Genomic DNA, 56,439 nt, shown 5'->3' with positions numbered 1-56,439 from the left:
CGACCGACCAGATTTGCGCGTCCGGGCCGCTCATCGTGCCGATCTTGAGCGGTTTGCCGTCCGCGTGCGCGAACGTCGCCGTGAACGAAAGCGCGGCGGCACTCGCCACGGTAAGCAGATTCCTGATGATGATGCGGCGTTGCATGCGTTTCCCCATAAGCGGTTTGATTGACAGGCGACGCATCGTCGCACGCGGCTCCCGCAGCGTGAAACCAATCGTTTTTCACACGCTTATATGGGCGAGCCGGAACAAGCTTATGCACCCGATGCGTTCGGCAACGCGCCGCAAGCGTCGGCCTCTATGCCGCCAACTGTGGCGTAGGCGCGACACATTGCGAAATGGATCTACCTGTCACATACCTTACTCAGCGTTCCCTTAAATTTCCGGCCATCGCGCGACCTCGCCAAAGAGCACGGCGCCGCGATCGCTCAATCTTTCACTGGAGAACGTTTTGAACAAGAAACTATTGACCGCCGCTACGCTCGCCGTCTTCGCCAACGCCGCACACGCACAGAGCAGCGTATCGCTCTATGGTGTGATTGACGCCGGCATCAGCTATGTCAACAACTCGAAGACCGCTACCGGTCACGACAATCTCTTCAAGTACGACGACGGCGTCGCTCAAGGCAGCCGGTGGGGCCTGCGCGGCACGGAAGATCTCGGCAACGGCCTGAAGGCGCTCTTCGTGCTCGAAAACGGCTTTAACAGCGGTAACGGCACGCTTGGTCAGGGCGGCGCGATGTTCGGCCGTCAGGCCTACGTGGGTCTGTCGCAGAACAATGTCGGCTCGCTGACGTTCGGCCGCCAGTACTCGTTCTCGACCGATTACCTCGGCGGCAGCTACTCGAACGGCGGTCAAACGGTTGCAGGCAACTACGCCTACCACATCAACGACGTCGACCAGCTAACGTCGAGCCGCATCAACAACGCGGTGAAGTTCAGCAGCGCGAATTTCGCGGGTCTGACGTTCGGCGCGATGTACGGCTTCTCGAACCAGGCCGGCGCATTCGCAGGCGCGCCGGCAACGGGCACGGCCGCAGCGCCGGTCGCGGGTTCGTCGCGTGCCTACAGCTTCGGCGTGAACTACGCGAACGGTCCGTTCGGCGTGGGCGCGGCATACACGGACATCCGTTACCCGAGCCAGGCCACCCCGGCCTTCTCCACGACCATCGCGAACGTGACGACGGGCAACATCCGCGATCTGCGCACGTTCGGCGTGGGCGGCCGCTACACGATCGCCGCCGCGACGCTGTGGGCGTTGTACACGAACACGCGCCTCGCGCCGATCACCGGCGGCGCAACGACGTTCGCCGCGTATGAAGCAGGCGCGAAGTACGCCTTCACGCCGGCACTGACGGCAGGCGCGGGCTATACCTACATGCACCTGAGCAACGCGAACCGCGGCCACTGGAACCAGGTCGACCTGAGCGTCGATTACGCGCTGAGCAAGCGCACCGACGTCTACGCGCTCGGCATCTATCAGATCGCGGCGGGCCGCAACGGCACGCAGGATCTGCAGGCCCAGATCGGTTCGAGCACGAGCTACTTCAGCACGTCGGGCACGGGCGCGGACAACCAGTTGGCGTTCCGCGTGGGCGTGCGTCACAAGTTCTAAACCGCATTTGTACCGCGCGAGGGCGCTTGCCTTCGCCGGTGCTCCACGTGAAAATGCCCTTGTTTTCAGGGGCGTTTTCGCTTGGTTCAACTCTGCTTCACACCGCCGGCTCGCGTCTCGCCGAACGCTGCGGCAACAGCGCGATACACGCGACAATAAACACCACGAGAATCCCCGAAGCATAGAGACTGCTGATATGCAGGCCGCCCTCGGCAACCGGCTTGTCGAGCAGATCGCCGAGCGTCGCACCGAGCGGGCGCGTCAGGATGAACGCGGCCCAGAAGAGCGCCGTGCGGGACACCCGCGACCAGAAATACAGCGCCGCGACGACGAGCAGACCCGCGCCGAAGATCATCGCGCCATATTCATAGCCGACGCCGAGACCGCCGCGATCTTCGCCCGCGACCCAATCGCCAAGCGCCGTGCCGAGCGTTTGCGAGAACAGGATTGTGATCCAGTAAAACCATTCCGCCTTCGCCGTGACGATACTCTGCGCGGAGACCGTGCCTTCCGAGCGATACCAGATCGCGAGGCTCGCCGCGAGCAATGCCACGACCACAGCGACGCCGCCCGGATAGCCGATGCCGAGCGATCTGTCCGCGAAATCCGCCATCGTGGTGCCGAGCGTGGTGGTCGCGATGATGGTTGCCCAGTAGAGGAACGGATGAAAGTCGCGCGCCTTGATCTGTCCGGAAACCAGCGCGATGAAGAACACGAGAAAGATCGCCGAACCGATCAGGTAGCCGAGGTTCAGCGACATCGACACCCAGTCGCCGCCGGTTTCTCCCAGCGTGGTCGCCGCGACCTTGATGACCCAGAAACCTAACGTCACTTGCGGCACTTTGCTGACGGCATCGTCGGCGAAGTTCTTCAAGCTGTCGTTCATCACTTTGCTCCTTCCTCTTGATTGCATTGGCACGCCAATCGATAGGCGAGAGGTTAACGCTTGCTTAAGGGCATGACGTCGAGCGGGCGCGAACCGCTGAGCGCGCGGCGCGAACCGGCTAAGCGTCCGTTAACTTTGAATGCTTAATCTTAAGCCGTACGTCGCGGTTTTCGCAATGTCATCGGCCAAACCGGAATCGAAAACGGAGAGATCACCATGAAACATCTATTGCTTACCAGCGCCCTCGCCATCGCGACAGTCCTGCCCGCAGCGGCTTTTGCACAGACCGCCAACGGCCCGCTTACCCGCGCGGATGTGAGAGCGCAAAGCGCACAGGCAGCGCAAGACCACCGCATGAACTCGAAGGTGCATTACCCTGGTTCGCAGCAAGCTGCGCGCCCGGATCAATCCGTGGACTCGGGCGGCTACGGCACGCAGCCCGGCGGCTCATCCGAATCGCGCGCGTTGCCAGATCATGTGATATCGCACAGTGCACGCGCAGCACTTTTTGCGCATCATTGAGCGGTCTGTGCATGTATCGCATGCCTCACAGGCAGGCCGCGGTCACCACGCTGGCACCGCACAGGTACCTTAAGGAAGCGTTAACCTCATCTGCGCGACAATGGGGAATAACGACAACGCGGGGAATGCGATGCGTCTGCTTCTCGTAGAAGACGATGAAATGATTGCCGAGCCGGTGCTCGACTCGATGCGCCGCGAAGGCTATGCGATCGATTGGGCACAGGACGGCCGGGCCGCCGAACTCTCGCTCGGCAACGGCGTGTACGACCTCGTGCTGCTCGACCTCGGCCTGCCGCGCAAAGACGGCATCGAGGTGCTCAACGCCTATCGCAGTCAAGGCGGCGAGGCACCCGTCATCATTCTCACCGCGCGCGATGCGGTGGACGATCGCATTCGCGGACTCGATGCCGGCGCGGACGACTACCTCGTCAAGCCGTTCGATCTCAACGAACTGGCCGCGCGAGTGCGTGCACTGTCACGTCGTCGCACAGGACAGAAGCAGCCCGTCTATACGCACGGCGAGCTGACACTCGATCCCGCCGCTCATGAAGTGACGAAAAGCGGCGTGCCGGTGCCGCTCGTGCCGCGCGAATTCACCTTGCTGCAAGTCCTCATCGAGGCGCCGGCGCGTGTCTTCACCAAGGCGGAACTGGAAGACAAGCTGTACGGTTGGGGCGAGGAAGTCGGCAGCAATACGATAGAAGTGCATGTGCACAGTTTGCGTCGCAAGATCGGCGCAGAGCAGATCGTGACGGTGCGCGGCGTCGGGTATCGCCTGAAGAGGTGCGAATGACGTCGATTCGCCGCTGGCTGCTCGGCTGGCTGATTTGCGGCCTCGCAGCAGCTTCGGCGGCGGCCGCGTTCGGTATCTTTCGCACCGCGCGCGAGGAAGCGAGCGAGCTGTTCGACTACGAACTGCGCACCGTCGCGTTGTCGTTGCCAACCAATCTCGAGACCGCGGAAACGGTCGACCGGAAAGGCCCCGAATTCGAGGGCATTTCCGACGATCTCATCCTGATCGAGATCTGGGACAAGTCGGGCACGCTGGTGTATCACTCACGGCAGGCGCCTGTTCTCACACGCGTGTCCGAGGGTATCCGCACCATCGAGCGGAACGAGGTGCATTGGCGCGTGCTGGCGCTGCAACAACCCGATCGCTTCGTACAGGTCGCGCAGCCGGTTTCCGTGCGCGACGCGTTGGCGCTGCGCCTCGCGCTGCACACGTTGTGGCCGCTTGCCGTCCTGATGCCGGTGACCATTGTGCTGGTGCTGTTTGTGGTGGGCAAAGGTCTTGCGCCGATCGGCGGATTGTCGCGCCTGCTCGGCACACGTTCGCTTGAATCGCTCGAACCGATTCATCTGGACGACAAGGTGCCGGTCGAAATCCGCCCGCTTGTGGATGCCCTCAACGATCTGCTGCAGCGCCTGAATGTGGCGTCGAGAGCGCAGCGCACCTTTATCGCCGATGCGGCCCATGAGCTTCGTTCGCCGCTCACGGCATTGAAGCTGCAATTGCAGGCCGCGGAAAGGAACGGCACGCTGACGGGCGACGGACAAACGCTCGAACGCATCGACACGCGTCTTAACCGGCTCATTCGCCTCGTGCACCAGTTGCTGACGCTCGCTCATGAGGATGCCGAATCGACCAGCACGGCCGCCGTGGTCAGTTTGCGAAAAATCGGCGAGCAGGCGGTCGGCGATTTTTCGCTGCTTGCCGACGACAAGCAGATCGACCTCGGCCTCGAATCCCGGCCACCGGTGACCCGCGACGACGCCTGCAATGTGCTCGCCGACGCGCACGGCGTGAGCGTGCTGCTGAACAATCTCGTCGACAACGCGATCCGCTACACGCCGCCCGGCGGCAAGGTGGATGTCGTGCTGACCCGCAACGGCGATCGCTTCGGCTTCGAAGTCGTCGACACCGGTCCCGGCATTCCCGAAGAAGATCTGAACCGTGTACTCGATCGCTTCTATCGCGGCCAGCACACCAAGGGCACGGGCAGCGGACTCGGACTGGCCATCGCCGCGCGCATCGCGCAGCGGCAGCAGTTGCGATTGTCGTTGCGCAATAACGCCGATGGGCGGGGGCTCAGCGCATCGGCGAGCGGATTCGTCAAGGCAGACTAGCGCGGCTGCAAGCACCGGCAGCACGCGCAGCACACATTCTGTTCGTTCCCGCACACAGCAGCGCAGAAATCCATCTTGACCGTGCGAAACGAGCGCCCTACCTTTTTCAAAGCGCCTTCATCTGCTTTACGTTTTGTCTGCGTGCGGTTTAATCGTAGGTGAACTGAACGGAGGACTTATGGAACGTGAGCCGGGCAGTGCTTTCGCAGCCTCCTCGAGCGAGGCTTCGCCGGAACCCTCGCCTGAACGGCTGCTGCAACTGGGCATGGCATTCTGGGCTTCGAAGACGCTGCTATCCGCCGTCGAACTGGGCGTATTCACGCAACTGGCCAGCGGCCCGCGCGAGGCGGCGGCGCTCACGAAGTCGCTCGGGCTTCATCCGCGCTCCGCGCTCGACTTTCTCGATGCGCTGGTAGCGCTCTCGCTACTGGAACGTCGCGACGGTGCATACAGCAATACGCCGGATGCCGACCTTTTCCTCGACAAGGCAAAGCCGTCTTACGTGGGCGGCCTGCTTGAAATGGCGAATGCGCGGCTCTATCCATTCTGGGGCTCGCTCACCGAAGCGTTGCAAACCGGCCTGCCGCAAAACGAAGCCAAAACCGGCGGCAACCTGTTCGATGCCATCTACCGCGACGAGGCGTCGCTGCGCGGCTTTCTGCGTGCGATGAGCGGCGTGAGTCTCGGTGCCACGCGTGCTATCGCGCAGCGCTTTCCGTGGAGCGAATACAAAACGTTCATCGATATCGGGGCAGCACAAGGCGCGCTGCCCGTGCAGGTCGCGCTGGCCCATCCTCATTTGAGCGGCGGGGGCTTCGACCTGCCGCTCGTGGGTCCCGTATTCGACGAATATGTCGCGGCGCATGGCCTCACCGAGCGCTTGAAGTTTTATCCCGGCGACTTTTTCAAGGACCCGTGTCCTGCCGCGGACGTCCTCATCATGGGCCATATTCTTCACGACTGGCCGCTGCCGCAAAAGCTCGAACTCCTGTCGAAATGCCACGCCGCGTTGCCGCCGGGCGGCTCGCTCTTGGTCTACGACGCCATCATTGACGACGAGCGCCGCAGCAACGCATTCGGCTTGCTGATGAGTCTGAACATGCTGATCGAAACGCCGGGCGGGTTCGATTACACCGGTGCGCAATGCCGCGAATGGATGAAGCAGGCGGGCTTTGCCGATGTGCGGATCGAGCCTCTGGTGGGGCCGGACTCGATGGTGGTCGGAATCAAATCACGCTAGCGCTGTGGCACGTTAAACGCGGCGTCGGAGCCCTCGCGGGAATAACTATCCGATGTCACTGGTTTACCGATGCAGAGCGAGTCATCTCGAACGCAAACCGCTTTCGAACGATTCGCTCGTCCATCGAGGAGCAGTGCCATGAAACCCAGCCATGCAAACCGCGCGACATCGCGCGCGTTGTTCTCCCTTATTTCCACCGTCGCCTTCATGATTGCTTCGCCATGGGCACGCGCGCAAGCATCGCCCGAGATCGGTCATCCGCTCACGCGCGCCGAAGTCATGCATGAACTCGAAGAACTGGAAGCCGCCGGATACAACCCGTCGCTCGGCGACGACGGCCAGTATCCCGCCGACATTCAGGATGCCGAAAGAAAAGTCGCCGCCCTGCATGCGGCGCAAAAGAGCGCGCTCATGAATCAGGACCCGGCCATGCAGAACATGCCCATGCAGAAATAGCGCCGACGCGCAGCACACACGCTACCGGAAACCGACGAGCCGACACCACCGTGGAGGGCCTCATCACCCGACTTCGCCGAGCTCCCGCGCGACAAAATCCACGAATGCGCGGATGCGGTTCGACATTTGATGCCGCTGCGAATACACGGCGAATATATCGGCGTTCGGCGTGTCATGACCCGGCAGCACGACCACGAGCGAGCCGTCCGCCAGATACTGCTTGATGTCCCATTCGGCGCGCATCAGAATGCCGTGCCCTTCGAGGGCCCACTTCACTGCGATCTCGCCGTCGTTGGTGGTGAGCGTGCCCTTGATGCGCACCGCCTCCGTCTTCTGCGAGGCGCCCTTGCCCGAAGTCAGGCGCCACACGCCATACGCTTCGTCGCCCTGACGAATGCCGATGCAGTTGTGCCGCGTGAGATCGTGCGGCGTCATCGGCATGCCGTGCGCCGCAATATACGCCGGCGCAGCGCAGAGCAAACGCCGGTTGCCCGCGAGGCGCCGCGCGATCACGCGCGTGTCGGGCGGCTCGCCGAAGCGGATGCATACGTCGAAGGTATCGTCCGTGAGCGGCGGCGGCGTGACCGATAGCTGAAGCTGCACCGACACCTGCGGGTACTTCGCGACAAAGCGCGAAATGGCGGGCGCGACATGACTGCGCCCGAACCCGAGTGTGGCGTTAACACGCAGGAGTCCCTTCGGGCTCTTTTTTGCCGAACCGAGCAACTCGGCCAGTTCGTCGATTTCGTCGAGAATTCGGCGCGCGTGCCCGAGATACAACTCGCCTTCGGGCGTAAGCATCATCCGCCGCGTCGTGCGGTTGACAAGCGCGACGCCCGCGCGGCTCTCCATCTGCGTGAGCCGCTTGCTGACGGCCGCCGCCGTCAATCCCAGTTCGCGCGCCGCCGCACTCAGGCTGCCGGACGCCGCAAGCGTCGAAAAAAAACTCAGATCGGCCGGCTGAACGGTATCGCGCATGGGCGGCACTTGTGAATGAAAGTTAAAGATGCTTTGAGTTTAGCACCGGTTTTTGCGCATAGATGTCGATACAGTCGTCCTCATGCACAACATTCCTGGAGACACAGCATGAAGACCTATCGCATCGCGACCATTCCCGGCGACGGCATCGGCAAGGAAGTCGTGCCGGCCGGCGCGCAGGTGCTCGAAGCGCTTGCGAGGGCCACGAAGTCGTTCGTATTCGAATTCGAGAACTTCGACTGGGGCGGCGATTACTACCGCAGGCATGGCGTGATGATGCCGGCGGACGGGCTCGACGCGCTCCGCGATAAAGATGCGATCCTGTTCGGCTCCGCAGGCGACCCCGACATTCCCGATCACATCACGCTGTGGGGTCTGCGTCTGAAGATCTGCCAGGGTTTCGATCAATACGCGAATGTGCGCCCCACGCGCATCTTGCCCGGCATCGACGCCCCGCTGAAGCGCTGCAAGCCCGAAGACCTCAACTGGGTGATCGTGCGTGAAAACTCGGAGGGCGAGTACTCCGGCGTCGGCGGCCGCGTTCACCAGGGGCATCCGATCGAAGCGGCAACCGACGTGTCGATCATGACCCGCGCCGGTGTGGAGCGCATCATGCGCTTCGCGTTCCGCCTTGCGCAGTCCCGCCCGCGCAAGCTGCTGACCGTGATCACGAAGAGCAACGCCCAGCGTCACGCCATGGTGATGTGGGACGAAATCGCGCTGCAGGTCTCGAAGGAATTTCCCGACGTAACGTGGGACAAGGAACTCGTCGATGCATCGACTGCGCGCATGATCAACCGACCCGCGAGCCTCGACACCATCGTCGCGACCAATCTGCACGCCGACATTCTCAGCGACCTGGCCGCCGCGCTGGCCGGCAGCCTCGGCATTGCGCCGACCGGCAACATCGATCCGGAACGCCGCTTTCCGTCGATGTTCGAGCCGATCCACGGTTCGGCGTTCGACATTATGGGCAAGGGCCTCGCGAATCCCGTGGGCACGTTCTGGTCGGTCGTGATGCTGCTCGAACATCTCGGCGAATTCGACGCAGCCCAACGCGTGATGCAGGCGGTGGAAGCCGTGACTGCGGACAAGTCGCTGCACACGGGCGACCTCGGCGGCACGGCGACCACCGCGCAGGTGACCGCCGTGGTGTGCGCATTCATCGAGCGAGCCGCGGCGCCCGCCGCGAACGCCGCATAAGTCTGCAAATCGGCCTGCACATCGGCCTGATATGCGCGACAGGTTCGCCGCGCGAGGCGCGTCCCCGGCCTGCTGCCGGACAGCAGCCGGAGAACAGCCGCATTCGACGGCTGCGGCGCGCTTCGCTTTGCCGCCTTTCACAAGGCGCACCGCTTAGGCCTCCCAAGGAGGAGACAATGATGACCGACCTCGAAAGCCGGGTGTCCCGCAAGCTCATGCTGCGGATCATCCCGTTTGTGATGCTGCTCTATTTCGTGAGCTTCCTCGACCGCGTCAACGTGGGCTTCGCCGCGCTGACGATGAACAAGGCCATCGGCCTTTCGCCGACCGCATTCGGGCTCGGCGGCGGGCTGTTCTTTATCGGCTACTTCCTGTTCGAGGTTCCGTCGAACCTGATTCTCCACAAGGTCGGCGCGCGCCGCTGGATTGCCCGCGTAATGGTGTCCTGGGGCATCGTCTCGCTGGCGTCCGCGTTCGTCGTCGGGCCGAACAGCTTCTACGCGCTGCGCTTTTTGCTCGGTGTCGCCGAAGCGGGCTTCTTTCCCGGCATCATTCTGTATTTGAGCCTGTGGTTTCCGACGCGTCAGCGCGCCGTCGCCGCCGCCTGGTTCATGGCCGCCGCACCGATTTCCACGGCGATCGGCTCGCCGATTTCCGGCGCCATCATGAAGCTGCCGCCCATCGCAGGTCTCGCGGACTGGCAACTGCTCTACATCCTCGAAGCGCTGCCCGCGGTCATTCTTGGCTTTTTCGTGCTGAAGTATCTGACCGACACGCCTTCCAAAGCGCAATGGCTCGCGCCTGAAGAGCGCGACTGGCTGGTCGCGAAACTGAAGACGGAAGCCGACGCGCGTCAATCGCACGCGGGCCACACGGCCGGCGCATGGAGTGCGCTGCGCGATCCGCGTGTTCTCGCGCTCGCGCTGATTTACTTCGGCACGTCAGCCGGTTTGTACACGCTCGGTTTGTGGGCGCCGCTAATCATCAAGCAGTATGGCTTCGACTCGTTCGAAACAGGACTGCTTGCGGGCATACCGAGCATCGTCGCCGTCATCGCAATGATCTTGTGGGCGAAGCACTCGGACCGCACCGAAGAGCGCACGTGGCACGTCGTGATTCCGTGCGTGCTGGCCTGCCTCGGCTTCGTGTTCGCGGGCAACGCGGCGACCGCGCTGATGATCGTGCTGGCTCTCGTGGTCGTGAACGTCGGCATCAGCGCGGCCAAGGCGCCGCTGTGGGCCATGCCCAGCATGTTCCTGTCGGGCGCCGGCGCGGCGGCGGGCATCGCGATGATCAACTCTATCGGCAATCTCGGCGGCTTCGTCGGTCCGTTCGCGATCGGCTGGCTCAAGAACGTGACGGGCGGCTATTCGGCGGGACTGTACGTGGTCGGCGCGACGCTCGCCGTATCCGCCGTCGTGACGCTGATGCTGAGCCGGCAATCGAAACAGACGCCCGTCGCAGCCGGCGAGCGGCACAGCCACTGAAGCTGCGCGCCCGCTCGCATTTCATCCGGGAACGGGATTCTCCGTCGTGACATCCAACGTCGTATGCAACATAACGTTGGCTACACGGGAGAATCCGCATGAAACTGTTCCATCCACACTGGTTGGCCGCACTGGCGTTCGTCAGTCTTAGTAGCTGGGCGCAAAGCGCCGGTCCGAGCGATTCGCAGATCGCGGCCATCGTCGTCACGGCCAATCAGGTCGATATCGACGCGGGCAAGCTCGCCGAGTCGCGATCGAAATCGAGCGACGTCAAGGCGTTCGCCAAACAGATGGTCACCGACCACAGCGCCGTCAATCAATCCGCCAGTGCCCTCGTGCACAAACTCAACGTGACGCCCGAGGACAACGCTACCAGCCAGAGCCTCAAGCAAGGCGGCGACGCGAACCTCGCGGCCCTGAAAAAACTGAAAGGCGCCGCGTTCGATCGCGCCTACATCGATCACGAAGTGACCTACCATGAAACCGTGCTCGACACGCTCGATAAAACGCTGATTCCCAGTGCGAAGAACGAGGAGCTGAAAGCGCTGCTCGTCAAGGTGCGGCCTGCCTTCGTCGCGCATCTGGGGCATGCGAAGCATTTGCAGGCGTCGCTGGAGAAAAGCAGTGGCTAGCCGATGCGCTGCGCCGCGCAATCGCACGCTCGCGCGCGTGCTGCTCGCCTGCACGATGCCGGCTGCGATATTCATGCCGGTGTGGGCGGCCACGTCTAGCCATGCGCTTGCCGCGCCGAAGACCTATGTCGTCACGATCGAGAATATGCAGTTCAATCCGTCAACATTGACGGTGAAGCGAGGAGACCGCGTCGTATGGATCAACAAGGATCTGTTTGCACATACCGTAACCGCCGACACGCATGCGTTCGATTCGCGCAGCATTGCGGCCAACGCTTCCTGGTCTTACGAGGCGGCCAAGGCCGGCAGCTATGCGTACGGCTGCACGTTTCATCCGACCATGCACGGCGCGCTGAGCGTCCAGTGAGAGCCGGCAGACGATGACCGAAACAGCGAACCTGCCGCCCACGCGCAGCGCCGCGGAGGACGACCTTGCCCTGGTACAGCGCATTGTCGCGGGCGATCGCGCGGCGTTCGAACCGCTGATGCGCCGGTACAACCGCCGGCTGTACCGGCTTGCGCGGGCCACACTGCGCGACGACGCCGAGGCCGAAGACGCGCTGCAGGACGCGTACCTCCATGCCTACCGCTCGCTCGGCCAGTTTCGCGGCGACGCGGCGTTGTCGACGTGGCTCTCGCGGCTCGTGCTGAACGAATGTTATGGCCGGCTGCGCCGCCATGCCCGCCGCGAGAACGTCGTCCCTATGGTCAGTTCGAACACCGCCGACATCGATATTGAAGCCATGCACTCTTCCGACTCCGAGCCACCCGACAGCGCAGTAGCGCGTGCGGAAATGCGCGCGCTGCTCGAGCGCAAGCTCGACGAACTGCCGGAATCCTTTCGCACGGTGTTCATACTGCGCACCGTCGAAGAGCTCAGCGTCGAGGAAACCGCGCAGTGCCTCGACATTGCCGAAGCCACCGTGCGCAGCCGGCACTTTCGCGCCAGGAGCCTGCTGCGCGAGACGCTCGCGCGAGACATCGACATCGCCAGCAGCGAAATCTTCGGCTTTGCGGGGGCGCGCTGCGACCGGATCGTCGCGAATGTGATGGCGCGCATCGACAAGCACGGCGAGAGCAATCAAGGCTAGGCAGGCAGAGCGCGCGCTGGCGCCGCGCCGGCAACAACTCGACGGCGCAGCGAGCCAACGGCACCACCACGGCGACCACCGCCACATCCACCGCAAAGGGGCTGACATAACACCATGTCATGGCCACTCCAACAATTGCGGCGTTGCTCCGCTCGAATTGGCTCACTATATTTCCATTCAAGCCCGCGCTCTTCGCTCCTTCGGTTTCAAGCCGCAGCGGTGAAAGCGCCGACCTGGATGATGTCTTTTCGCTTCAACCGTATCGAGGAGAAGTCGTGATCAGCATGCCAAGGTTGCGCCCGTTTGCCATGACTCTGGTGTTGAGCGTCGCGAGCATGGCGCCCGCGCTCGCCGCGGGAAAAATCACTTTCGTGTCGCAGGGCGGCACGTATCAGGAAGCCCAGACCAAAGCCATTCTCGACCCGGCGGCGAAGGAGCTGGGCATCACCATCAATCAGGACAGCATTCCGGACGCGTGGCCGCAGATCAAGGCGCAGGCCGCGACCGGCAAACCGATCTGGGATGTGGTGGACACGCCCACCTCGAACTGTCTGCGAGGCGGCCGCGAGGGACTGCTCGAAAAGCTCGACTTCGCGAAGCTCCCCAACGCCGCCGCGATGCCTGAGAAGTACCGCACGCCTTATTCGGTTGCGTACGAGTTCTATTCGACGGTGATCGGCTACAACAAGAAGACGCTGAAAAAGACGCCGCAAAGCTGGGCCGACTTCTGGAACGTGAAGGCATTCCCGGGCACGCGGGCGCTGCGCAACGACCCGCAAACAGTACTTGAAGCCGCGCTGCTCGCGGACGGCGTGCCGCGCGACAAGCTCTATCCGCTCGACGTGGACCGCGCGTTCAGGAAGCTGCAGCAGATCAAGCCCGACATTACGGTGTGGTGGACCTCCGGCGGCCAGTCCGCGCAATTGCTGCACGACGGCGAAGTCGACATGACGATGATCTGGAACGGCCGCGCAAGCGCGGTGCGCAAGGACAATCCCGATGTCGATTTCACCTTCAATGACGGCATTCTGCAAAACACGCAGTTGTGCGTACTGAAGAACGCGCCGAATCTGAACGACGCCATGCGCTTCCTGAACACCGCCGTTTCGCCGGACCTGCAAGCGAATCTGCCGCTTTACATCGACTATGGTCCCGGCAATCCGGCTGCGTTCAAGACCGGCAAGATCACGCCCAAGCGCGCGAGCGAATTGCCAAGCTCGCCCGAGAATGCTGCAAAGCAGGCCTTGATGTCCGAAGACTGGTGGGCGTCCGATGCAGGCATTCAGGCCAAAGCGCGCTGGCTGAAGTTCATGCAGTAACGCTTAACGGCTGTCCTTCCATCGCCATTCATGCGCCCGCGTGATTCCGGTTCATCGCGGGCGTTCTGCTTTTTTCGGCTTGCTTTAACGCGGTCTTCATTCATCCGACGTGATCGACTATCTGATTCTTGGCGGCGGTTCGGCGGGGTGCGTGCTTGCCGCGCGTCTCTCCGAAGATGCGGGCAAGCGCGTGTGCCTCGTCGAAGCCGGCCGCAATATCTCGCAGGTGACCATGCCCGCCGAGATTCGCAGCCGCTATCCGGGCCGTGCGTACCTGGATACGGCCAACCTATGGCAGCAATTGAAAGCGCGCATGAGCGCGCCTGCCGCGCTGCGCCGCTATGAACAGGCGCGGCTTCTGGGCGGCGGCTCGGCGATCAATGCGCTCATGGCGAACCGCGGCGCGCCCGCCGACTACGACGAATGGGAAGCTCTCGGCGCACAAGGCTGGAACTGGCAAGCGTGTCTGCCTTATTTTCGCAAGCTCGAAACCGACTGCGACTTCGACGGCCCCGACCATCGCGACCTGCACGGCGCGCACGGCCCGCTACGCATCCAGCGAACGGCATGGCCGCGTGTCTCGCCCTTCGTGAAAGCCGTGCTGGATACGTTAAAGCACGACTATCCGCTGCGCGAAGACCAGAACGGCCCGTGGCAGGACGGCACCTTTATCGGCTCCATTGCGGTGAGCGCCCAAGGCGAACGCATCCCCACGTCCGTCTGTTATCTGGACGACACCGTGCGAGCACGGCCCAATCTCATCATCCGCACCGATGAGATCGCGCAGCGCATCCTGTTCGACCAAAGGCGCGCGGTGGGCGCGCGCATGCTGCGGCCCGACGGCACGCATCATGACTTGCGGGCCGGCTGCGTCATCGTCAGCGCGGGCGCGATTCACTCGCCCGCGCTGTTGCTCCGAAGCGGCATTGGTCCAGCCAACGAGCTCGCCGCACTCGGCATCGACGTCCTCGTGCATCGCGAAGGCGTGGGCCGCAATCTGATGGAGCATCCGTCCATCGCGGTGTCGGCGTTTCTGCCCCGCGCCGCTCGCACGCCGTTTCCCGACGAGCATCACGAGCAGGCTATCGTGCGTTTTTCATCGGGACTCCCCGGCACCGTGCCCGGCGACATGCACGGCGCCATCCTGTCGCGCTCGGGCTGGCATTCGGTCGGCTATCGCTTGGGCACCCTGTTCTTCTGGGTCAACAAATCGTATTCGCGCGGACGTCTGAAGCTCAAATCGGCGAGCGCACTGGACGAGCCCGACGTCGATTTCGCCATGCTGTCCGATGCGCGCGATCTCGAACGGCTGAAGCTCGCACTGCGTTTCGGCGCACAGACGCTCGCCGCGCCCACAATGGCCGTGCATCGCGACACGTTGTTTCCATCGAGCTACTCGCCGCGGGTCGCGGCCGTTGCGGTGCCTGGCGCCTGGAACGCATTGCAACGCGGTGCGCTTTCGGCGCTGCTGGACATCGCGGGGCCGCTGCGCGCGTCGCTTGTGCGTCGCGTGGTCACACAAGGCGTGACACTCGACCAGCTACTCGCCGACGATACCGCGCTCACGCAGTTCGTCACGCGTTCGGTGGGCGGCACATGGCACCCGTCGGGCACCTGCCGCATGGGCGCCGCCGACGACCCGCTGGCGGTCACCGATGCATGCGGCGCGGTCTACGGCGTGGACGGCCTGCATGTGTGCGACGCATCGTTGATGCCGTCCATTCCCTGCGCGAACACCAACGTGCCGACCATCATGATCGCCGAACGCATCGCCGATCTGTTGCGCGGACGCGGCCATGCCGTCGATTAGTGCCTAGTCGCCGTAGCCGACAATGCCCTTCACTTCGAGAAACGCTTCGAGGCCCCACTCGCCGTATTCGCGGCCGTTGCCGGATTGCTTGTAGCCGCCGAACGGCGAGCCCGCGTCCCACGACGGATAGTTCAGATACACGCTGCCCGCGCGCAGGCGGAATGCCACGCGGCGGGCGCGCGCCTGATCCGCCGACTGAACATACGCGGCGAGACCGAACGGGGTGTCGTTGGCCATGACGATGGCGTCTTCCTCATCGCGATACGGCATGATGGCGAGCACCGGGCCGAAGATCTCTTCGCGTGCAATCGTCATGGACGGGTCGACGTTTGCGAAGACCGTCGGCCGCACGTAGTAGCCTCGCGTCAAACCCTCGGGACGGCCCAGGCCGCCAGCGGCGAGCAGCGCGCCTTCTTCGATACCCTTTGCGATGTGCCGCTGCACGCGCGCGTATTGCACGTCGCTGACCACCGGACCCATCGTGGTGGCGTCGTCGTTCGCGGGCCCGACACGGTGCGCGGCCGCCGCGCGCCCGGCAATGCGCACGGCCTCGTCGTGCCGCGCCGCGGGCACCAGCATGCGCGTCGGCGCGTTGCATGACTGGCCGCTGTTGCTGAAGCACGAATTCACGCCCGAGGTGACGGCGGCTTCGAAGTCCACATCGTCGAGAAGAATGTTGGCGGATTTGCCGCCCAGTTCCTGGTGCACGCGCTTGACGGTCGGCGCCGCGAGCTTCGCGATTTCGACGCCCGCGCGCGTGGAGCCGGTAAAGGACACCATATCGACGTCCGGATGGCTGCAGAGCGCCGCACCGACAGTCGGGCCGTCGCCGTTCACGAGATTGAACACGCCGGGCGGCACGCCCGCGGCTTCGAGTATCTCGGCGAACAGCACGGCGTTCAGCGGCGACACCTCGCTCGGCTTGAGCACCATCGTGCAGCCCGCGGCAATTGCGGGCGCAACCTTGCAGACGATCTGATTGATGGGCCAATTCCACGGCGTAATGAGAGCGACCACGCCGATAGGCTCATGATTGACGAGCGTCGTGCCCTTCTTGCGCTGCCACGCGAAGCGCTCGCAGGTGCGCAGCAGTTCTTCCAGGTGACGTTTGCCGAGCGCCGCCTGCCACGCGTGCGAGAGCTTTTTCGGCGCGCCGATTTCACGCGAGATGATGTCCGCCATGTCGTCGTAGCGCGCCATGTAGGCATCGAGTACGCGGCGAATCAGCGCGATGCGTTCCGCGGGCGACGTCAGCGAAAACGACGCGAAAGCGCGTCTTGCCGCGGCGACCGCGCGGTTCACATCGTCCCCATTGCCGAGCGCTATTTCGGCGAACGGCTCTTCCGTGCAGGGATCGACTACGGCGAGGCGCGCCTCGCCGAACGGCGCAACCCAGGCGCCGTCGATATAAAACTTCAGTGCATTCGACATCCGCTTCCCAATTCGATGAAATGAAAACAGATCACGCGCGCGCGTTCGCCGAACGCCGGCTCACGACGACGATCATCACGAGGCACAAGGTGAGCGCAGTGAGCATGGTGCTGATCGCGGCGATGGTGGGATCGATCTCGTCGCGCAGCGTGACGAACATGCGGCGCGTGAGCGTCTGATTCGTGCCGCCACAAATGAAGAGTGCGACCACGGTTTCGTCGAGCGCCTGAATGAACACGAACACCGCGCCTGAAATCACGCTCGCCTTGATCTGCGGCAGCGTCACCGCGAGGAAGCTGCGCAGGCGATTCATGCCGAGACTGCGCGCCACCATTTCCTGCGTGCGGTCGAACGTGCGCAAGTCCGCGCCGACTGAGATCAGCACATACGGCAACCCCAGCATCGTATCGGCGACGATCAGCCCGCCGAGCGTGTTCACATACCCCGCCTGCGTGAACACAAAGAACACACCCACTGCGACGATGATGATCGGCACCATCAGCGGCAACATCAGCAGTGTGCGCAGATAGCGCATCGACCAATGCGTGCCGTGCTGGATCGCGTAGGCCGCGGCTACGCCGAGCGGCGTGGCGAGGAGCGCCGCACACACAGATGCCGTAAGCGTCACGCGAGCCGCTTCGATCCATGCGGGGTTATCGAAGAACGCGTGATACCAGCGCAACGAATAGGCGGGCGGCGGGAACGTCATGAAGCGCGTGTCCGAAAACGACAGCGGCACGACAATCAGCACCGGCAGCATCAGGAACACGAGAATCAGCACGACGACCGCACCGAGTACGACTCTGCCGAGCGGAATCCTGTTCATTTTGCACCCAGGGTCTTTTCGAGTGGAATCACGCGGCTCGCGGCATAGAAGATCGCGAACACGCACACCAGCAGCACGACGCTGACCGCGCTCGCCGCGCCCCAACTGTTGTAGATCTCGACATTGCGGCTCACCACCATGGACACCATGATCGACTTGCCGCCGCCCATCAGTTCGGGCGTGATGTAAAAACCGAGGCACAGCACGAAGACGAGCGTGACGCCCGCGACGACGCCGCTCATCGACAGCGGCAGAAACACGCGCCAGAACACGTGCCAGGGCGAGCCCCCGAGACTCGCGCCGGCTTGCGAAAGATTCGCGGGAATCTTCTGCATGGCTGAATAAAGCGGGAGCACCATGAACGGCAGCAGAATATGCACCATCGCGAGAATGGTGCCGAACTGGTTGTACGCAAGTTGCACCGGGCGATCCACGAGCCCCATTTCCAGCAGCGCCTTGTTGATGAGCCCAGTGCGCTGCAACAGCACGAGCCACGCGTAGGTGCGCACGAGCACGCTGGTCCAGAACGGCAGGATCACCATGCCGAGTATCAGCGCGCTCCATCGCGGCGAGACCGAGGACGCAAAATAGGCAACGGGATAACCGAGCAGCAGCGTCACGCCGGTCACGATCACGCTAAGCCTGAATGTGAGCAGGAACGTGTCGAGATAGGTGCCGGTGAAGATGCGCCGATAGTTGACGAGCGTGAAGCCGCCGTCTTGCCAGATGGACTGCCACGACAGCCACGCGAGCGGCACGACCAGGAGCACCACGACGACGAAAAGCGCGGGCACGAGCAAGAGCAGCATCGCGCGATCTTCGCGTTGCTGATGGCGGACCGACGGGTCCGTCGCGGTCGTCTGCATCAAGGCGGGTTCCTGGAAAATCCGTTTGGCTGTCGTCATCATGCACCCACGGCGTCGAGAAACTGATACCACGCGGCCACCACGCGAACGCCCGGCGCGCGCAGCGAATGAAACGGCACGGGCCGCAAGCCTTGCTGGCCGAGCAATGCGAGTTCCGGCGCGTCGCCAAGCGCGAGCGCCGCCGCATGCTGGCCGAGCAGGCTCGCCATGGCCACGCCGGCGCCGTTATATCCCAGACAGAAGGTCGTGAGGTCGTCGCTTCGTCCGACATGCGGCAGGGCGTTGAAGGTCATGCCGACATAGCCCGACCATTTGTATTCGATCTGCACATCCGCGAGATCGGGAAACAGCGCGACCATCGCGCGCCGCAACGCGTCGAAGCCGGTCGCCTGTCCTTCCTTGCCGAATGCGTCGCGTCCGCCGAACAGCATGCGGCCGTCCACCTTGCGGAACCACTTCATCATGCGGCGCGTTTCCGTATAGCTGCGGCGTTGCACCATGAGGCGCGCATCCAGTTCTGCGGGGAGCCGCGCGGTCGCGATCATTGCGCTGCGAAACGGCACGAGTTCACGCTGATAAGCGGCGGTCGCCGACGTGAGATCCGAATACGCATTGGTCGCGACGATCACCTGCTTCGCGCGCACAACGCCGCCAGGCGTGCGCAGCACGGCGCCGCCGGCGCCACGCAGCGACCGCGCGATCTCGACGATCGGCGTGGCTTCGTAAATCGGCACGCCGCGCGCCGTGAGACCCCGCGCGATACCGCACACATATTCGAGCGGCAGGATCGTGCCGGCGTCCGCGCTCAGCACGCCGCCGACAAATCCCGCCGATCCCGTCTCGCGCGTCACTTCCTCGCGCGATTGCACGCTCATCGACGCGTCGCCTAGTTGCGTGCGCACCCAATCCGCCTCCGCGCGAATCGACGCGAACGCGCGTTCGGTATGCGCGCAACGCAGGCTGCCGGTATGCTCGAAATGCGCGCGTTCCAGCCCGTATTCGTCGACGAGCGATTCGACCACGCGCACGCCTTCGTGCGCGAGACGGTGCATGCGCTTCGCGGTGTCCAGTCCGTGCAGCTTGTCGATCAGCGGAAACGACAAGCGGAATTTCGACGACACCACGCCGCCATTGCGCCCGCTCGCGCCCCAGCCGACCGGGTTCGCATCGAACACCGCGCAGTCGACGCCGCGCTTTTGCAGCGCGTAGGCGGCCGCGAGACCCGAGTAGCCCGCGCCGATCACGGCCACGTCGACGGAAAGATCGCGCGCGAGCGGCGCGCCCATGCTGACGGGCGCGAGCTTGTGAGCCGAGCGCGCCGCCATCGCCCGCCATAACGAATCCGGCTGTGGGCGTTGCGACGGGTTGTGAACGGCGGGCGCGAGCATGGCGTTAAGCGGCGCGCGCTTCGGCTTCGACGGCGTCGGCGAGCGCGCCGAGCGTCGCGAATTTGAAGGTCGGCGTCGTGACGGCTTCCGGCACCGGCGTCGCGCCGAAGCCCTTCATGCCCTGGCGGCGCTCGATCCAGCACGTCGCGTAACCGAGCTTCGTCGCAACGCCGATATCGTGATACTGACTCTGCGCGGTGTGCAGAATCTCGTTGAACTTGAAGCCGAACGCAGCCTGACGTCCACGGTTATAGGCAAAGAACTGCGGATCCGGCTTCGCGACACCGGTCTCGTCGCAGCACACGGTGTCGTCGAAGGGATCGCCGAGCGTGTGCGCGTAGGCCGACAACGCGACGCGGTCCGCATTCGTCATCGCGACGAGCCGGTAGTGTTTGCGCAGGCGCTTCAGGGCTTCCACCGAGTCTTCGAAGGCGGGCCATTCCAGCACGTCGCGCTGGAATGCCGCGGCGGATTGCGCGTCGTCGGGCAAGCCGAGCTCTTTTGCCAGCGACAGATACACGTTCGCCATCTCATGGCTCGAGCGGCCCGGATATTTCGCACGGCCGCGCATATACGGCTCGAAGATCTGGTCGTCGGTGAGGTCTTTCGCCGCCGCCCCGCCGAGGCGCCGTACGGACGCGAGCACGCCCTTTTCAAAATTGATCAGCGTGCCGACGACATCGAACGTCAGGACCTTGAAATCGGTGAGCTTCATTGCATCATCCTTTGCGGTTGCGCGAGTTTCGTAAGACGTAAATGCCTCGAGTGGGCAGCGGAGAAATCAGGCGGGCACGACAATTGTGTCCTGGGGATCGAGCACCACGGTCATCGGCTCGCCGGGTGACGGAATGCGGCGGCGGGCGTCGTGATTGCCGGGCTGGCGCAGGCTGATCGACGTGCCGTCGGCAAGCGCCGCGAAAACGCGCAGGCTCTCGCCCTGATACAGCACTTCGGTCACGCGGCACGACAGCCGGTTTGCGTCATGAGCCGCGCCGCCGTCGATCACGAGCTTTTCGGTTTGCACGGCAAGCAGCAAACGCTCGCCGCGCGGCAACGGGTGGGCCGTGCGCAACACCGCGTCGCCGAGCCGCACGGCGTCTTCGCCGGCGCGGCTCACATTGAGCAGCGTCGCCTCGCCGATAAAGCTCGCGACGAACGCGTCGCAAGGCCGGTCGTACAGACGCTCAGGCGTGTCGATCTGCACGAGCCTGCCGTTTTTCAGCACGGCCACGCGGTCGCTCATGGTGAGCGCCTCGCGCTGGTCGTGGGTCACGTAGACAATCGTCGCCCCGAGCTTGCGATGCAGTCGCCGGAGTTCGATCTGCATGGTTTCGCGCAGCTGCTTGTCGAGCGCGGAGAGCGGCTCGTCCATCAGAATCAGCTGCGGCTCGAAGACCATCGCCCTCGCGAGCGCGACCCGCTGACGCTGACCGCCGGAAAGCTGGGCGATGTTGCGCCCCTCGTAGCCGCTCAGTTCGGCCATGGCGAGCGCGTCCGCCACCTTCTTCGCCCAGCCGGCTTTCGGCTCGCGACGCGCGCGCAGTGGAAACGCGACGTTCTCGCCGACCGTCATGTGCGGAAACAGCGCGTAGTTCTGAAACACGATGCCGATGTTGCGCTTGTGCGGCGGCGCAAATGTAATGTCACGCTCGCCGACCCACACCGAACCGGAACTCGGCTGAACGAAGCCGCCGAGAATGCCGAGCAGCGTCGTCTTGCCGGAGCCGGACGGCCCGAGTAGCGACACGAATTCGCCGGGCTCGATGTCGAGCGAAACGTCGTCCAGCGCGACCACCGGACCGTAGCGCTTGCCTGCCGACCGGATGGAAACTCCCGTTTTCGCTCGTGCGTCCATTGCGTTCTTTCTCGCCAAAGGGGCTGCGTTAGGGAAAATATAGGTGGCAAACTTTTTGGCGGCAATTCCCAAATTGTTGGATCAGGCATAACATCAAGTCATGCCGAATCTACGCAAAAAACTGCCGAGCGCGAATGCGCTGTTCGTCTTCGAAGCCGCCGCGCGCTGCGGCAACTTCACCCGTGCGGCGCAAGAACTCTATGTGAGCCAGCCCGCCGTGAGCCGCATGCTCGCGCGCATGGAAGATCACATCGGAGTGCGCCTTTTCGAACGCGTGCGCGGGGGCATCGAGCTCACCGAGAACGGACGCATCCTGTATCGCAAGATCTCGGAAGGCTTCAACGGCATAGAAAGCGCCATCCGCGAAATCGAGGCGCGCGCCACGGGCGTGGAATCGGTCACGCTGTCGGTGTCCACGGGTTTCACCACGCATTGGCTGATGCCGCGCATGAGCCGCCTGAACGAGGCGTTTCCGTCGATTGATCTGAGGTTCCAGCTCATTTCGGGGCGCATCGGCGGCCCGCTCGTCGACGTCGATCTCGGCATGCGCTTTCAGCACGCCGGCGAGATCGACGACAACAGCGTGCTGGTCATGCCCGAAACGCTCATGCCCGTGTGCAACCCGCGTTATCAGGAAACGGCGCAAAGCGAAGCGGGTCGCGAGCACGGCGACACCGTGATCGTGATGGACGACGAAGAGCGCGGCTGGCATCACCGCTTCGGTGCGTTCGAGCAGCACGGCCGGCGCGTGGCGGGCATGCTCAGCTTCAATGACTACGCGATCGTCGTGCAGGCCGCACTACTCGGCCAGGGCGTCGCGCTCGGCTGGCTGAACGTGGTGTCGCATTGGCTCTCGCAGCGCGCGCTGGTGCCCGCGGAGGAGGAGATCATCGTGACGCACCGGCGCTGCTGTCTGGTATCGCCCGCGAACCGGCCGTTGCGACCCATCGTTGCCAATGTGCGCGACTGGATCGTCGAGGAAATGCGCGCCGACATGCGCACGCTGGAAAGCGCGTACCCGCAGCTGGGATTGCGCAAAGCATTCAAGGAGTGCGGCGTGGCGATCGTGTAGTGCTACGAACGATCGGTGCGCCGCGACGCCTTACCGCTTTTCGCGCGCTGCAAGCGCATACGCAATGCAGCGCCGCGCGAGAACATCGGTCGGATCGATCAGCGTGACTCGAGCGCCGCCACTGCCGACGAATTCGGCATGCGGCAGCAGCAGCGGCAATTCGGTGCAGCCGAGCACGATCACTTCTACGCCTTCGTCGATCAGGCCTTCCACGGCGGCCGCAATGTCGTCGTGGCATGCACCGGCAGTAAAGCCCGCCTTGACGCCCTGCTTTCCGTAGATGGCTTGCATGACGCGCGACTGCAAAGCCGGTTCGGGCGCAATCTGCTGAAGCCCCTGCGCTTCGAGCGCCTTTTCATACACGCCGCTCGCCATGGTGCCGGACGTTGCGAGTACACCGATCTTGCGTTGAGCCGGATAATGCTCGTGCACGTAGCGGACCGTTTCCGTCAGCATGTTCACAATCGGAACGCGTAGATAAGGCTGAATGCGTTCGACAAACGCGTGCGCCGTGTTGCACGGAATCGCGATGATGTCCGCGCCGCCCTCTTCCAGCCGCTTGCAGGTCGCATACAGCGACACCGTCGGATCCGCACCCTCGCCGATCAGGTTCTCCGTGCGGTCAGGAATTTGCGGGTTCTGCTCGACCAGCAGCTTCACATGATCCTGATCCCGGCGGGCGGGCGTGTTGCGCACGATCTTGTCGAGAAAGTCCACCGTCGCCGCTGGGCCGACGCCGCCCACCACGCCGAGCTTGAACACCTCCGCGGGCGCGTCGTATTGCCCCGATACCACGTGCTGCGCATAGGCGAGGTTCGAGTCGACCAGCGGCACGCCGAGCTCGCCGATCTGATCGGCGACGAGCGCAATCTCGGTCATGCCCGGGACGATCACCTGCGCGCCCTGCTGGACGAGGTCCACACAGGCACGGCGCAACAGGTCGACCGGCAGCCCGCGCAAGTTGCCGCTTTTGATGCCTTCGGGGCCATACACGGCTTGCGTCACCCGATCGACGCCCTTCTGCAGGCGCGGGTGCAGCACCTCCAGTTCGCACGGCGAGAAGTAGCGCTCGAATAGGCGCTTTTCACGTGTGTAGTCGGAGGCGAGCACGCCGATGCGCGTGCGCCCCGGGAACTTCCGGCGCACATGGCCAAGCACCGCGTCGACCATATCCACGATTTGCAGGCTCGTGTTCGCCTTCAATTCGTCGATATAGGTATGGCTCAGAAAACACGGCAGCACCACCGTCGTCACGCCCCGCTTCTCGAAGTCGCGGATCATGTCGAAGATATACAGCTTGCGCTCCGTCGTGGCGGCGCTCGCCGTGCTGGCGCCCGGAAACGGATGTTGCTGGAAGATCACGTCGGCATGGCCCGCATCGGCCGAAACAGGCATGGCTTTCACGAGCTTGAAGAACACATCCGCGCTCGCGAGCGGCCCGAGTCCGCCGACCACGCCGTACTTGCGCGAGCTGGCGCTCATGGCCGAAGTCATTTCGCCGCAGCCTCGACGTGCTCCAGGGACTCGACGGCCTCAACGGGCTCGAAGGCCGCGGACCCGGCCGTGGCGGTCACATGCTTGCCTTCCCACTTCGCGATCACCGCCGTCGCCACGCTATTGCCGATCACATTCGTCATCGTGCGGCCCATATCGAGTATCTGGTCGATGGCGAGCACCATGGCCACGCCTGCAACCGGAAGATGAAACATCGGCGCCACCGCCGCGACCACCACGACCGAACCGCGCGGCACGCTCGCCATGCCCTTGCTGCTCAGCATCAGCACGAGCAGCATGAAAATCTGCTGCGACACAGGCATGTCGACGCCGAACGCCTGTGCAATGAAGATCGCGGCGAAGGCCTGGTACATCATCGAGCCGTCGAGATTGAATGCATAGCCGAGCGGAAGCGTGAAGCCGACCACTTTCTTGTCGACGCCGAATTTCTCGAGCTGCTCGGTCAGGCGAGGATACGCGGCCTCGCTGCTCGCGGTCGAAAAGGCGAGCATGGCGGGTTCGCGCACGGCTTTGAGGAGCGGCACGATGCGGCGCCCGAGGAACAGATAGCCCGCGCCGATCAGCACGGCCCAAAGAATCAGGAGGCCGAAGTAAAAGGAGCCGATCAGCTTGCCGTAGGTGTAGAGCACGTCCACGCCGCGCAGCGTCACCGCGGACGCGATCGCGCCGAATACGCCGAACGGCGCAGCGCGCATCACGTAGTTGGTGAGACGCAGCATGACCGGCACCATTCCGTCGATGGCCTGAATGACGATCATCACGCGCTTGTCCTGCTTCAGCGCACCGAGCGCGATGCCGAGGAAAACGGAGAACACGAGAATCTGCAGAATGTCGTTGCGCGCCATGGCGTCAAGCAGACTCGTCGGGAATGCATGCGTGATGACGTCCTTGACGTTCAATGCGGACGTGTTGAGCCCGGTGCTGACTTCACCGGCGCTCTCCACGAGATGCAGGCCGGCGCCCGGCTGCAGCAGGTTGGCGAGCCCGAGGCCCAGGCCGAGCGACAGCAGCGACGCGCAGAAGAACCACGCGACGGAGCGCAGCCCGATCCGGCCCACATCCTGTCCGCTGTCCATGCCGGCGAGCCCGGAGACGAGCGTGGCGAACACCAGCGGCGCAATGATCATCTTGATGAGGCGCAGGAAAATATCCGTGACGATGGAAAAGTATCCGGCCACGGCCTTGGCCGTCGCGGCGTCGGGCAGGCTCTTATGGCATAGATAGCCGGCAATGACGCCGAGCACCATCCCGGCGGCAATGTGCAGAGTGAGGCGATTTTTCATTTCCATCCGTCCTTGAGTGACGCGCCGCGCGGGCGACGCGGGCGCGATGCGCGAGAAGCGATCGGGCGCGGCAGCATGGGCGCCGCACCACCGTCGGAACGGATGGTAGAGAAGAACAAAAATGTCTTAATGCCGGTCCTGCATGTCGTCATGCGAATTTCGCATAACGCGGGATAACCCTAGCCGGCCACGGGCGACACTTCGCGCAAATACTGCCAAAGCGCCTCGATAAACTCATTGCGGTTCGAGGCGTCGCGATACACGCGCAGTTCAACCTGCAGATTCCACACGGACGGACCGGCTGCTACCAGTTGATCGCTGTCGAGTTCGGCGGCAATGGCGCTTTTCGGCAGCCATGCAATGCCTTCGCCTTGCAGAACCAGCTTCTTGAGGACCTCGGCCATGTCCGATTCGTAATGAAGCCGTAATGCAGGCGGCGCCGAAGCGCGGCTCAGCAGAAGCGCGACGCAGCGGCCAAAGTAGCTCGTTTCCGTGTAAGAGATATGCGGCAGCGGCTCTTTGGGCGTGCCGGGCAGCCGGAACGACGGCGCCAACCGCTGATTCGGCCGGCTCACCGGCATGAGCGTGTCGATACCCACGGTGACATGCTCATACCGCACCGGGTCGAGGTGCAGCGGCAGTTCCGGGTGATGGTAGGCGAACATCAGTTCGCAATTGCCGTTCACGAGCATCAGGATCGAATCGTGCACGTTGGTCGGCACGACGCGCGCGCGGACCTCGCCGAAGCGCGCCGCGAGCGCCTTCAGCCACGACGGCAGGAAGTTGAGCGCAATGGTATGCCCCGCCGCGATCTGCAGGCTCTTGCCCGCGATCCGCTGTTCGGTGCGAATGATCGCTCGGGTATCGAAGAGCTTCTCCAGCGTGTCTTCGGCCACCTCGCGAAAGAGCTGGCCTGCCGGCGTCAGCACAGGCGGAAAACTGCTGCGGTCGATCAGCTCCGCACCGACCCATTGCTCGAGCGACTGAATCCGCCTGCTGAATCCGGATTGCGTGACATTGCGGAATTCCGCGGCGCGCGAAAAGCTCTGATATTGCGCGAGCGCGATGAAGTCCTCGATCCACTTGATTTCCATACGGGTAGGCGGCGCGTGGCAATAGCAGGCCGGTTCGGCGGTACCGGCATTCTACGCCGGCAAAATGCGCGTTCAGCGGCAACGCGCCGCTTACAGCCCGGCTTTCATCGCGTTCAGAAAGTCGCCGAAAGATTCATGGCTGTTGACCGCGTCGATCATGTCGGTAAGGAACCAGGGAAGAATCAACTGCGTGTCGGGATCGCTGACGCCGACGCTCAATACCGGCGGCTTCGACGCCGGCGCGGCGCGCGGCGGGTTTTGGGCGGTGCGCATTGCAGGTGTGTCGGCGCCTGTATCGGCGGCGGATGAAACGTGCTGCGCGACCGGCTCGCCAGCCGGCGGCCATGCCGACGAAGAACAGGCGGCCAGCAGCAACGCCAGGGCAGCGGCGGCGGTCGCGGTAGCAGTAACGTGGAACAGCTTCATGATGTGAACTCCGGCCACATCACTTCGGCCACATCACTTCGACCAGATCACCCGGCCGTCGGTTTCGTCGATGCAGGCTCGGCTTCCCTTCGCGCTGAGCGCCGCGCAATGGGTGCGGCCTGCGGCAACGCGGCAAGCTGCCATGCCGTTTCTTCTGGTACGCTGCGCCCTTTGCAACAGCTTGCATTCGACTCGATGGAAACCCCTTTCAACGATCGCGGCGTGTCGGTCACCCGCAATGCGCTTTCATCCGCTGGGCAGGTCTTTCCGCTGCGCGACATTGTCGGCGTTCACGTCGTCACCATACAAAAGAACAAGGTTTTGCCGATCACCATCTCGGTCGTGGGACTTGTCGGCGCGATTGTCGGCGGCTTGCTGGGCGTGCCCGCCGGCCTCGTGTGCGGCGTGATGCTGGTCGTCGTCGGCTGGCTCACGTGGGCCACGCAGGACATCACGCACCGTTTGATGGTGCAGACGGCCGACGGCGAGCGCGAGGCGCTCTCGAGCGTGGATCGCGATTTTGTCGAGCGCGTCGGCGCGGCCGTGAACGAGGCCAAGGGCGCAGCGGCTGCGGCTTCCGCCGCGCAGAAAGTTTGAGTAAGTGGCCGAAACAAGCGGCCGAAACAAGCGACTTGACCCGGCGAGTCAACTGAGCGAGCTGAATCACCGAGTCAAATCAGCGAATCCGAGCCCGCGCCCGCGGGCTCATTCAACAGCCCTCGGCAACGTCCGCGCGCGAGACACCCGCCACGCACATCGCGGCCTCCGCGCCGCGCCCTTCACACATCTTTGCAAGTGCCCGCCGACGCACGGGTAGAGTCGCCGCTCCTGTTATCGCGCGTCCCTTTCTGCAGGCCTCGCGATGCGTCGCTTTTCTCCGCATAGCCGCCGCATGCCTCGCCTTTCGCACGGGAGCGCCCTTTTTTGCGAGCGTGCTCATGTCCCTGCTTACTCTCACTGGTTGCGCCGCGCGCCGGCATTTGCGCCGGCATTTGCGCCGGCATTTGCGTCGTCATGGGCGCCGTTTCGGCGCCCTCGTGCTCTTCGCGGCGGGCACGCTGACCGCGCTTGGCGGTTGCGCGGTCAATTTCCCGACGCCCACGCCGCCGGCCCCGAGCGTTTCGCTCATCAACGGCGGCAAGGACGGCGTGCTGATCCCGCTGCACGTCGAGCGTGCCGATGAAGACCACGCGCGTCTCGGCCTGCCCGTCGAACTGGACGGCAAGCCGGTCTACGTCGCGCTCGATACGGGCACGCAAGGCGTGCGCGTGCTGAAGTCGGTGCTGCCGGGCTCCAGTTATGCGAGCGCCGCGCCGGCAAGCACGCTGCTGCTCGCGAACGGCGCGCAGGTGTCGGGCGCCGCCGTCAAACTACCGATGCGCGTGGCCGGCTCCCAACCCGTGCAGATCGACGCCCAGGCCGTGGACACCGTGAGCTGCCAGCCCACGTCAAAACGCTGCGTCGCAATGGACGGCTACACCGGCGAATTCGGCTGGGCGTTTTCGGGGCTCTTCGGCGTCGGTGCGGCGCAGCCCGACGACAGTTGCTGCACGCATCCGCTGCGCGCGCTCGCCGGCCACATCGGCGAGCGCTATCTGGTGCACGCCGCGTTCGGCAAGCCGTATGTGCTGCTGAGCCCGTCGAGCGCCATCACGAAGGACTACACGATGGTGCCGATGACGGTAGCGAAAGACGGCACGCTGCAATGGCCGCGCGGCTGCATCAACGTGGGCGACAAGATGACGTTCTGTGCGCCGCTCGTGTTCGCGACCGCGAGCACCGGCATGATCCGCGTGGAAACCGACACCGCGCCGAACTGGACCGGCGACGACAGCATCGGCAAAGTGCTCGCGCAGGGCAATTACAACGCGGCGATCGGCTCCGGCGGCTGGGTGCACCGCTACGACGATGCGCAGGTCGCCATCGTCAAGGCAAGGCCGGGCGCGAACCGCATCGTAATCGGTCTGATGGGCATGCAGAATATCGACGTGCTGTTCGATTTCCCGCGCGCGCAACTGGGCCTTTACGCGAGCCAGGCCATCGAAAAGCTCACGCCCTGAGCGCATTCGTGCAACGAAAAGGCCGTGCGTCGCTGCAAAACGCACGGCTCTGGTTCCTGCAGACGACGTTCAGCTCAGCTCGAGCGGCGTCACGTGCCAGATATCGCGGGCATACTCGGCAATGGTTCGATCCGAAGAAAACTGGCCCATGCCCGCCACGTTTTCAATCGCGCTTTCGGTCCACGCCCGCTTGTCGAGGAAACGCGCATCCACGTCGTTTTGCGCTTTTGCAAACGCGGCGAAATCGGCGAGCACCATGTAGTGATCGCCCCAATCCACCAGCGTGTGGAAAATATCCGAGAAGCGCAGTGGATCGTCCGGCGAGAAGTAGCCGCTGCGAATCTGGTCGAGCGCCATGCGCAGCTCGGCGTTCTCTTCGTACACTTCGCGCGGGCGGTAACCGGCGGCGCGCAGGTTGTCCACTTCGTCCGCGGTGTGACCGAAGATGAAGATGTTTTCGCGGCCCACGGCGTCGCAGATTTCGATGTTCGCGCCGTCCATCGTGCCGATAGTCAACGCCCCGTTGAGCGCGAGCTTCATGTTGCCCGTGCCCGACGCTTCCGTGCCGGCCATCGAGATCTGCTCGGACAGATCGGCGGCGGGAATGATGAGCTCCGCCACGCTCACACCGTAGTTCGGCACGAACACCACTTTCAGACGGTCGCCGATCAGCGGATCGTGATTGACCTTCTGGGCCACATCGCCGATCAGTTTGATGATCGTCTTCGCCATCCGGTAAGCGGAAGCCGCCTTGCCCGCGAACATCACCACACGCGGCACCCAGTCGCGCTCCGGATTCGCGCGAATCTGGTTGTAGCGCACGATCACATGCAGCACGTTCAGCAACTGCCGCTTGTATTCGTGAATGCGCTTCACCTGCAGATCGAAGAGCGCGTCCGGATTGAAATGCAGCTTCGTGTGATGCGCGAGCCGCTGCACGAGCCGCAGCTTGTTGTGGCGCTTCGCTTCACGGAATGCCTCGATGAAACTGCTGTCGTGGCGCAACTCGCGCAATTGCTCCAGCTCGAACAGATTGCTGCGCCAATGCGTGCCGATTCGCTGATCGATGAGCGAAGACAGCGACGGGCTCGCCTGCGAAAGCCAGCGCCGCGGCGTAATGCCGTTCGTCACATTGGTGAAGCGCTCCGGATAAATGCGCGCGAAGTCGGCGAAGATGTCGCGCGTCATCAGTTGCGAATGCAGCCTCGACACGCCGTTCACCTTGTGGCTCGCGACAATCGCCAGATACGCCATGCGCACGCGCCGCTGCCCATATTCGTCGACGAGCGAAATGCGGCGGATCATCTCGCCGTCGTGACCCGACTGCTCGCTCACATGCTTGAGAAAGCCCGCGTTGATCTCGAAGATGATCTCCAGATGCCGCGGCAACAGCCGCGACAGCATTTCCACGTCCCACGTTTCCAGCGCCTCGGGCATCAGCGTGTGATTCGTGTAGGAGAAGATCTGCGTGACGTGCTTCCACGCCTTGTCCCACGGCAGATGATGCACGTCCACGAGCAAACGCATCAGTTCCGGAATGGCCAGCACCGGGTGCGTGTCGTTCAGGTGCACCGCGACCTTTTCTGAGAAGCGCCCGAAGGTGCTGTGCGTGCGCTGATAGCGGCGAATCAGATCCTGCATGGTCGCCGACACGAAGAAGTACTCCTGACGCAGCCGCAACTCGCGGCCGGCCGGCGTGGAGTCGTCCGGATACAGCAGCCGCGACACGTTCTCCGACATGTTCTTCGTATCCACCGCGTTGCGATAGTCGCCGCGGTTGAAGGCGCCCAGGTCGAGTTCGTCGGTGGCGCGCGCCGACCACAAGCGCAGCGTGTTGGTCGCGTCGGTCGCGTAGCCGGGAATCACCGTGTCGTACGCGGTGGCGTTCACGTGCTCCGTGTCGATCCATTCGACCTGATCGCCGCGCTGCACGGTGCGTCCGCCAAAATGCACGGTGTACTTGATCTCGGGCCGCGGAAACTCCCACGGATTGCCCGCGCGCAACCAGTAATCCGGCGCCTCGACCTGCTCGCCGTTGACGATTTCCTGACGGAACATGCCGTATTCATAGCGGATGCCGTAGCCGAAGCCAGGAATGCCGAGTGTCGCCATCGAATCGAGAAAACACGCCGCCAGCCGGCCGAGACCGCCGTTGCCGAGCGCGGCGTCCGGCTCGATGTCGATGAGCGCGTCCATGTCGACGCCGAGACTCGCAAGCGCCTCCTTCATCTGATCGTGAATGCCGAGCGCGAGCAATGCATTCGTAAAGGTCCGGCCGATCAGGAATTCCATCGACAGGTAGTAGACGCGCTTGACGTCCTGTTCGTATTGCAGGCGCGTGGTTTTCATCCAGCGCGCGACGAGCCGGTCGCGCACGGCAAGCGCCGCGGCGTGCAGCCAGTCATGGGGATGCGCAGTGACGGCGTCCTTGCCGACGCCGTACATCATGCGATTGGAAATTGAGCGCCGTAGCGCGTCGACGGTACTGTTGAGCTGGTCGAATTCCAGATCGACGGCTGTCATCGAAGCCTCCGGGTAAAAACGCCGCGACATACGCGAACCGCACAGATGACGGACGGGAGGCGCGTGCCGGTCGGGCGGGTTAAGAAATCAGAGTAGGACATTTTACGACTCCCGGATGTCGGCGAGAGCGGGTGCTCCTCACGCACATGCCGTGCCCGCCTGTGTCCACCGCCGCATGGGACGACGCCCGCGGCAGCGCACGCGCGCGGTGCACGAGGCGTGTGAACGGGCACTGCGCGCGTGCATCAGGCTGTTTCGGCAGTGGGGCCAAAGTGTGAAGACGGCGGCCGCGCGCGTGACATGATGCGACGCGGATCGCGGGACATCGCACATGACACAGCACATCGGACAGCGCATGACATCCACGCAATTTTTTTTCGACCGGTGACGCGCGCATGACTGCTCGCTGTGATCGCATCGGACCGGTTCATCTGCCAGGTCCTGTGCACTTCAAGCGACCGCTCGCGCGGGCAAACGACAGCGGACGCCGCGCGTGAGCGAAGGCGCATCCCGAGTTCGAGCACGCCCGGCGGGGCTGACAGTTAGTTGCATATACATAGACATGGATCCAGGTTTCATGCCGCTTACAACGCGTGCGCTGCCCTGCACGATTGCCGCGTCTCTGTAACAATCGCTTCATTCGCCGCGCGGCGACCCGGACGTGTGCCCAACCGGCTCCGCGCTTCCTCCCGTTCATACCCGCTTGCCGCCCACGCACCGCCTTTCTGTCGATGCGGCGCCTCGGCATGCATTGACCCGACGAGCCACGCCTTGTCCGATCGACTCAGCGACGCGTGCGCGCCGCCCTTCCCCGCGGATGCCCCCATGTCCGCCGCCAACCGCCGCGCGATGGCGGCGATCATGCTCGCCGTCGCGCTCGCCACGCTCGACACCGCGATCGCCAACACCGCGCTGCCCGCCATTGCCGCGGATTTGCACGCGGCGCCCGCGGCCTCGGTGTGGATCATCAACGCCTACCAGCTCGCGATGGTCGCCACGCTGCTGCCGCTTGCCGCGCTCGGCGACATCGTCGGACACCGGCGGATTTATATCGGCGGGATTGCGCTGTTTACGCTGGCATCGCTCGCCTGCTCGATGGCCCCGACGCTGCCGATGCTCGCCGGCGCCCGCGTGCTGCAAGGCTTGGGTGCGAGCGCGATCATGAGCGTGAACACCGCGCTGATCCGCTTTCTCTATCCGCCGCACCGGCTCGGGCGCGGCCTCGGCACGAACGCGCTGATTGTGGGCGTGTCGTTTGCGGTGGGACCGACGGTGGCCTCGCTGATTCTGTCGGTTGCCTCGTGGCCGTGGCTGTTCGCGGTCAATGTGCCGCTCGGCCTATTGGCGCTGACCTTCGCGTGGCCTGCCTTGCCGCACACCGAGCGCGGTACGCACCACTTCGATCCAATTGCCGCGCTGCTTAACGTGGTGACCTTCGCCGCGCTGATCTTTGCGCTCGGCGAAGGCGCGCAGCGTGCACCGACGCAGCTGGTCTGGGGCGCCGCGGCAGTGACGCTCGTCTTCGGCGCGCTGCTGATTCGCCGGGAAGCCGGCCACCCCGCGCCCATGCTTCCCGTCGATCTGTTCAGGCGGCCGGTGTTCGCGCTTTCCGCGGTGACGGCCGTCTGCTCGTTTGCCGCGCAGGGGCTCGCGTTCGTGTCGCTGCCGTTCTATTTCGAGGACGTCCTGCATCGCAGCCAGGTCGAAACCGGCTTTCTGATGACGCCGTGGCCCGTCGTCGTCGCGTTGGCGGCGCCGCTCGCGGGGAGTCTATCGGACCGCTATCCGCCGGGGCTGCTGGGCGCAGTCGGGCTCGCGGTGATGTCGGCGGGCATGGCGTCGCTCGCGCTTTTGCCGGTGCATCCACATGTGTTCGACATCGGTATCCGCATGGCCATTTGCGGCGCGGGTTTCGGCTTTTTCCAGTCGCCCAATCTGAAAGCGCTGATGGCCAGCGCGCCGCCCGAGCGCAGCGGTGGCGCCAGCGGCATTGTGGCGACTGCGCGGCTGCTCGGGCAGACCACCGGCGCGGCGCTCGTCGCGTTGAGCTTCGGCATTGCGGGCCGGCATGGGCCGACGCTCGCACTCGGCGCCGGTGCGTTCTTCGCGGGAGCGGCGAGCCTCGCAAGCGGGCTGCGGCTTCTCGCGCCGTCGCATCGCGCGGGCGCGCCGGCGAAAGCTGCGGCGAAATAGACAGCGGGCGCGCTGTTCGCACAGCGCGCCCGCTTTTTTCGTGGGTCGGTACCGGTCTGGCAACTTCTCGCGGCATGCCGGTCCGCTGTGGCGCTCAACGTGACGGAAACCTCTCGCGCAATAAGTCGCGCTGAATGGCTCCAGGTCCCGCTGAATAGTTCGCGCCGCCCCTCATCAACGCGCGGCGAAATACGCCTTCACGGCCGCAATAAACGTGTCGATGCCCTCACGCGACACGTCCTTATGCGTGACAAAGCGCGACGCGTACAGCATTTGCGTGAGAATGCCGCGCTCCTTCAGCCACGCTTCGAGCGGCGCGCAATGCTGCTGCGGAAACTGCGCGAACACCATGTTCGTCGCCACGGACTGCACCTTCACCTGATCGATGCTTTCCAGCCCTGCGGCCAGATGCGCGGCGTTCGCATGGTCGTCGGCGAGACGCTCGACGTTGTGATCCAGCGCGTACAGACAGGCCGCGGCGAGCACGCCCGCTTGCCGCATGCCGCCGCCGAGCACCTTGCGCCAGCGGTGCGCCACGTCGATCAGCGCACGGCTGCCGACCAGCACTGAGCCGACCGGCGCGCCGAGCCCTTTGGAAAAGCAGATCGACACCGAATCGAACGGCGCGCACAGCGCCGCCACCGGCTTGCCCGATGCGACGGCCGCGTTGAAGACGCGCGCGCCGTCCAGGTGAGCCGACAAGCCGCGCTCGCGCGCGAGCTGCACGGCTTCGGCGACATAGCCCTCGGGCAGCACCTTCCCGCCGATGGTGTTTTCCAGCGCCAGCAGCCGGGTGCGCGCGAAGTGGTTGTCGATCGGCTTGATCGAGGCCGCGATCTTGTCGAGCGGGATGGAGCCGTCGGCGGCATTTTCCAGCGGCTGCGGCTGGATGCTGCCGAGCACCGCCGCGCCGCCGCCTTCGTACTTGTAGGTGTGCGCCAGCTGCCCGACGATGTACTCGTCGCCGCGCGCGCAATGCGCCATCAGCGCGGCGAGGTTGCTCTGCGTGCCGCTCGGAAAGAAGAGGCCGGCTTCCTTGCCGGTGCGTTCGGCGAGGGTGGCTTGCAGACGCAGCACGGTCGGGTCGTCGCCCCAGACGTCGTCGCCTGTTTCGGCGGCCGACATGGCCGCGAGCATCGCAGGGGTCGGGCGGGTTACGGTATCGCTGCGCAAATCGATCATTGTGTGTCCCAGTGCGTCTTTCGAGTGAGAGGCCATGACGGTCGGCCGGCCCGCCGCTTCGCATGGTGCTTGGCTCGCTGCGGATGTTGCCGCTTAATTGCCGCTTGGTTGCCGCTCAGTTTGCTGCCAGGCGCGGCGCCGGCTCGTGAGCCACACAGTGTATTCAATTTGCGCGGCCCTCGCAGAACCGCGCGCGTGCCGGATGAGCCGGCAGGTCCGGCTCGGCGCGCTACTTCGGCAGCCAGGCGAGGGGATCGACGGGCTGGCCGTTCTGGCGAACCTCGAACTGGATTGCGCCGACGCCGTGGCTATCCACGCCCACTTCGCCGATGGTCTGCCCTTGCGCGACCGCATCGCCTTCCTTCACGAGCAGCGTGCTGTTCTGCCCGTAAGCGGTAATGAGCGAATCGTCGTGCTTGATGATGATGAGCGGGCCGTAGGCCTCGATGCCCGAGCCGGCATACACCACGCGACCGGTGGCGGCCGCCTTGACCGGATCGCCGGGACGTCCGCCGATGACGATGCCGTTCGACCTGCCTGGCGCAAATGTCTTGAGGATCGGCCCGCGCAACGGCCATTGCAGCACGCCCTGCTGGGCGCCCTGGCTGGCCTGCGGGTTGAGCTGCGGGTTGGCCTGCGGGTTGACCTGGCCACCCGGCGCGATCGCGCCGCCGGGTGCCGTGGCCGGATTGGGTGCGACACCGACGGGCGGCGCGAGCACGCTGCCGGAGGCCATCGGCGGGGCGACGCGCAGCACCTGTCCGGGCGCGACGGCCGCATTCACGGGCAGACCGTTCCATGTCGCCACATCCTGCGTCCTGTGGCCGTATGCCGAGGCGATCCCGGCGAGCGTATCGCCGGGATTCACACGATAGAAGCCCGCCGGAACCGGCACGGTGCCGAGCGTGGTCGGCCGCGACTGCGTGTTGCCGTAAAACGGTGTGCTGTCCCACGGCATACTGGTGCAGCCGTTGAGCAGCGCGCAGAGCGCGCCCCCCGCGAGCACACGGGTCGCAGCCGCTCCAGTCCCCGTCCATTGCCATGGTCTCGTCATGTGATTTTCCTCGACATTCTTTGATTCAATCTTGTGATTCGATCGACTTCAATCGATGCCCTTAGCATTCGCCGTGCCGCAGCGGGCGCGCCGGCATGCCGGCATCTGCAAGACTCAGACGCTGCCCTCCGCCTCGACCACGAGAATGCGCGCGGCGCCGAGCGGATGCGCGACATGCTCCGTGCCGACCGACGCATAGAAGACATCGCCGGTTTCGAGAATCGCCGCCTGTTCGACGCCGTCTTCGCGATAGCGCATCTCCACGCGGCCGTCGAGCACGGCAAAGACTTCCTCGCCGTCGTTGACATGCCACTTGTACGGCTGATCGGTCCAGTGCAGGCGCGTCGTGATGCCGCCCATATTGGCGATGTCGAGCGCGCCCCAGGCGCGCGTCGCAGTGAAGCTCTTGCTGCGAATGATCTTCATGGTCCCAAAGGCACTCGGTGTAAAGACTGCGCGAAGGCGGCGCCCTGCCGCGCCGGCCGCTCGCGTGAGCGTGAACGTGATACCGCGGCCGCAGGAGGCCGCGCGCGCCGCGGTGTCGAAGGCTCATTATAAGTCGCGTCGCCGGCACGCCTCGCGCACGCGCGGCGGGGCGGCGCAATGGTGTGACCATTGAAACCTCGCGACCCTCACCTATACTCAACCTTGCTGCGCCCGGGCGGCGCGGACCCAAACCACCGGATCCCGCAAGGAGTTGAGGATGAACAATGCCACCTTTCTGGCCGTGCAGCTCAATGTCGACGAGGTCGCCGCGTCGCCGGGACTGGTCGAGTTGCTGAACAATCACCTCATCTTTGCCGCCGACGTCGCCGAAGCCGCCGACGCGCTCGTGCAACTCGCGAGCATTGCCGGACTCGCGAGCGGCGTCGAAGCCCGCGTCGAGATTCCCGCGCTCGCGATCGAACGGCTGCGCGAAGCGCTCGACAACCTGAGCGGCTACGACGAATCGTGGCTGCTCGCGCTGGAACCGAGCCGCGCGCTCTTCGACGACATCGGCCGGCAGCGCACACTGCATTGAGGCTGCGCGCGCGGACTCGCTCCGCCCGACGCGCAGCATGGCGTGGCCGGCGCCGCCGAGCTTGCCGATCGGCACACGCCACCGAGCCTTCGCTTTTCGCTCACCGCCCCATCCGCCAGTTAGCCGGAACGCTTGATTGCCGGTGTCGTCTGGTCATTTTTGGGCGAGTCAACTGGAGGAACCGCCGTGAAAAGTCTCCTGAACCGCCGCAGCGTGCTGACCGGCCCGTCGCATGTCGTGAGAATCCCGCAGAACCGCGCCGCCATGCCCCCCTCGCCTGCCGATGCGGACGACGCGCCGCCGGACCTCGCGTCGACAGCGGGATCTGATGCGGAGCCGAATCCCGGAGCGGAGCGCGAGCCGGACGCGATGTCCGGAGCGGTGTCGGGCTCGGCGTCCGGCTCCATGTCCGCAACGGCACAGGCCGCGGTGGCCCGCGGCGCGCCGCGCCCGGTGCTGACCTTGCGGCCGGTGCAGGCAGTGCCGTCGCAGGTCAGCGCGCGCGGCGTGCAGATCGCCAACACCGCCGAAGTCGAATGGCTCGCCGAAGAAGAAGCGCTCACGCCGTTTCGCGTGTTCCGCAGCTTTGCCTACTCGGTGAGCCTGCTGTTTCACGCGAAGGAACTGGTGTACTACGTCGCGCTATATCAGGAAGGCGCGCTATGGCGCGCGCTGAAAGCCGCCGATCTCGAAGCCGCCGAAGCCGCCTTCCGCCATTTCGAGGATCAGGCGACGCGGCTCTCGGACTGCGAAACCCGCCGGGCCCAACTGGAGGCGCAGAACGAGCAGTTGGCGCGCATGATCGCGCGCTCCGAAGCCGAGGCGGAGCGGCTGCGCAGCGATTTGCAGCGACGCAGTGCGCAGGAGCAGGCGGCGTCGAACCGGCAGCATCAGGTGCGCAAAGAGGTGTCGCAGCTGGAGGCGCAGCGCATGGCCGCGCAGGCGCATCTGAACAAGGCGCATCGGCAGATGCAGCAGCTCAATATGACCAGCAACGAAGCCATTCCGCACTTGCCGGCGCGTTGATGGACGGGCTTGCGGGCTCGCAACCGGCGCATGCGGTAAATGGCAAAACGCCGCCAGGCGAAAAACCTTGGCGGCGTTTTTGACTTCAGCGCCCGCGCGGTTCAGCGCAGCGGCGCCGGGGCTTGCTTCGGCTAACCGGCTACCGGACTCGGCGACCGGAGTTAGTTGCCGAAATACACCGAGCTGCGGTCGGTCGTGACTGCGCGGCCTGCTTGCGAGCTGCCGGCAATCGGCGCACCGTAGCCGCTGTCGGCGACTTGTGCCGAAGCTTGAGCCGTGCCGGTTTCAGCGTTGACACGCGCTTGAGCGGCTTGCAGGTTGGCCGGGTAGTCGATGCGGTCGCTGGCAGGGTTGTAGCCTGCCTTTTCCAGCTGGACCAGTTCGGCGCGAACTTGAGCGCGCGTAACCGGCTGGCTCGACTGAGCAAACGAAGCAACGGGAGCGACCAGAGCGGCGGCGATAACAGCGGCAGAGATGAGCGTCTTCATGATGTATAACCTCCAGAACTTGTTGTGATTCGCTTCGGGGCTGGGTTGTCCCTAGCGCTTGAACAGAAGTTTAGGAGCGAGAACATCTAGGGGAAACCCCTAAAACGACGAAACTCTATTCCGCAAATTGCAATAGTCGGTGGCTCATGCCGGCCCTGACCTACTCCCGGAACAGCGCGCGCAACAATAGCCGCGGGCGCGTCTCAATCCCCGCACTGCGGCCCGCGTCCTTGGTGCCGGCGCGCGCTGCAGCGCGGTTGACGCAAGCCGACGGCTTCAGCTCCAGTCCGCGTGGAAGCTGCCGGCCTTGTCGATACGCTCGAACGTATGCGCGCCGAAGAAGTCACGCTGCGCCTGCACGAGGTTCGCGGGCAAGCGCTCCGAGCGATACGCGTCGAAATACGCCACTGCCGACGCGAAAGCCGGCACCGGCACGCCCGCGTTGATCGCCGCGACCACCACCTCGCGCAGCGCCGCCTGGTAGTTGCTGGCGATGTCGCGGAAATACGGGTCGAGCAGCAGATTGGCGATCGCCTTGTCTTTCGTGTAGGCGTCCGTGATCTTTTGCAGGAAGCGGGCGCGGATGATGCAGCCAGCGCGGAAAATCTTCGCAATCGTGCCGAAGTCCAGATCCCATTTGTATTCTTCCGACGCCGCGCGCAACTGCGCAAAACCTTGCGCGTACGAAATGACCTTGCTGAAGTACAGAGCCCGGCGCACCGACTCGATGAAGGCGTCGCGCTCGGCGCCGAGCGGCTTGGCCTTCGGGCCGTCGAGCACCTTGCTCGCGGCCACGCGCTGGTCTTTCAGCGACGACAGCACGCGCGCGAACACCGCCTCCGTGATGAGCGGCAGCGGCGCGCCGAGATCGAGCGCGTTCTGGCTCGTCCACTTGCCGGTGCCCTTTTGCGCCGCACGATCCAGAATCACGTCGACGAGGTCCTTGCCGGTTTCTTCGTCTTTCTTGCTGAAAATTTTCGAGGTGATTTCGATCAGATAGCTGTCGAGCTCGCCCTGATTCCACTCCGTGTAGACCTTGCCCAACTCTTCGTTCGAGAGGCCCACCACCTGCTTGAGCACCGCATAGCTTTCCGCGATCAACTGCATGTCGCCGTATTCGATGCCGTTGTGCACCATCTTCACAAAGTGGCCGGCGCCGTCCGGGCCCATGTAGGCGACGCAAGGCTCGCCGTCCGGCGCCTTCGCGGCGATTTCGGTGAGGATCGGCGCGACGAGATCGTAAGCGTCGCGCTGGCCGCCCGGCATGATGGACGGGCCTTTCAGCGCGCCTTCCTCGCCGCCCGACACACCCGTGCCGATGAAATGCAGCCCGGCCTTCGCCAGTTCCTGATTGCGGCGGATGGTGTCGGTGAAATGCGTGTTGCCGCCGTCGATGAGAATGTCGCCCTTGTCCAGCAGCGGCTTGAGCGCGGCGATGGTGGCGTCGGTCGGCGCGCCGGCCTTCACCATGAGCAGAATGCGGCGCGGCTTTTCGAGCGACTCCACGAACTCTTCCAGCGTGAACGCCGGCACCAGCTTTCTGTCCGGATATTCGGCGATGAGTTCGTCGGTCTTTTCGCGGCTACGGTTGTAGACCGACACCGCGTGGCCGCGGCTCTCGATGTTGAGCGCCAGATTGCGGCCCATGACCGCCAGCCCCACCACGCCGATTGCCTGTTTGCCCATGTGAATTCTCCAGTGTCCAAAAGTGTCGTGACGCCGCGCCGGAATGAACGTCGGCCGGACGTCGAGGGTGAAAGCATAAAAGAAATGCCGGTTCGCCGCTTGTTAGCGGGCACACAAGGCCGCTTTTGCTGAACTTTCGCTGTGCTTTTTCTGTGCCTTTGCGTCGCTTTTCGGTCGCCTTTGCTTTGCCTTTGCGTCGCCTTTTCGCTTTTCAGTCGCTTGAGTCGCCATTGCGTCGGGCTTTGCCTCGGGTTTTGCGCCGATCCTGCGTCTCTACTGCGTCGCTTCGCGCAGTCACCGTGCCCGGCCGACTTGCGTGCGCTTCCTGAATACCAGGCTGAAATTATTGGCCGGCATCGCGACCGGCTCGTCGCACACGAATCCCGCCGACGCCGCGAGCGCCACGACCTCCTCCATGTCGCGCACGCCCCACGACGGATCGCGGCTGCGCAGTTGATCGTCGAACGCTGCGTTGCTCGGCGCCGTGTGCGCACCGCCGCGCCTGAACGGCCCATACAGATACAGCACGCCGCCGTCACGCAGATGGCGGCTCGCGCCCGCGACAAGCGACTCGGCGGCGCTCCACGGCGCTATGTGGATCATGTTGATGCAGACCACGGCATCGACCGTGCCGACGCCCCAGTCCGCCTCATGCACGTCGAGCGCAAGCGGCGCGCGCACGTTCGGCGGCGCAGAGTGCGCGATCCATGCGGCAATCGACTCGCGCGCCGCTTCGCCGGCATCGCTCGGCTGCCAGTCGAGGCCGGGCAACGCGCCGGCAAAGCAGACGGCGTGCTGCCCCGTGCCGCTCGCGATCTCGAGCACGCGGCCGGTAGCGGGCAGCACTGCGCGCAACACGGCGAGTATCGGTTCGCGGTTGCGTTCGGCGGAGGGCGAGCGTTGCTGCATCGGCGAAAAAGGTTCGGTCATGGGAACAGTGTGGCGGCTGACTTGTTGGGCTGGATTTCGGGAATTCGCGAGGCGCTCGCCGCTCAATCTAACGCGAGACGGCCGGCGAGAGCGGTCAGCATATCGGCACACGGCGCCGCGCATTTCAGCGACAACAGCGGATCGGCACGCGTGCGTCCGAGATTGATCGCGGCGATCGGCTTGCGCTGTTTTTGTGCCCACACGCAAAAGCGATAACCGGAGTAGACCATCAGCGACGAACCGACCACGAGCACGGCGTCGGCGGCGTCGAGCGCATGCGAAGCGGCTTCCACCCGCTCGCGCGGCACGTTTTCGCCGAAGAACACCACCGCGGGTTTCAGCAAACCGCCGCAGTTCGCGCACGTCGGCACGCGAAACGTTTCGAGCGCGTGCCATTCGAGGTGCGCGTCGCCGTCAGCGGCAGTTTCGGCGGTGACGTTCAACAGCGCGGGATTGTCCGCTTCGAGCGCCCGCTGGATCGCCGCACGCGAATGCTGCGTTCCGCAATCCAGACAGACGACGCCGTCGATACCGCCGTGCAGCTCGATCACATCGCGGCTGCCCGCGCGCTGATGCAAGCCGTCGACGTTCTGCGTGACGAGCGTCGGCACATGCCCGGCGGCCTGAAGGCGCGCCAGCGCGGCGTGTGCGGCGTTCGGCTGCGCCTGCGCCACGACGGGCCAGCCGACCATGCTGCGCGCCCAGTAGCGGCGGCGCATCGCTTCGGTGCCGAGAAACTCCTGCAGCGTGATGGGCGGCGAGCGCTTCCATGCGCCGTTGTCGTCGCGATAGCCGGGAATGCCCGAGTCGGTGCTGATGCCCGCGCCGGTCAGCACGAAAAGCCGCGGATAGCGCTGCACGAAGTCGTGAAGGTCGTCGAGCGTGTGCGATCCGCCGAAAGGCTCGATGGGCTCGGCGGGGTTGAGAGGCGCGGAATGAAGGTCGGTCATGACGGATGAGCGTTGGCTTGCGGCGTGAGACGTGGGACGCGGTGGCCTGTCAGCGAGGTTTGGCGGCGCGGCTTTTGTGCGATGCGAGCGTTTCCTTCGCGGCTCGCGCGCGTGGTGCTTGCACCGCGGGCCGCGGGTGGCCCATTTGCGGCGCTTCTTGCGATGTTACCTGCCGCTTTTCCTGCCGCTTCTGCCATTCCGCCAACGCGATTTCATAGCGCTCGAGCGCCGCGTCATACACATCGAACACGCACGGACTGCAGCCGCTATGGCAGCAATCGTCGAGATCGGGCTGCACGGGCGGCTGCGGCTTCGGGTCGTCGGCGGATGCGGATTGCGGCACGGCAGGTGACATCGTTTGAATATGCAAAAGAGCCAGCAAGGCGCGGGCCGGGAAGCGCCCAGTATAGGTGGATCGCCCGCGCCCCGCTTGCTGCATGCTGGCCGTCACCCGCGCCCCACGAACGGCATCTTGCTCGCCATGATGGTCATGAACTGGACATTCGCCGACAGCGGCAGTTGCGCCATATGCAGCACGGCGTCGGCGACATGCTGGACGTCCATCAACGGTTCGACCGCGATCTCGCCGTTCGCCTGCGGCACGCCGCGCGCCATGCGCTCGGCCATCTCCGTGGCGGCGTTGCCGATGTCGATCTGGCCGCACACGATGTCGTATCGGCGCCCGTCGAGCGACACCGCTTTCGTGAGGCCGGTGATGGCATGCTTGGTCGCCGTGTAGGCAATGCTGTTAGGCCGCGGCGCATGCGCCGAAATCGATCCGTTATTGATGATGCGCCCGCCGCGCGGACTCTGCGTTTTCATCAGTCCAAACGCGGCACGCGTGCAGAGAAACACGCCGGTCAGATTCGTGTCGACCACCGAGCGCCATTCGTCGATATCCAGTTCGTCGATATCCACCGGCGAGCCGTTGCGTCCCGCGTTGTTGAACAGCACGTCGAGCCGCCCGTAGCGCGCGCGGATCGTCTCGAACAGGGCAGCGACGCTCGCTGCGTCCGTCACATCGCAGGGCGCCGCCAGCGCCTCGCCGCCGAGCGCGCGCGCCTCGTCCGCCACTGCAGCGAGCGCCGCCTCGCGGCGGCCCGCAAGCACCACGCGATAGCCATGCTGCGCGAGCCGCAGCGCGCAGGCACGACCGATGCCGCTGCCCGCGCCCGTCACCAATGCCACTTTTACGATTCCCGTTACCGTCACTGCCTCTCTCCTGTTTAGCCGACTCGCTCGAATGACTGTTTGCACCGTAGCGCAGCACAGCGTGGGTCACCCATGCCGGCGCGCACTTCCATTGCTCTTCCTGACCGAAGGCGCGGCGGCCCGCGCATCAATGGTATCGTTCGACGTTGCGCGGCGCCTTCGCGGCGCCAGGTCGATCCGCGCAATTATCGGATGCATGTTTTATGAACCCACTCTCCACGCCCCACGACGCTCACGCACCGACGCTGCGCCGCTGGCCGCAAACCGGCTACCCCGCGATGCTCACCGCCACCGCCGCCTGGCACGTTCTCGTGCTGGGCGCGTGGCTCCTCGCGCCGCGCGCCTGGCCGTGGTGGCTCGCGGCGATCTTCGCGAATCATGCTGTTTTTACGGTGGCCGGGCTGCTGCCCCGCACGTCGCTGCTCGGGCCCAACTGGACGCGCCTGCCCGCGGGCGCGCGCAACGCGGACGCCATCGCGCTCACCATTGACGACGGTCCCGATCCCGTCGTCACCCCACAGGTGCTCGACCTGCTCGACGCCCTCGGCGTGCGCGCAACGTTCTTCTGCATAGGCGAAAAAGCGCGGCGCTATCCTGAACTCGCACGCCAGATCGTCGCGCGCGGTCATGCGCTGGAAAACCATTCGCAGGTTCACGTCCATACGTTTTCTGTCACCTTTCCGGGTGCGCTGCGGCGCGAGATCGATGCCGCGCAACGCACGCTCGAAGAACTCAGCGGCGAGGCGCCGATGTTTTTTCGCGCGCCGGCCGGCCTGCGCAACATCTTCCTCGAGCCCGTGCTGCGCAAGCTCGATCTGCGGCTCGCGGCATGGACGCGGCGCGGCTACGACACGCGCGAGCGCGATCCACAGGTCGTCGCGCGAAGGCTGCTGGACGGTCTCGCGGCACGCGACATTCTGCTGCTGCACGACGGCAACGCCGCGCTGACCGTCGAGGGCAAGCCGCTGATTCTTGCCGTGCTGCCGCGTCTCGTCGAGGCGGCTCGCGAACGCAAGCTGCGTTTCGTGACGCTGCGCGACGCGCGCGTCGACGGTTGATGCCGCGCGCCTCGCACGCCGTCACATACGGAAGTCCCCGGCCATATCTTCGTCCGACCGCGCCTCTAGCGCGCCGCTGCGGCATGCCTTGACGAACACGTCGTAGTCGCGCTCCACCTGATCCGCGTAATGCGCCGCATAGGTAGCGAGCGCTTCGGCGAACTGATCGCCGCGTCCGATATACGCGCTCACTTCGACCGCCTGGCCGCTTGCCTTGGCATGCGCTCGCGCCATCGCCCAGCCGCACAGTTGCGCGTAGCCGGTCAGCAGATCCGTGTCGAATAGCTCGATGCTGGCCGACAGCTTCATGTCGCGCAGCTGACGGAAATAATAGTGCCGCCCGAGCGGACTCGTCGCCCAGCCGAGAAAGATATCGCTCGCGGCCTGCAACATGCGCTGCCCCTGCACCACGCGCTCGCCCTGATGCTTGACCGACGGCGACCTGAAATAGCGCGCGATGACCGACGGCCTCGCCTCCTTCATCTGCACGAAAAGCGGCTTGCCCACGGGGTCGACGAGCAGCATGGCCGTGCAGCGCGTGCCGACGCTGCCCACGCCGACGACCTTGAACACGACGTCCTGCAAGCTGAAATGCGCGAGCAGTTCGCGGCGGTCGTGCGACAGGCTCTTCATGTAATCGCTCCACACGCCGTCCAGCACCTTGTGCCCGTGCGCGCCTTTAAGCTCGTCGATTTCGTCGGCGGCGAAGAGCGTATTCGCGCCGAGCACGTGAAAAAGCACGGGCGGCGCGTCGCGAATCACCCAGCGATTGCCGTCGTGCTCCGCCATCTTCTCGAACAGGCTTTCGTGCGTGCGCCCCGCCGCTTTTTCCATGCCGCGACGCACGGCGCGCCGCCGTTCAGGCGTGAGCGCCGTATCGGCCATGCGGTCGAAGGTAATGCGCTCGTACCACAACTCGAGCGCGCCATATTGCGCGTATTGCGCCATGCGATTGCGATATTCGCCGACGGCGGTCATCACCAGATCTTCGGCCGCGCCGCGGCTCAGCCGCATATGACGCGCGGCGATTACGAGACTCGCGGCAAGCCGTTTCACGTCCCATTCGAAGGGCCCGATCGACACTTCGTCGAAATCGTTCAGGTCGAATACGAGTTGCCGCTCCGGCGTGGCGAAGCCGCCGAAGTTCATCAGATGCCCGTCTCCGCAGATGGGCAGGGTCAAGCCCGTGTCGTAAACCTTGCTCAGATCGTGCGCCTGCAGAATCGCCGTACCGCGAAAGAACGTGAACGGCGACACCGCCATGCGCCCATAGCGCAGCGGCACGAGGTTCTTCACGCGGCCTTCGCTGCTCGCTTTCAGCAGTTCGATCGGATCGCGATGCAGCTCGCCCACTGTTCGATGGCTCGAGCGCTTCGATTTTTCGCGCGCGGCCCGGCCACGGGCCTCGCGCTCGGCAATGGTGCTGGCTTTCATGCTGATCTCCGTTGTTCTTGTGACGGCCACGATCCGTTTCGAGCAACCGCACGCCGCTCGCTAGTCGCATTGCATGCTAGCAGAGCAGTCGGTAAAAAGGTGCGGGCGCTTTTACCGATGCGGCGTGCATGCCCCCGCGTCCACCTCCGAATTTCCGATTTGGCGTTTTCCAGCACTTCAGCAATCGCCTTTCGCGCCGTTTACCAGTACATGCGGAAATTCAGCGACGCACGCACAAGCCCTTCAAAACGGCTTCTTCTGCTACGTGACGTGCGGCGCGCAAGATACGGAGAGAACATGTTTGTCGCAATCGGCTGGGTGTTGGTAATCGGCTCTGTCATAGGGAGCTTTGTCGGCGTGGGCGGCCATTTGCCAGCGCTCGTACAACCGTTCGAACTACTATGCATTTTCGGTGCAGCGATCGGCGCGTTCGTCGTCAGCAATCCGATTTCGACGTTGAAGAAGACGCTCAGGGCGATTCCGTCGTGCTTCAAAAACGGCGGCTACACGAAGGAAAAGTATCTGGAACTGATCGCCCTGCTGTACGAGCTGCTTCAGAAAGCCCGCAAGGAAGGCATGATGTCGCTCGAAGCCGACGTGTTCGCCCCTGAGGAAAGCGTGATTTTCCAGAAGTATCCACACGTTCTCGCCGATCACCATCTGCTTGATTTCATCGTCGACTATTTGCGCATGATGTCAGGCGGCAACGTCAACGTGCTCGAAGTGCAGGACCTAATGGACGAAGAGCTGGCCACGCATCACGCGGAAGCGTCGGTGGCGGCCAACGCGATCCAGAAGATGGCAGACGGGCTGCCCGCATTCGGCATCGTCGCTGCCGTGATGGGCGTGGTCCACACGATGGGCTCCGTCGGCGCGCCGCCCGCAGTGCTCGGCGAGATGATCGCGGGTGCACTCGTCGGCACGTTCCTCGGCATTCTTCTCGCGTATGGCTTCATCGGTCCGCTCGCCGATCTGCTGAATGCAAAGGGACGCGCTGAAGCAAAGCCGTTCCAGTGTGTGAAGGCGGTGCTGCTCGCGTCGCTCTCCGGTTACGCGCCGCCTATTGCCGTGGAGTTCGGCCGCAAGGTGCTGTTCACCGCCGACCGCCCGAGCTTCCAGGAACTCGATGACGCGGTGCGCGCGACCAAGACGCCGAAGCCTGCCGCAAGCGGAGCAGCGTAATGACGCAAAGACGCTCACGCGGCGAGGAGCAGGAGGTGCCGCCGCCGATCATCGTGCGCCGCTCGAAAAAAGCCGACGATCACGGTGCCCATCACGGCGGCGCATGGAAAATCGCGTACGCCGACTTCGTCACCGCAATGATGGCGTTTTTCCTGCTGATGTGGCTGCTCGGCTCCACGTCGAAGTTCGACAAGCAAGGCATTGAGGACTACTTCAACACGCCTTTATCGAGCCTGCTGGGCGGCAACGAAGGCGCAGCCGCCGCACGGCCGAGCGTGGTGCAAGGCGGCGGGCGCGACATTTCCGACACCCGTCCGGGCGACGGCAAAAAGACGCAGATCGAGCCGGCTACGCCCGTCAATGTGGTGCCGACGGTTGCGCCGGCTGACGCGGCCCGCTTGCAGCAGCTGAAGGAGAAGCTCATTTCGCTGATCGAGCAAAGCCCCGCGTTGAAGGCGTTCAAGGATCAGATTCGCATTTCGATCACGAATGAAGGCTTGCGCATCGAGATCGTCGATTCGCAGAACCGACCGATGTTCGCCTCCGGCAGTCCACGGCTGCAGACTTATGCGGTCGCGATTCTCACGCAGATCGGCGCGGCGCTCAACGACGTCGACAACCGTATTTCGATTGCAGGCCACACCGACGCTGTGCCATATACCGGCGGACCCGTCGGCTATTCGAACTGGGAGTTGTCGTCGGAACGCGCGAACGCTGCGCGCCGCGCGCTGGTCTCCGGCGGCATGCATGGCGAAAAGCTCTTGCAGGTGCGCGGTCTCGCGGACGTGCTGCCGCTCAACAGCAATGTCGTCGACGAACCGACCAATCGACGCATCAGCATTCTCGTGATGAACAAGGCCGCCGAGCAGGCGTTCTTCCACGACGGCGGCCGCACCTCCATCGACGAAAACTCGCCAGCCGGTGCGGCGATTCCCGCGGTCGCGGCGCGCATGCATCCGGCTCCCGGCGCGACGGTAGTCCGCTAGCGATTCAGCCGCGCGCCTTGCGGCGCTTCGCGCCCATGTCCAGTTCGACCCAGGTCGGCGCGTGGTCGCTCGCGTGCGGCTCGCCGCGCACCCAGCGGTCCACGCCCGCGTCGCGCAAACGCGGCGCGAGGTCCGGGCTCAGCAGAATGTGATCGATGCGCAAGCCGGAGTTGGTGTCCCAATGACGGCGAAAATAGTCCCAGAAGGTATAGACGCGCTCGTCGCCGAAGTGCGTGCGCAGCGCGTCTGTCCAGCCTTGCGCGACGAGGCGCCGATAACGCTCGCGGCTCTCCGGCTGCAACAGCGCGTCTTTCAGCCAGGAGCGCGGGTTGTAGATGTCTTCATCGGTGGGCACGACGTTGAAGTCGCCGGCGAGCACGACCGGATGGCCGCTCCTGAGCAGCTTCGCCGCGTGATCGATCAGGTGATCGAACCATTTCAGCTTGTACTCGAACTTGGGACCGGGCTGCGGATTGCCGTTCGGCAGATACAGACAGCAGACCAGCAGACCGCCCACGGCGGCTTCCAGATAGCGGCTATGCGTGTCGTCCTCGAAACCCGGCAAGCCGCGGCGGCTTTCCAGCGGCGGCTCGCCCTTCGACAGAATCGCCACGCCGTTCCATGCGCTCTGGCCCTGCCAGATGGCGTGATAGCCCGCGTCGCGCAAGGCGTCGGCGGGAAATGCGCTGTCTGCAGCCTTCAATTCCTGCAGGCAGACAATGTCCGGCGCCTCGCGTTCAAGCCATTGCAGCAGCGCGGCCTGACGCGACCGGATTCCGTTGATGTTGAATGTCGCAATGCGCAGCGTCGCCACGGCTCCTCCTTCCTGCAACGCAAGTTATCTCGACGACGCCTCGTTCGACATCTGAGAGGCCGCTTCATCGCACCACTCGATCGCCCACAGGCGCGCGCATGAAATCGCATCGGCTTCGTTCGAGAAGGCGTCGATGTCGCCGGAATCATGCGACTGGAAATGCTCGTTTTTCCGCGGTATACGCGTGATCCGGGCACGCGCGTAGTAGACGCCTTCGTCTGCATGGCGTGCCCGGCAATCGATGTGGAAATGCCTGTAATCGAACTGCATCGGTTGACCTCTGAACGCTTGATGCCGATGAGCGGTAGCATCGTTCATTCCCGCCGCCTTGCGTTCGATGAATGGCCACGCGCGTCACGCACTACGCGCGCGCGTGACCCGCTATCGGCAGCCAGCCCGCATCAATTGGGTACGTTCACCGCGCCGTTGGCCACCGTGATCGCATTGCCGCCGGGACTCGTCGCAATCGCCGGCAAGTTGGCAGTCGTCAATGCAGGTGCAGCGCCCGGTGTACCGCCGCGCGGCACGGTATGAACGACTTGCGACGGCGGCAGCGGCGCGCCGTTCTTCAGGTGGTTCCACATCAGGTTGAGGGCCTGAATGTTGTAGTAATGCAGCGGCACAAAGCGCGTATCGAACCCTGCCACGCCGAGGAATGCGTCGAAGTGCTGGCCGTTCGTGATTTCATAGAACGACAGCTTGCTCGCCGCGCCTTCCACGAGCTGATTCGTCGCCACGTAGGGCCGTGAAGCGTGGTTGATCGGCACCAATGCATCGGCCCGCCCCTGCACGATAATGGCCGGCTTGCCGTGCAGATTCGCATTAACCTTGATCGCTTCCACGCTGTTGTTCAACGCGCCGTTGGTCCACAGCGTCCGCACGCAGGCAGCGCCAGCATAACTTGCGTCGACCGTGGCGAGTCGATGGTCGAATGCGCCCGCCGTGCCCGCGTTATAGACGAGGTTGATGCCGTTAGTGGGCGGTACGCCGTTGCCGGTGCCGAACACCGTGAGCATCGGCGACACGGCGGGCGTCACGCCGGCCGCGCCCGTCGAACTCGTGGTGCCGAAGCTGAAGTTGCACAGGTTGTCGGCCACGCTCGCTCTTGCATAGGCGTTCGCGTAAGTCACCGCGACTGCCGGCACGGCTTGCGAATCCCACATCGGCGCATGCAGCAGGTCTGAATCGGTCTGATAGCCGTTTTGATGCAACAACGCGAGCGCATTGGTCGCCTGCGTCGCGGTGTCGCCTCCGGAGATCACGCCGTTGGCCGCGAGCGTCGCGCATCGCGCGGTGCGAATGGCGGTGGTGGTCGCGAGCGGCAGAGCCGTCAGATACGGCGCGCCGGCAGCGGCAGGCGCGAGCGCCGCGCAAGGCTCGAGCAGGTTCGCGAGCGTCATGTAATCCGCAAGCGGCTTGCCGAATGCGCCGACGGGCACGCCACCCTGCGTCACCGATACCTGCGAAGGCACACGCACGTTGATTTGCGGCTCGCCCACCACGACGGCGGTAATGAGCCCGGACGTGTCCTGTTCCGCCGCCGCGAGCGACGCGCCGCCGCCATTGCTCACCGATGCCGCAATCGTCAGAATGCTGCCCGGCTGGTAACGCACGGTGCGGGTCGAGCCGTTCAACGCGCCGTAGGAATCGTTGAGCGCCCAATACGCGAACTGAATGGCCTGCAACGTGTTCTTGCCCCAGTCCTGCTCAGGGTTCTGCTGCGAGTGCGCATGCTTGAACGCGTAGCGGTTCGGAAACTGGCTGTTGTAAGTGGCGAGGTCGGTGTTGCCCAGATTCGCCGTGAAAATGCTCGCCTTGCCCGCCGCATTCGCGTCTTGCAACGTGCCGTCGATCAGCGTGACGCGATTCGTCGACAGTTCATGCGCGCCGTTGCCCGAGCCCTTGTCGGTATATGCCACCGCGCAGCCGCGCTTGAGGCCCCACTCGCCCGCCGCGGAAATCGCGCCGTACACGCCGCGCGAACCGGATGACGTTGCCGTGACAATGCACGGTTGATCCGCATTGAAGCTGGCCGGAATCTGCACGAGCACGCTGACGTTCTTCTTACCGCTGCCGTCGTCGGCGAAAGCGAGGTACTCCTTGCCCGCAATCTTGCCTTCGCCCAACGTGTCGTTGCCGTTCAGATCGACGTTGGGGCCCCAGAAGCGCCCATATCCGCCATTGCTCGTCATGTCGACGAGCGCGCGGTAGTTCGACCAGATGGCGAGCCGCCGCAGCTCGGCTGCCGTGGGCTGCGCGGCATTGGCGATGGCCGGCGCAGTGGCCGAGGCAAGCCCGGTTTTACCGAGTCCCGCAGTGAGCAGGTCGTCGGAATTGCCGTCGTAAGACTGGGTCTTGACCGTGCTGCCGACGATGAAGTTCGGCAGCGCGTTTGCCTGCGGTGGTGGCGGGCCGTCGTCATGTCCCCCGTGGCATGCGCTCAAGGCGAGCGCGACGACGATTGCAATGGAAAGCGCCGACCTGCTTCGAATGGCGGATGTCATCTGTGCTTGTCTCCATTATTCGCAATACCGTTTTTGCGTTACCGTTGTACACGCAACCGCGCCGGATTTGCTACGCTCAATTGTTCTCGCGCGACGCTTCGGATACCGACGCATCGTCAGCCTGCATTGACCTTTCAGCGGAGTCAATAGAACGTCATGGCAAGAGATAACGAATGTGAACATTCGGGCAACGAAGCCGCCTTGCGTCAACCTTCACGGCGCCGTTTTCTACAATCGGCCGCAGCGGCGGCTACCGTCGGTGCGGCACCGCACCTTCGCGCGCAAACCGGAACGCCTGCCGCGCCCGCGGCACGCACGCCCGAGCCGGCACCGCCCCGGCCCGTGGCATTGAACGTCAACGGCCGCACCTATGCGCTGCAACTCGAACCGCGCGTGACCCTGCTCGATGCGTTGCGCGAATACGCGGGCCTGATGGGCACGAAGAAGGGCTGCGACCGCGGACAATGCGGCGCGTGCACCGTGATCGCGAACGGACGCCGCATCAACTCGTGCCTGACGCTCGCCGTCATGCACGAAGGCGAAACCATCACCACCGTCGAGGGCCTGGCCACCCACGGCGCATTGAGTCCGCTGCAACGTGCGTTCATCGAACACGATGCGTTTCAGTGCGGCTACTGCACGCCGGGACAGCTATGCTCCGCGACCGCGCTGCTGCAGGAGTTTCGCAGCGGCGCGGCAAGTGTCGCGACTGCGGATGTCCGTAGAGGTCCTATCAAACTTTCCGACGACGAGATTCGCGAGCGCATGAGCGGCAATATTTGCCGCTGCGGCGCCTACGCGAACATTGTGGCCGCGATACGCGCCGCGCATGAGGGCGGCGATCAGAACGTGAGCGCGACGGCAATCGGCGTCGAGCGCCACGATCCCGCGTAAAGGCAAGCACGACCATGGATGCGATCTCATACGAACGCGCCGCCGATGTCGCCGGCGCAGTGCGCGCAGTGCAGCAGCCGGGTGCCGTGTTCATCGGCGGCGGCACGAATCTGCTCGATCTGATGAAGGGCGGTGTCGAGCGGCCAGTGCGGCTCATCGACATCACGCATATCGGCGGACTGGACACCGTCACGACGTTGCCTGGCGAAGGGCTTCGCATCGGCGCACTGGTACGCAATAGCGACGCCGCGAATCATGCGTTGATACGCGAACAGTATCCGCTGCTGTCGCAGGCCCTCCTTGCGGGCGCCTCAGCGCAGTTGCGCAATATGGCGACCGTCGGCGGGAATCTGCTGCAGCGAACCCGCTGCGGTTATTTCTACGACACCGCGTTTTCACAGTGCAACAAGCGCGTGCCCGGCAGCGGCTGTGCGGCGCTCGAAGGCCACAACCGCATGCACGCTATTCTGGGTGCGAGCCCGCAGTGCGTCGCGGTCAATCCCTCCGACATGAGCGTCGCGCTCGCAGCGCTCGACGCCGTGGTGCGCGTCACGGGGCCGGCCGGCGAGCGAACCATTCCGTTCGCCGAATTTCATCGGCTGCCGGGCGACCGGCCCGACGTCGATACCACGCTGCGTTCCGGCGAACTGATTACCGCGGTCGACCTTCCGCCGCCGCTTTTCAGCGCGCATTCGCATTATCTGAAGGTGCGTGACCGCGCCAGTTACGCATTCGCCTTGGTGTCGGTCGCCGCTGCGTTGCAGATGGACGGCGAACGCGTGCAGGCTGCGCGCATTGCATTGGGCGGCGTCGCGCACAAGCCGTGGCGAGCAAGTGCCGCGGAACAGATGCTGAACGGTCAGCCGCTCACGCAAGCCACGCTGAACCGCGCGGCAGCTGCCGCCTTGCACGACGCGAGACCGCTCTCGCACAACGGCTTTAAGGTCCAGCTCGCGCAACGCGCGATCGTGCGCGCGGTGAATGAAGCCGCCGGCCACGCGGGAGGTGTCGCATGAATCTGATCGGCCAGCCGTTCGACCGTACCGACGGTCTGCTGAAAGTGACGGGCGAAGCACGCTATGCAGCGGAATTTCCGGAGGCGCGTCTTGCACACGCCGTGCTCGTCACCAGCACCATTGCCCGCGGCACGATTGCGTCGATTGATGCGAGCCGCGCAGAGGCCTTGCCCGGTGTGCTGCTCGTGATGACGCACGAGAATGCTCCGCGTCTGCCGAACGGCGGCAAGGCGCAATTGGCGCCGCCCGCGGGGCGTCGACTGTCGCTTCTGCAGGACAACGAAGTGCATTACAACAACGAGCCGGTTGCCGTCGTCGTCGCCGATACACTCGAACATGCGACCGACGCCGCGCGGCAGTTGCGCATCACGTATCAGGCCAGCGCCGCCACGCTCGACTTCGCGCGCGCCAAGGCCAACGCGCACGCGCCCGACAAACCGCAAGGGCGTCAAACGGATACGCAGCGCGGCCGTATCGAGGACGGCATGAAGCGCGCCGCCGTGCATATCGACGCGACGTACACCACGCCCATCGAGCATCACAATCCGATGGAGCCGCACGCGACGATGGCGCGCTGGGACGGCCCGCAGCTCACGCTCTACGATTCCACGCAAGGCGTGAGCGGCGAAGCGCAGGCGGTCGCAAAGACATTCGGCATTTCCGCGGCGGACGTACGCGTGATTTCGCCGTTCGTCGGGGGCGGCTTCGGTTGCAAGGGCTCGTCATGGTCGCATGTCGCGTTGTGCGCGATGGCCGCGAAACAGACCGGGCGTCCGGTGCGGCTCGTGCTCGAGCGTCCGCAGATGTTCGGTCCGGTCGGCGCGCGGCCGCACACGGAGCAGCGTCTCGTGCTCGCCGCGCAACGCGACGGCACGCTGAGCGCCATGCGCCACGACAGCCTCTCGAACACGTCGATGATCGAAGACTGGACCGAGACCTGCTGCATGGTCACGCGCATGTTGTACGCAGTGCCCAATCAGGTCACCACGCACCGGCTCGTGCCGCTCAACGTCGGCACGCCGACTTTCATGCGCGCGCCGGGCGAGACGACCGGCTCGTTCGCGCTCGAATCGGCGATGGACGAACTCGCCGTCGCGCTCGACATGGACCCTCTGGCGTTGCGCCTGAAGAACTACGCCGAGGTCGATCCGCAGGAGAACAAGCCGTGGTCGGGCAAGTCGTTGCGCGAGTGCTATCAGATCGGCGCCGAAAAATTCGGCTGGTCGCGGCGTCATCCGGCGCCCCGTTCGATGCGGGACGGCAACACGCTGATCGGCATGGGCATGGCGAGCGCGACGTATCCGGCCAATCGCAGCGAAGCCGGCGCGATCGCGCGGATTCTGCCGGACGGCACTGCGATGGTGGCCTCGGGCACGCAGGATATCGGCACCGGCACTTACACCGTGATGACCCAGGTCGCCGCCGATGCACTGGGATTCGCGCCCGAAAACATCCGCGTGGCGCTCGGCGACTCGTCGCTGCCGAAGGCGCCGGTGTCGGGCGGTTCGCAGTCGGCGGCGAGCGTGACGCCGGCCGTGCGCGAAGCGGCGAACGCCGCGCGCGCGCAGCTGATCGCGCTGGCGCTGGCGGACGCCGCGTCGCCCTTGCACGGCCTTGCGCTCGACGACATCACCGTGGAAAACGGCTGGGTGACGAGCCGCTCGCAACCGGCGCGGCGCGATCCGGCCGCGGCCGTCATTGCGCGCGCGGGCGGCAAGCCGATCGAGGCGACCTCCACCGTCAAACCCGGCGACGAGAAAGAGAAGTACTCGTTTCACTCGTTCGGCGCGGTGTTCGTCGAAGTGCACGTCGATGCCGACCTGGGCACGATTCGCGTGCCGCGGGTGGTCGCTGTATATGACGTGGGGCGCGTGCTGAATGAAAAGACCGCGCGCAGCCAGATGCTCGGCGGCATTGTGTGGGGCGTGGGCGCGGCGTTGCAGGAGGAATCCTGGCTCGATACGCGCTATGGACGCTTCACGAATGCGAATCTCGCCGAGTACCACGTGCCGGTGAACGCGGACATCGGCTCGATCGACATAACGTTTCTCGACCGGCCCGATCCGCATATCAATTCGCTCGGGGTGCGCGGCATCGGCGAAATCGGCATTACCGGCGTGTGCGCGGCGCTCGCCAACGCGGTGTATCACGCGAGCGGTGTGCGCGTGCGCGATCTTCCTATCACGCTCGACAAGGTGATGCAGCCGACCCGCGTCTGAGGCACGCGCGCCCGCAGGTGGACGCTTGCCTCGCGGTGCGTTGCGCCGCACAATCGGAGGCACTTTCTTCCACCGGTGCTCTCCATGGCTTACGCGTCGCTTGCCACTGGCATCTTGCTCGCCGCCGGCGTCGGCTCGCGCTTCGATCCGCACGGCGTGCAGAATAAGCTGCTCGCCCGCCTGCCGGACGGCACACCGGTCGCTCAGGAAGCCGCGCACCGGCTGCTGCTTGCCGTGCCGACGGTGCTCGCCGTGGTGCGGCCGGGCGCCGAGGCGCTTGCACGTCTTCTAAACGATGCCGGCTGCGACGTGGCGTTCGCGCCCGCCGCCGAACGCGGCATGGGCGCGAGCCTCGCGGCAGGCATTCAGGCCAGCGAGGACGCCGAGGGCTGGATCGTCGCGCTCGCGGACATGCCGCGTATCCAGTCGTCGACGATCGAGGCCGTGGCACGTGCGCTCGACGGCGGCGCTTCGCTCGTGGCGCCGTTTTATGCGGGACAGCGCGGGCATCCGGTCGGCTTCGGCGCGGCGCATCGCGAGGCGCTGCTTTCGCTCGACGGCGACAGCGGCGCGCGCGCGTTGTTGAAATCGGAGCGTGTCATGCGGCTCGACGTCGACGACGCCGGAATCTTGCGGGACGTGGATACGCCGGAGGATTTGCGCGGGTTTTAAAGGTGTTGGCGGTGGGCCGTCGAGAGCGGAGGTTTCAGGCTTGTGCACCACAAACGCCGGGCTTGATTCAAACCCGTGCCTAGGTGCATACTGTATATCCGTATGGGCTATCCATTTAGCTCCACTTGCGCCATGATCGGGTAGTGAGCGAACTCAAGCATACCCCGACTGCCGGTGAAGATTTCCCTCGAACATGGAGCCAGTTTCTGGAC

Annotated in this window: 53 protein-coding genes (1 of these 53 only partly in view); 26 read left to right on the top strand and 27 right to left on the bottom strand. The window is 64.5% G+C overall.

Annotated elements, in window-relative coordinates; all coding sequences use genetic code 11:
• A protein-coding gene (locus tag HV711_RS04895; protein ID WP_035478261.1) for a MetQ/NlpA family ABC transporter substrate-binding protein crosses the window boundary here: on the bottom strand, positions 1–145 show its 5' portion. Its footprint begins 671 nt before the window's first position; only the first 145 of its 816 coding nucleotides appear in the window; its start codon is at positions 143–145; the stop codon falls past the left edge of the window.
• 307 nt (positions 146–452) lie between these two features.
• Here HV711_RS04895 and HV711_RS04890 point away from each other — a divergent pair, with 307 nt between their 5' ends.
• On the top strand, positions 453–1,616 hold the full coding sequence (locus tag HV711_RS04890) for a porin (protein ID WP_013591726.1): 1,164 nt from the start codon (positions 453–455) through the stop codon (positions 1,614–1,616).
• Between the two features lie 97 nt (positions 1,617–1,713).
• Here HV711_RS04890 and HV711_RS04885 read toward each other — a convergent pair whose 3' ends face one another.
• Positions 1,714–2,502: a COG4705 family protein gene (locus HV711_RS04885; RefSeq protein WP_035477975.1), complete on the bottom strand. Its 789-nt coding sequence runs from the start codon at positions 2,500–2,502 to the stop codon at positions 1,714–1,716.
• Positions 2,503–2,718: 216 nt separating this feature from the next.
• Between HV711_RS04885 and HV711_RS04880 the strand changes: the two genes are divergently transcribed.
• The 5 genes from HV711_RS04880 to HV711_RS04860 all read left to right on the top strand — a co-directional run bounded on the left by HV711_RS04880 (position 2,719) and on the right by HV711_RS04860 (position 6,847).
• Entirely contained in the window at positions 2,719–3,024 is a 306-nt protein-coding gene (locus HV711_RS04880; protein WP_035477974.1) for a DUF4148 domain-containing protein, read from the top strand.
• A 130-nt stretch (positions 3,025–3,154) separates the two neighbouring features.
• Positions 3,155–3,817 carry a response regulator gene (locus HV711_RS04875; protein ID WP_014973014.1) on the top strand — a complete coding sequence of 221 codons (663 nt, stop codon included), beginning with the start codon at positions 3,155–3,157 and terminating at the stop codon, positions 3,815–3,817.
• Entirely contained in the window at positions 3,814–5,151 is a 1,338-nt protein-coding gene (locus tag HV711_RS04870) for an ATP-binding protein (RefSeq protein WP_035477972.1), read from the top strand. Before HV711_RS04875 ends, HV711_RS04870 begins: the two co-directional genes overlap by 4 nt.
• 178 nt (positions 5,152–5,329) lie before the next feature.
• A complete protein-coding gene (locus HV711_RS04865; protein ID WP_035477970.1) occupies positions 5,330–6,391 on the top strand; it encodes a methyltransferase in 1,062 nt (353 codons plus the stop codon).
• Between the two features lie 138 nt (positions 6,392–6,529).
• A complete protein-coding gene (locus tag HV711_RS04860) occupies positions 6,530–6,847 on the top strand; it encodes a DUF4148 domain-containing protein (protein ID WP_035477967.1) in 318 nt (105 codons plus the stop codon).
• Positions 6,848–6,910: 63 nt separating this feature from the next.
• Here the strand turns inward: HV711_RS04860 and HV711_RS04855 are convergent, their stop codons facing one another.
• A complete protein-coding gene (locus tag HV711_RS04855; protein WP_013591719.1) occupies positions 6,911–7,825 on the bottom strand; it encodes a LysR family transcriptional regulator in 915 nt (304 codons plus the stop codon).
• 108 nt (positions 7,826–7,933) lie between these two features.
• Between HV711_RS04855 and HV711_RS04850 the strand changes: the two genes are divergently transcribed.
• From HV711_RS04850 to HV711_RS04820, 7 genes are all read left to right on the top strand, one after another.
• Positions 7,934–9,028, top strand: a complete 1,095-nt coding sequence (locus HV711_RS04850) for a tartrate dehydrogenase (protein WP_035477964.1) — start codon at positions 7,934–7,936, stop codon at positions 9,026–9,028.
• Between the two features lie 176 nt (positions 9,029–9,204).
• Positions 9,205–10,515 carry an MFS transporter gene (locus HV711_RS04845; protein ID WP_035477962.1) on the top strand — a complete coding sequence of 437 codons (1,311 nt, stop codon included), beginning with the start codon at positions 9,205–9,207 and terminating at the stop codon, positions 10,513–10,515.
• Between the two features lie 98 nt (positions 10,516–10,613).
• The gene (locus tag HV711_RS04840) at positions 10,614–11,147 is read left to right on the top strand and encodes a DUF4142 domain-containing protein (RefSeq protein ID WP_035477961.1); all 534 of its coding nucleotides are present in this window, start codon (positions 10,614–10,616) and stop codon (positions 11,145–11,147) included.
• Complete coding sequence (locus tag HV711_RS04835; protein WP_013591715.1) at positions 11,140–11,514, top strand: cupredoxin domain-containing protein; 375 nt, start codon at positions 11,140–11,142, stop codon at positions 11,512–11,514. The genes HV711_RS04840 and HV711_RS04835 overlap by 8 nt, the downstream gene beginning before the upstream one ends.
• Before the next feature lie 13 nt (positions 11,515–11,527).
• Positions 11,528–12,238, top strand: coding sequence for an RNA polymerase sigma factor (locus HV711_RS04830; protein WP_035477959.1), 711 nt, complete (start codon positions 11,528–11,530; stop codon positions 12,236–12,238).
• A 308-nt stretch (positions 12,239–12,546) separates the two neighbouring features.
• Complete coding sequence (locus tag HV711_RS04825; protein ID WP_014973007.1) at positions 12,547–13,557, top strand: ABC transporter substrate-binding protein; 1,011 nt, start codon at positions 12,547–12,549, stop codon at positions 13,555–13,557.
• Between the two features lie 109 nt (positions 13,558–13,666).
• Positions 13,667–15,367, top strand: coding sequence for a GMC family oxidoreductase (locus tag HV711_RS04820; RefSeq protein ID WP_035477956.1), 1,701 nt, complete (start codon positions 13,667–13,669; stop codon positions 15,365–15,367).
• 3 nt (positions 15,368–15,370) lie between these two features.
• On the opposite strand, the gene HV711_RS04815 is transcribed toward HV711_RS04820, so the two are convergent.
• From HV711_RS04815 to HV711_RS04790, 6 genes are all read right to left on the bottom strand, one after another.
• Entirely contained in the window at positions 15,371–16,798 is a 1,428-nt protein-coding gene (locus HV711_RS04815; RefSeq protein ID WP_035477953.1) for an aldehyde dehydrogenase family protein, read from the bottom strand.
• Positions 16,799–16,829: 31 nt separating this feature from the next.
• Entirely contained in the window at positions 16,830–17,624 is a 795-nt protein-coding gene (locus HV711_RS04810) for an ABC transporter permease (RefSeq protein WP_035477950.1), read from the bottom strand.
• Positions 17,621–18,532 (bottom strand): ABC transporter permease, encoded by a 912-nt coding sequence (locus HV711_RS04805; RefSeq protein WP_035477947.1) that lies wholly within the window; start codon positions 18,530–18,532, stop codon positions 17,621–17,623. The genes HV711_RS04810 and HV711_RS04805 overlap by 4 nt, the downstream gene beginning before the upstream one ends.
• Positions 18,529–19,878 carry an NAD(P)/FAD-dependent oxidoreductase gene (locus HV711_RS04800; protein ID WP_035477945.1) on the bottom strand — a complete coding sequence of 450 codons (1,350 nt, stop codon included), beginning with the start codon at positions 19,876–19,878 and terminating at the stop codon, positions 18,529–18,531. Before HV711_RS04800 ends, HV711_RS04805 begins: the two co-directional genes overlap by 4 nt.
• A gap of 4 nt (positions 19,879–19,882) precedes the next feature.
• Positions 19,883–20,593, bottom strand: a complete 711-nt coding sequence (locus tag HV711_RS04795) for an HAD-IA family hydrolase (protein ID WP_013591707.1) — start codon at positions 20,591–20,593, stop codon at positions 19,883–19,885.
• A 66-nt stretch (positions 20,594–20,659) separates the two neighbouring features.
• Positions 20,660–21,733 carry an ABC transporter ATP-binding protein gene (locus tag HV711_RS04790; protein WP_035477944.1) on the bottom strand — a complete coding sequence of 358 codons (1,074 nt, stop codon included), beginning with the start codon at positions 21,731–21,733 and terminating at the stop codon, positions 20,660–20,662.
• A 100-nt stretch (positions 21,734–21,833) separates the two neighbouring features.
• Between HV711_RS04790 and HV711_RS04785 the strand changes: the two genes are divergently transcribed.
• Positions 21,834–22,805 (top strand): LysR family transcriptional regulator, encoded by a 972-nt coding sequence (locus HV711_RS04785; protein WP_013591705.1) that lies wholly within the window; start codon positions 21,834–21,836, stop codon positions 22,803–22,805.
• Positions 22,806–22,835: 30 nt separating this feature from the next.
• Here HV711_RS04785 and cuyB read toward each other — a convergent pair whose 3' ends face one another.
• The 4 genes from cuyB to HV711_RS04765 all read right to left on the bottom strand — a co-directional run bounded on the left by cuyB (position 22,836) and on the right by HV711_RS04765 (position 27,123).
• Complete coding sequence (gene cuyB / locus HV711_RS04780; protein ID WP_425195019.1) at positions 22,836–24,287, bottom strand: cysteate racemase; 1,452 nt, start codon at positions 24,285–24,287, stop codon at positions 22,836–22,838.
• 8 nt (positions 24,288–24,295) lie between these two features.
• Positions 24,296–25,603 carry a dicarboxylate/amino acid:cation symporter gene (locus tag HV711_RS04775; RefSeq protein ID WP_035478255.1) on the bottom strand — a complete coding sequence of 436 codons (1,308 nt, stop codon included), beginning with the start codon at positions 25,601–25,603 and terminating at the stop codon, positions 24,296–24,298.
• 179 nt (positions 25,604–25,782) lie between these two features.
• On the bottom strand, positions 25,783–26,697 hold the full coding sequence (locus HV711_RS04770; protein ID WP_014972997.1) for a LysR substrate-binding domain-containing protein: 915 nt from the start codon (positions 26,695–26,697) through the stop codon (positions 25,783–25,785).
• A 90-nt stretch (positions 26,698–26,787) separates the two neighbouring features.
• Entirely contained in the window at positions 26,788–27,123 is a 336-nt protein-coding gene (locus HV711_RS04765; RefSeq protein ID WP_028360285.1) for a hypothetical protein, read from the bottom strand.
• A gap of 195 nt (positions 27,124–27,318) precedes the next feature.
• On the opposite strand from HV711_RS04765, the gene HV711_RS04760 reads away from it, so the two are divergent.
• On the top strand, positions 27,319–27,720 hold the full coding sequence (locus HV711_RS04760) for a DUF6232 family protein (protein ID WP_035478253.1): 402 nt from the start codon (positions 27,319–27,321) through the stop codon (positions 27,718–27,720).
• 341 nt (positions 27,721–28,061) lie between these two features.
• A complete protein-coding gene (locus tag HV711_RS04755) occupies positions 28,062–29,183 on the top strand; it encodes a hypothetical protein (protein WP_035477938.1) in 1,122 nt (373 codons plus the stop codon).
• Between the two features lie 69 nt (positions 29,184–29,252).
• Here HV711_RS04755 and HV711_RS04750 read toward each other — a convergent pair whose 3' ends face one another.
• Positions 29,253–31,706, bottom strand: a complete 2,454-nt coding sequence (locus HV711_RS04750) for a glycogen/starch/alpha-glucan phosphorylase (RefSeq protein WP_028360288.1) — start codon at positions 31,704–31,706, stop codon at positions 29,253–29,255.
• Positions 31,707–32,531: 825 nt separating this feature from the next.
• Here HV711_RS04750 and HV711_RS04745 point away from each other — a divergent pair.
• Positions 32,532–33,899 carry an MFS transporter gene (locus HV711_RS04745; protein WP_082201387.1) on the top strand — a complete coding sequence of 456 codons (1,368 nt, stop codon included), beginning with the start codon at positions 32,532–32,534 and terminating at the stop codon, positions 33,897–33,899.
• Positions 33,900–34,073: 174 nt separating this feature from the next.
• Here the strand turns inward: HV711_RS04745 and ltaE are convergent, their stop codons facing one another.
• The 3 genes from ltaE to HV711_RS04730 all read right to left on the bottom strand — a co-directional run bounded on the left by ltaE (position 34,074) and on the right by HV711_RS04730 (position 36,561).
• Positions 34,074–35,081 (bottom strand): low-specificity L-threonine aldolase, encoded by a 1,008-nt coding sequence (gene ltaE, locus HV711_RS04740; RefSeq protein WP_035477936.1) that lies wholly within the window; start codon positions 35,079–35,081, stop codon positions 34,074–34,076.
• A 229-nt stretch (positions 35,082–35,310) separates the two neighbouring features.
• Positions 35,311–36,135, bottom strand: coding sequence for a peptidoglycan DD-metalloendopeptidase family protein (locus HV711_RS04735; protein WP_051223926.1), 825 nt, complete (start codon positions 36,133–36,135; stop codon positions 35,311–35,313).
• Positions 36,136–36,249: 114 nt separating this feature from the next.
• On the bottom strand, positions 36,250–36,561 hold the full coding sequence (locus HV711_RS04730; RefSeq protein WP_013591694.1) for a cupin domain-containing protein: 312 nt from the start codon (positions 36,559–36,561) through the stop codon (positions 36,250–36,252).
• Positions 36,562–36,838: 277 nt separating this feature from the next.
• Here HV711_RS04730 and HV711_RS04725 point away from each other — a divergent pair, with 277 nt between their 5' ends.
• Positions 36,839–37,156, top strand: coding sequence for a hypothetical protein (locus HV711_RS04725; protein ID WP_014972990.1), 318 nt, complete (start codon positions 36,839–36,841; stop codon positions 37,154–37,156).
• Between the two features lie 186 nt (positions 37,157–37,342).
• Entirely contained in the window at positions 37,343–38,182 is an 840-nt protein-coding gene (locus HV711_RS04720; protein ID WP_035477932.1) for a DUF2968 domain-containing protein, read from the top strand.
• 161 nt (positions 38,183–38,343) lie between these two features.
• Here HV711_RS04720 and HV711_RS04715 read toward each other — a convergent pair whose 3' ends face one another.
• The 6 genes from HV711_RS04715 to HV711_RS04690 form a co-directional block, all read right to left on the bottom strand.
• Positions 38,344–38,670 (bottom strand): DUF4148 domain-containing protein, encoded by a 327-nt coding sequence (locus tag HV711_RS04715; protein WP_013591691.1) that lies wholly within the window; start codon positions 38,668–38,670, stop codon positions 38,344–38,346.
• 276 nt (positions 38,671–38,946) lie between these two features.
• Positions 38,947–40,356, bottom strand: a complete 1,410-nt coding sequence (gene gnd, locus HV711_RS04710; protein WP_035477929.1) for an NADP-dependent phosphogluconate dehydrogenase — start codon at positions 40,354–40,356, stop codon at positions 38,947–38,949.
• 294 nt (positions 40,357–40,650) lie between these two features.
• Positions 40,651–41,286: a DUF938 domain-containing protein gene (locus HV711_RS04705; RefSeq protein WP_035477927.1), complete on the bottom strand. Its 636-nt coding sequence runs from the start codon at positions 41,284–41,286 to the stop codon at positions 40,651–40,653.
• 62 nt (positions 41,287–41,348) lie between these two features.
• Complete coding sequence (locus HV711_RS04700) at positions 41,349–42,236, bottom strand: NAD-dependent protein deacetylase (protein WP_035477925.1); 888 nt, start codon at positions 42,234–42,236, stop codon at positions 41,349–41,351.
• 49 nt (positions 42,237–42,285) lie between these two features.
• On the bottom strand, positions 42,286–42,591 hold the full coding sequence (locus HV711_RS04695; RefSeq protein WP_035477922.1) for an oxidoreductase-like domain-containing protein: 306 nt from the start codon (positions 42,589–42,591) through the stop codon (positions 42,286–42,288).
• 92 nt (positions 42,592–42,683) lie between these two features.
• A complete protein-coding gene (locus HV711_RS04690) occupies positions 42,684–43,448 on the bottom strand; it encodes an SDR family oxidoreductase (RefSeq protein ID WP_035477919.1) in 765 nt (254 codons plus the stop codon).
• A 203-nt stretch (positions 43,449–43,651) separates the two neighbouring features.
• On the opposite strand from HV711_RS04690, the gene HV711_RS04685 reads away from it, so the two are divergent.
• Positions 43,652–44,506: a polysaccharide deacetylase family protein gene (locus HV711_RS04685; RefSeq protein ID WP_035477916.1), complete on the top strand. Its 855-nt coding sequence runs from the start codon at positions 43,652–43,654 to the stop codon at positions 44,504–44,506.
• Between the two features lie 21 nt (positions 44,507–44,527).
• Here the strand turns inward: HV711_RS04685 and HV711_RS04680 are convergent, their stop codons facing one another.
• Positions 44,528–45,940 carry a DUF2252 domain-containing protein gene (locus HV711_RS04680; protein ID WP_035477914.1) on the bottom strand — a complete coding sequence of 471 codons (1,413 nt, stop codon included), beginning with the start codon at positions 45,938–45,940 and terminating at the stop codon, positions 44,528–44,530.
• Positions 45,941–46,237: 297 nt separating this feature from the next.
• Here HV711_RS04680 and motA point away from each other — a divergent pair, with 297 nt between their 5' ends.
• Together motA and motB are read left to right on the top strand one after the other, a co-directional pair.
• Positions 46,238–47,122, top strand: coding sequence for a flagellar motor stator protein MotA (gene motA / locus HV711_RS04675; protein ID WP_013591683.1), 885 nt, complete (start codon positions 46,238–46,240; stop codon positions 47,120–47,122).
• The gene (gene motB / locus HV711_RS04670) at positions 47,122–48,108 is read left to right on the top strand and encodes a flagellar motor protein MotB (protein WP_035477912.1); all 987 of its coding nucleotides are present in this window, start codon (positions 47,122–47,124) and stop codon (positions 48,106–48,108) included. The genes motA and motB overlap by 1 nt, the downstream gene beginning before the upstream one ends.
• Before the next feature lie 4 nt (positions 48,109–48,112).
• Here motB and HV711_RS04665 read toward each other — a convergent pair whose 3' ends face one another.
• From HV711_RS04665 to HV711_RS04655, 3 genes are all read right to left on the bottom strand, one after another.
• On the bottom strand, positions 48,113–48,922 hold the full coding sequence (locus HV711_RS04665; protein ID WP_013591681.1) for an exodeoxyribonuclease III: 810 nt from the start codon (positions 48,920–48,922) through the stop codon (positions 48,113–48,115).
• A gap of 24 nt (positions 48,923–48,946) precedes the next feature.
• Entirely contained in the window at positions 48,947–49,192 is a 246-nt protein-coding gene (locus tag HV711_RS04660) for a hypothetical protein (RefSeq protein WP_035478250.1), read from the bottom strand.
• A gap of 131 nt (positions 49,193–49,323) precedes the next feature.
• The gene (locus tag HV711_RS04655) at positions 49,324–51,426 is read right to left on the bottom strand and encodes a D-(-)-3-hydroxybutyrate oligomer hydrolase (protein WP_035477910.1); all 2,103 of its coding nucleotides are present in this window, start codon (positions 51,424–51,426) and stop codon (positions 49,324–49,326) included.
• A gap of 156 nt (positions 51,427–51,582) precedes the next feature.
• Here HV711_RS04655 and HV711_RS04650 point away from each other — a divergent pair, with 156 nt between their 5' ends.
• From HV711_RS04650 to HV711_RS04635, 4 genes are all read left to right on the top strand, one after another.
• Positions 51,583–52,320, top strand: coding sequence for a 2Fe-2S iron-sulfur cluster-binding protein (locus HV711_RS04650; protein WP_035477907.1), 738 nt, complete (start codon positions 51,583–51,585; stop codon positions 52,318–52,320).
• A 14-nt stretch (positions 52,321–52,334) separates the two neighbouring features.
• Entirely contained in the window at positions 52,335–53,336 is a 1,002-nt protein-coding gene (locus tag HV711_RS04645) for an FAD binding domain-containing protein (RefSeq protein ID WP_035477905.1), read from the top strand.
• Complete coding sequence (locus tag HV711_RS04640) at positions 53,333–55,555, top strand: xanthine dehydrogenase family protein molybdopterin-binding subunit (protein ID WP_035477901.1); 2,223 nt, start codon at positions 53,333–53,335, stop codon at positions 55,553–55,555. Before HV711_RS04645 ends, HV711_RS04640 begins: the two co-directional genes overlap by 4 nt.
• 84 nt (positions 55,556–55,639) lie before the next feature.
• The gene (locus HV711_RS04635; protein ID WP_013591675.1) at positions 55,640–56,227 is read left to right on the top strand and encodes a nucleotidyltransferase family protein; all 588 of its coding nucleotides are present in this window, start codon (positions 55,640–55,642) and stop codon (positions 56,225–56,227) included.
• Positions 56,228–56,439: the final 212 nt, after the last annotated feature.

Origin of the sequence: Paraburkholderia phenoliruptrix, from assembly GCF_902859825.1 — a bacterium.
GTDB classification, from domain to species: Bacteria; Pseudomonadota; Gammaproteobacteria; order Burkholderiales; family Burkholderiaceae; genus Paraburkholderia; species Paraburkholderia phenoliruptrix.
Note: the sequence above shows the minus strand (reverse complement) of the source record. Positions and strands in the feature narration are given on the sequence as shown.

What these genes read in the sequence shown, in the direction of transcription:
- HV711_RS04645 (WP_035477905.1), top strand. Translation starts at nt 52,335, where the DNA reads ATGGATGCGATCTCATACGAACGCGCCGCCGATGTCGCCGGCGCAGTG.
- HV711_RS04660 (WP_035478250.1), bottom strand. Translation starts at nt 49,192, where the DNA reads ATGCAGTTCGATTACAGGCATTTCCACATCGATTGCCGGGCACGCCAT.
- HV711_RS04830 (WP_035477959.1), top strand. Translation starts at nt 11,528, where the DNA reads ATGACCGAAACAGCGAACCTGCCGCCCACGCGCAGCGCCGCGGAGGAC.
- HV711_RS04760 (WP_035478253.1), top strand. Translation starts at nt 27,319, where the DNA reads ATGGAAACCCCTTTCAACGATCGCGGCGTGTCGGTCACCCGCAATGCG.
- HV711_RS04640 (WP_035477901.1), top strand. Translation starts at nt 53,333, where the DNA reads ATGAATCTGATCGGCCAGCCGTTCGACCGTACCGACGGTCTGCTGAAA.
- HV711_RS04725 (WP_014972990.1), top strand. Translation starts at nt 36,839, where the DNA reads ATGAACAATGCCACCTTTCTGGCCGTGCAGCTCAATGTCGACGAGGTC.
- HV711_RS04845 (WP_035477962.1), top strand. Translation starts at nt 9,205, where the DNA reads ATGATGACCGACCTCGAAAGCCGGGTGTCCCGCAAGCTCATGCTGCGG.
- cuyB (WP_425195019.1), bottom strand. Translation starts at nt 24,287, where the DNA reads ATGAGCGCCAGCTCGCGCAAGTACGGCGTGGTCGGCGGACTCGGGCCG.
- HV711_RS04880 (WP_035477974.1), top strand. Translation starts at nt 2,719, where the DNA reads ATGAAACATCTATTGCTTACCAGCGCCCTCGCCATCGCGACAGTCCTG.
- HV711_RS04810 (WP_035477950.1), bottom strand. Translation starts at nt 17,624, where the DNA reads ATGAACAGGATTCCGCTCGGCAGAGTCGTACTCGGTGCGGTCGTCGTG.
- HV711_RS04870 (WP_035477972.1), top strand. Translation starts at nt 3,814, where the DNA reads ATGACGTCGATTCGCCGCTGGCTGCTCGGCTGGCTGATTTGCGGCCTC.
- HV711_RS04855 (WP_013591719.1), bottom strand. Translation starts at nt 7,825, where the DNA reads ATGCGCGATACCGTTCAGCCGGCCGATCTGAGTTTTTTTTCGACGCTT.
- HV711_RS04840 (WP_035477961.1), top strand. Translation starts at nt 10,614, where the DNA reads ATGAAACTGTTCCATCCACACTGGTTGGCCGCACTGGCGTTCGTCAGT.
- HV711_RS04650 (WP_035477907.1), top strand. Translation starts at nt 51,583, where the DNA reads ATGGCAAGAGATAACGAATGTGAACATTCGGGCAACGAAGCCGCCTTG.
- HV711_RS04790 (WP_035477944.1), bottom strand. Translation starts at nt 21,733, where the DNA reads ATGGACGCACGAGCGAAAACGGGAGTTTCCATCCGGTCGGCAGGCAAG.
- HV711_RS04735 (WP_051223926.1), bottom strand. Translation starts at nt 36,135, where the DNA reads ATGACGAGACCATGGCAATGGACGGGGACTGGAGCGGCTGCGACCCGT.
- HV711_RS04655 (WP_035477910.1), bottom strand. Translation starts at nt 51,426, where the DNA reads ATGACATCCGCCATTCGAAGCAGGTCGGCGCTTTCCATTGCAATCGTC.
- HV711_RS04745 (WP_082201387.1), top strand. Translation starts at nt 32,532, where the DNA reads ATGTCCGCCGCCAACCGCCGCGCGATGGCGGCGATCATGCTCGCCGTC.
- HV711_RS04865 (WP_035477970.1), top strand. Translation starts at nt 5,330, where the DNA reads ATGGAACGTGAGCCGGGCAGTGCTTTCGCAGCCTCCTCGAGCGAGGCT.
- HV711_RS04765 (WP_028360285.1), bottom strand. Translation starts at nt 27,123, where the DNA reads ATGAAGCTGTTCCACGTTACTGCTACCGCGACCGCCGCCGCTGCCCTG.
- HV711_RS04805 (WP_035477947.1), bottom strand. Translation starts at nt 18,532, where the DNA reads ATGATGACGACAGCCAAACGGATTTTCCAGGAACCCGCCTTGATGCAG.
- HV711_RS04815 (WP_035477953.1), bottom strand. Translation starts at nt 16,798, where the DNA reads ATGTCGAATGCACTGAAGTTTTATATCGACGGCGCCTGGGTTGCGCCG.
- HV711_RS04750 (WP_028360288.1), bottom strand. Translation starts at nt 31,706, where the DNA reads ATGACAGCCGTCGATCTGGAATTCGACCAGCTCAACAGTACCGTCGAC.
- HV711_RS04715 (WP_013591691.1), bottom strand. Translation starts at nt 38,670, where the DNA reads ATGAAGACGCTCATCTCTGCCGCTGTTATCGCCGCCGCTCTGGTCGCT.
- HV711_RS04705 (WP_035477927.1), bottom strand. Translation starts at nt 41,286, where the DNA reads ATGACCGAACCTTTTTCGCCGATGCAGCAACGCTCGCCCTCCGCCGAA.
- motB (WP_035477912.1), top strand. Translation starts at nt 47,122, where the DNA reads ATGACGCAAAGACGCTCACGCGGCGAGGAGCAGGAGGTGCCGCCGCCG.
- HV711_RS04795 (WP_013591707.1), bottom strand. Translation starts at nt 20,593, where the DNA reads ATGAAGCTCACCGATTTCAAGGTCCTGACGTTCGATGTCGTCGGCACG.
- HV711_RS04770 (WP_014972997.1), bottom strand. Translation starts at nt 26,697, where the DNA reads ATGGAAATCAAGTGGATCGAGGACTTCATCGCGCTCGCGCAATATCAG.
- HV711_RS04785 (WP_013591705.1), top strand. Translation starts at nt 21,834, where the DNA reads ATGCCGAATCTACGCAAAAAACTGCCGAGCGCGAATGCGCTGTTCGTC.
- HV711_RS04860 (WP_035477967.1), top strand. Translation starts at nt 6,530, where the DNA reads ATGAAACCCAGCCATGCAAACCGCGCGACATCGCGCGCGTTGTTCTCC.
- HV711_RS04695 (WP_035477922.1), bottom strand. Translation starts at nt 42,591, where the DNA reads ATGTCACCTGCCGTGCCGCAATCCGCATCCGCCGACGACCCGAAGCCG.
- HV711_RS04825 (WP_014973007.1), top strand. Translation starts at nt 12,547, where the DNA reads ATGACTCTGGTGTTGAGCGTCGCGAGCATGGCGCCCGCGCTCGCCGCG.
- HV711_RS04800 (WP_035477945.1), bottom strand. Translation starts at nt 19,878, where the DNA reads ATGCTCGCGCCCGCCGTTCACAACCCGTCGCAACGCCCACAGCCGGAT.
- HV711_RS04685 (WP_035477916.1), top strand. Translation starts at nt 43,652, where the DNA reads ATGAACCCACTCTCCACGCCCCACGACGCTCACGCACCGACGCTGCGC.
- HV711_RS04700 (WP_035477925.1), bottom strand. Translation starts at nt 42,236, where the DNA reads ATGACCGACCTTCATTCCGCGCCTCTCAACCCCGCCGAGCCCATCGAG.
- gnd (WP_035477929.1), bottom strand. Translation starts at nt 40,356, where the DNA reads ATGGGCAAACAGGCAATCGGCGTGGTGGGGCTGGCGGTCATGGGCCGC.
- HV711_RS04850 (WP_035477964.1), top strand. Translation starts at nt 7,934, where the DNA reads ATGAAGACCTATCGCATCGCGACCATTCCCGGCGACGGCATCGGCAAG.
- HV711_RS04680 (WP_035477914.1), bottom strand. Translation starts at nt 45,940, where the DNA reads ATGAAAGCCAGCACCATTGCCGAGCGCGAGGCCCGTGGCCGGGCCGCG.
- motA (WP_013591683.1), top strand. Translation starts at nt 46,238, where the DNA reads ATGTTTGTCGCAATCGGCTGGGTGTTGGTAATCGGCTCTGTCATAGGG.
- HV711_RS04875 (WP_014973014.1), top strand. Translation starts at nt 3,155, where the DNA reads ATGCGTCTGCTTCTCGTAGAAGACGATGAAATGATTGCCGAGCCGGTG.
- ltaE (WP_035477936.1), bottom strand. Translation starts at nt 35,081, where the DNA reads ATGATCGATTTGCGCAGCGATACCGTAACCCGCCCGACCCCTGCGATG.
- HV711_RS04755 (WP_035477938.1), top strand. Translation starts at nt 28,062, where the DNA reads ATGTCCCTGCTTACTCTCACTGGTTGCGCCGCGCGCCGGCATTTGCGC.
- HV711_RS04775 (WP_035478255.1), bottom strand. Translation starts at nt 25,603, where the DNA reads ATGAAAAATCGCCTCACTCTGCACATTGCCGCCGGGATGGTGCTCGGC.
- HV711_RS04885 (WP_035477975.1), bottom strand. Translation starts at nt 2,502, where the DNA reads ATGAACGACAGCTTGAAGAACTTCGCCGACGATGCCGTCAGCAAAGTG.
- HV711_RS04730 (WP_013591694.1), bottom strand. Translation starts at nt 36,561, where the DNA reads ATGAAGATCATTCGCAGCAAGAGCTTCACTGCGACGCGCGCCTGGGGC.
- HV711_RS04635 (WP_013591675.1), top strand. Translation starts at nt 55,640, where the DNA reads ATGGCTTACGCGTCGCTTGCCACTGGCATCTTGCTCGCCGCCGGCGTC.